Genomic DNA, 57,671 nt, shown 5'->3' on the forward strand with positions numbered 1-57,671 from the left:
GCGACCTATTGTAGCCCCTGGGTGGATCTCAACCCCAGTGAACCAGCGAGAAAAAGTAGACAAACATCGCGCTAACAGATGCCATTTAGCATTCCAAAGCTTATTACTGATGCGATGAATCCAAATCGCATGCATGCCTGGATAATTGACTAAAATCTCAAAGCTACTATTCGCCGCAGGATCTCGGTGATAAATAGATTCAATATCTTCCTTTATTCGCGCTATCACACCCATGTCACAGTCCTTCTTTCTACCACTATAAAATTATGACTTTTTTACTAAAAAATAAGTTATGACTCTTTATCGTTACTGCTTTCTTCTTTCGGCATTTTTTTATCTATTGAGGTCAAAATACCACGAAGAATATTCATTTCAGCCGTTTCAACACGAGCACGGCTAAATAAGCGTTTAAGCTTGGTCATGATCTGACCTGGGTGATTTTTAATAATGAAATTTGTCTTAGTTAGTGTCGACTCAAGATGAACATAAAAGCGTTGTAAGTCTTCTGAGAGTGGGTATTCTTCTTCAAAAGTCGCCTTTTCATCTAATGCTAAGTGCGCCATACGAGTTTCATAACAAATGATCTGCACCGCTTGCGCTAAATTAAGCGAGCTATATTCAGGGTTTGCAGGAATAGACACGTGATATGTACACTCTTGCAGCTCTTCATTACTTAAACCGTGGTTTTCACGACCAAATACAATAGCTACAGGCCCTTTAATACTTTCCAGAGCCAGCTTTTCGCCCGCTTCTTTCGGGACTAACATAGGCCAATCTAGTGTTCTGCTACGTGCACTCGTTGCAATCACCAAGCTACAGCCAGCAATCGCTTCTGAAAGTGAGTCAACAATCGTCACGTCTCTAATCAAATCGGCTGCACCTGCAGCAAGTGCAATAGACTGTCCATCAGGCTGCACTCTAGGTTCAGCAAGGTATAAGTTTGATAAGCCCATGGTTTTCATGGCTCTAGCGGTAGAACCGATATTTCCGGGATGCGATGTCCCAACTAAAACAACACGTATATTACTCAGCATGAAACTACTTTAATCGTCTAAAAATCTATTTGCGGATAGTAACACAAGCTGCAAATAATTCCTTATATGAAAATCTGCATTTGATAAACCTGTCAAAATGCGTATAATTACGCGGCTGATTTATTCGTTCTTTAACATCCAGGGGATTGCTATGCATCCGATGCTGACTATTGCCACGCGCGCTGCACGCGCTGCGGGCCAAACTATTATGCGCGCCTATACTGAACTCGACAAAGTTGAAGTTGATTCAAAAGGTCTAAATGACTTTGTTACAAGTGTAGACAAGGAAGCAGAAGCTACCATTACATACCAAATTCGTAAGTCTTACCCAGATCATACGATTGTTGGCGAAGAAGACGGTGAAAACCGTGGTTCAAATAAAGATTATGTATGGATAGTCGATCCTTTGGATGGTACCAACAATTTCGTTCGTGGTATCCCTCATTTCGCAGTATCTATCGCAGTTCAATATAAAGGCAAAATTGAAGTTGCCGTTATTTACGATCCTGTTCGCGAAGAATTATTCTCTGCTGTTCGCGGTCAAGGCGCTAAAGTAAATGACTTCCGCTTACGTGTAACTGGTGTAAATGAACTCGCTCATACCATGATTGGTACTGGTTTCCCGTTCAAATCTCGTCAACACACTGAAACTTACATGAACATCTTAGGTGAAGTATTCCCTGTATGTGCTGACATACGTCGCGCAGGTTCAGCGGCACTTGACTTAGCTTATGTTGCTGCAGGCCGTTTAGATGGTTTCTTCGAAATCGGTCTTAAGCCTTGGGATATCGCTGCAGGCGACTTAATCTGTCGTGAAGCAGGCGGTACCGTAACAGATTTCACTGGTAACCATAATTACCTAACTTCAGGTAACGTTGTTGCTGGTTCGCCTAAAGTGACTTCAGAATTAGTTAAAATTATGCGTCCTTTACTCAATGATGGCCTTAAGCGCTAATCATTAGTCTGACCAATAACGGTTAGAACAATTAAAACCGCCTGACTTAAACGTCATTGGCGGTTTTTTTATGCCTGAAATTCCTAAACCGTCTATTAAGGCGCTAGAAAGTGATGATATTAGAATAAATTTATAATTTTTGACCTAGATCACTCAGTAAAACACGGCCTAGCAGAATATACTGAATTATCAATTAAATTAATAATAAGAGATGTAATAATCATGCCGCTTCCTATACTCCGTCAAATAGGTGTTAAAAGCCTAAAAAGCGTCGAACATGTCGTTTTATTCATTATTTCTCTTGCGACGGTCTTCGCCATTGGCGAGGAAGTGTTGCACATGTTTCACATCAAAACGGTAGAACTTGCTGATCTGCTATTACTGTTTATTTATCTCGAAGTCTTAGCCATGGTGGTCAATTATCTTGAGTCAGGTAAATTGCCTATCCGTATGCCATTATATATCGCGATTGTGGCACTCGCCCGTTACTTAATTCTTGATATGAAGGATATGGATGATTGGCGCATACTGGCTATATCACTATCAACAATCGTGCTAGCAGCAACGGTCATTGTCATTCGATGGGGCCAACTAAAACTCCCATATCCAAAAAATAAAGATATGGAACATTAAAAATTGATGAGTAACTATTCTTAAGAATTGATATTTTAATTTGAATAATTAAGCGATAAGTGACTAACTTATCGCTTTTTTTATAGATGTTGATTAGTATGAATTAGCGGATAAATTATGCTCATTAATAAAAGTAAATACGGAGTAAGGCGGTTATGTCTAACGAACCCACAGGATTTGAAGAAAAAAGAAACTCATTACGAGTGGATATGGAAGCCGAGCGCATTTTATTGCATTGGATAGATTCATCAGGCGAGCCTTGTGAAGATTATGCTGTATGTATTGATTTGGCGCGCAAAGGTATCCTGATTGACTATAAGAGTGCGTTCAATCTTGGAGATTTAGTCGCTATCACTTTTAATCACAATACTGAAAAACAAAACACGATTAAAGGACAAGTCTGCCGCTGTACCGAAGCTAACCCGCAAAGCTTTCATATTGCCTTACAGCTTGTTTAATACCGTATAAATTCTCACACAGTAAACGTATTTAATGGATAGCAGCCTTGAATAGAAATTGATTTCAAAACTTATGATTTAATGAGTTATTTTGAACTATGATTAATTTAAGGTGGTAGAAATCTCATAAAATAAGGTTGCGCTATGATAATACTGGTCGGTGGTGAAAAAGGTGGCAGTGGTAAAAGTTGTTTAGCTCAAAACCTTGCTGTATATGTTACCGAAACCTTCAAAGCCAATGTATTAATGGTGGACTGCGATCCACAACGCACCACATCTGATTGGATCCAAGCGCGCAACTCACAAACCGACTTAAAGCCAATAAACTGTATTCAGCTCTACGGTAAAATTCGTAATGATCTATTAAGTTTGGGTGAGCGCTTTGACTACGTCATTGTAGATTGTGGTGGCCAGGATAACTTAGCGATGCGCGCAGCGATGTCAGTTGCCAGTTACGTTGTTATTCCTTTAAGGCCAAAACGCCGAGACTTAAAAACACTCCCCCACATGGAAGATATGCTCAGTACCTGTAAAATGGTGAATCCAAAAATGGTCGCTACTGTGGTTATCAGTCAATGCCCAGCCCTTCCCTCGCAATTTAAACGCATACTTGAAGCCAAAGATGTCGTCAAATCGTTTGGACTCACCGCTTTGAATGCTGTCACTTTTAATCGCAATATTTATGATGATAGTGAAGAAAGTGGTTCATCAGTACTAGAAATAGATCCTCAAGGTAAAGCCGCCCAAGAAATCACAAATATTGCTGAAGAGTTATTTGCGATACCGCCCGATGACAGTTTTGAATTTTAAACTCAAATTCATACTCACTTATTAGCAATAACGGCAATCGGTAACGCCAAAATGTGATCATGACTCATAAATGAACTAAAAATCGTTGCCCAATTCAGTTTGGTGCGCCAAGATCACAGCAGCATTTAACCGTGCACTAAATTACCCTTCGCTGAGATAACAGCTCTTTATCCAATAGGTTAACCTCTATGGCACTAATCCTCCTCTTAACCCAACAGATGTGCCTTTACCTCGTCATCGTTTATCTGTTCAGCAAAACGCCCTTATTCAAAATGTTTGCCGAAACATCAACTCGCTTGCCCCATAAGGTTTTCATTTATGTGGTTTTTTCAGGTTTTTGTATTATGGCAACCTACTTTGGTGAACAAACCACAGGCGCCATTGCTAATACCCGAGCAATGGGAGCTGTACTTGGCGGATTGTTAGGTGGGCCAGTAACAGGATTCTTTATCGGATTAACGGGAGGGTTACACCGCTACAGTTTAGGTGGGTTTACTGATTTAGCTTGCGCCATTTCAACCACCTTAGAGGGGCTATCGGCGGGCATGGTCAGTTATTACCTCAAACGCAGCGGTAATCTAGAACTGATTTTTAATCCTTTACTGGTATTTTTAGTGACGTTTTGCGCCGAGTTAATGCAGATGAGCATCATCTTGCTAGTAGCAAAACCATTTGATCATTCCTTTGAATTAGTCTCAGAAATCGCTATGCCGATGCTATTGGTCAACGCCATTGGCGCCGCATTGTTTATGAGCATGATTCTGGATCAAAAAACCATGTTCGATAAACTTTCTTCCGCCTTCTCGACTAAAGCACTAAAAATTGCAGAACGCAGTGTCGGGCTTCTTTCCAAAGGGTTCAATCAGCAATCCACCAGCAAAGTAGCGCAAATTATTATCGAAGAAACCCAGGTGGGCGCTGTGGCAATTACTGACAGAGAAAAGTTATTAGCTTTTATTGGTATAGGTGATGATCATCATATTCCAAATACACCTATTTCGTCGCAAATTACCTTAGATGCCATTGCTCAAAACAAAGTCATGTTTGCTGATGGCGTTGAAAGCAGTTATTGCTGCTCAATAGACCATAAAAACTGCCGCTTAGGTTCTAGTTTAGTAATACCGCTCCGCAGCGATAATGAAGTTATCGGTACGATTAAATTGTATGAGCCAAAAAACAAATTATTCCTCAATATCAATCGTACTTTAGGTGAAGGCATCGCAAAATTACTGTCAAATCAGATACTATTTGGCCGTTACGAGCAACAACAAAACTTGCTCACTCAATCAGAACTTAAATTGCTGCAGGCTCAGGTAAACCCTCACTTTCTATTTAATGCGTTAAACACTATCAGTGCCATTATCAAACGCGACCCACAAATGGCTAAACAATTATTACAGCAGTTATCGCAATTTTTACGCATCAACTTAAAGCGCACCACAGGTCTTGTTAGTCTGAACGATGAACTAGAACATATCGAAGCTTACCTTTCTATTGAACGGGCAAGGTTCATAGATAAGTTAAAGCTGGATATCAATATCCCAGAAAACTTGCATAATTGCCGCTTACCCGCATTTACCCTTCAGCCTATTATTGAAAATGCGGTAAAACATGGAACGTCACATCTTATCGAGCAAGGGGTGATTACTGTCACTGCAGAAGTGATAGAGGAAGAGTTAATATTAAAGGTAGCTGATAACGCTGGCTTATATAACCCACCAAAGCATTCGGAAGGACTGGGGATGAACATAGTACATAAACGTATCCAAAATCAATTTGGCAATCATTATGGGGTCAAGGTTGACTGTGAAAAGGATCAATTTACCTGTATCTCTATTCATCTACCTTATTCTGGAGATCTGGCATGATTAACTGTTTAATCATTGATGATGAGCCTTTTGCTCGTCAACAATTAGCTGATCTTTTAAGCTCAGAAACCGACTTTATTGTTACTCAAGAATGCAGTAATGCTATTGATGCTCTGCATGCGATTAATAAACATCAACCTCAGGTGATCTTCCTTGATATTCAAATGCCAAGAATTACCGGTCTTGAGCTTATCAGTATGCTAAACCCAGAACATATGCCAAGAGTGGTGTTTGTCACAGCGTTTGATGAGTATGCAGTCAAGGCCTTTGATAGTAATGCCTTTGATTACTTACTTAAACCAATTGAAGACAACCGATTTAAACGAACAATTGAAAAAGTCAGAAATGATTTAGCTCCACAAGCAATTGAAACCATTGCTCCAGAGAAAATTGAGCATTTACCTTGTTATTGTGGCAATAAATTAAAAGTGGTGGCGACAGAAGATGTTGAATACATTTTTAGTGATGTAGGCGGAATACATGTTAATGCGACTAACAGCTATTGCCATACCCAGCTCACGCTAAAAGTTTTAGAAGAAAAAACCCCTCTCGTGCGCTGTCATAAGCAATATCTACTTGCACCTCGTGCGATTTCAGAAATTGAATTGCTCGACACAGGCGCTGAAGTGACCACCCATAGTGGTAAAAAAGTACCCGTTTCTCGTCGCTACCTTAAGTCATTAAAACAAGTCTTAGGCTTTCAGTAGCCACTTCCCAACGCTCGCGACACCTATAACATTGAGTAATTAAGCCTCTTAAAGGTAAATCTGTGTGAATACTGATTGTTGAGCTAGCGCCGCTTAATCCCAGATATTACCGCTTACCCTCCTAAATCGACCTATCAGTCAGTTTAGGCTTTTTTATTGTCTTCAGCGCGATAAAGTCGCACCATTGAAAATGGGAGATGTTTAAAATGACTTGGTTTTTACTTTGTGTAGGCTTGCTAATTGGCGGCTACTTTATTTACGGTGCGTTTGTTGAAAAGGTATTTGGGATTAATGCCCAAAGACAAACCCCAGCATTCACTAAAACTGACGGCGTGGATTACGTGCCAATGTCTAAAGGTAAGGTGTACTTAATCCAGCTATTGAATATTGCTGGTGTCGGCCCTATCTTCGGTCCAATTTTAGGTGCCCTTTATGGTCCTGCTGCCATGCTATGGATTGTATTTGGGTGTATTTTTGCTGGTGCCGTCCACGATTATTTTTCTGGCATGTTATCAGTAAGAAATAACGGCCAATCAGTGCCTAACCTTGCCGGAAAATACTTAGGTAAACCTGCTAAACACTTTATGAATGTGTTTGCCATTGTCTTACTATTGTTAGTTGGTGTGGTATTCATTTCAGCCCCAGCAGGCTTATTAAGTAAGCTAACTGGCTACGACATGGCAATTTTTGTTGGCATCATCTTCAGCTACTATCTTATCGCAACATTGGTTCCTGTTGATAAAATCATCGGCCGCCTATACCCATTTTTTGGCGCGCTACTGATGTTCATGTCAGTTGGCTTAACCTTAGCGATTATTGTATCAAGTGAGCACACTTTATTGCCTGGCTTTGAAGCTAAGGACTTCTTAACTAACTTGAATCCAAATGACATGCCATTATGGCCTGCCTTATTTATTACCATTGCATGTGGTGCGGTATCGGGTTTCCATGCAACACAATCACCACTTATGGCACGTTGTGTTGAAAATGAGTCAAATGGTCGCTTTGTATTTTTTGGCGCTATGATTGGTGAAGGTGTTATCGCCCTAATTTGGTGTGCTATCGCATTATCATTCTTTGGTGGTATCGAAGGTCTTAACGCAGGTATGGACGGCAACCCAGCTAATGTGGTTTATGCTGCTTCAAACGGTTTATTAGGTGCTGTAGGTGGTTTCTTAGCTATCTTAGGTGTGATTGTTTTACCGATTACATCTGGTGACACAGCATTTCGTTCTGCACGTTTAATCTTGTCAGAGTTTTTCAAGATGCCGCAAACTCAAATATCTAAACGCTTACTATTAGCGATTCCATTATTCGCTATAGGCGCAATATTGACTCAAGTTGATTTCGGTATTATCTGGCGCTATTTCGGCGTAGCCAACCAAACAACGGCTGTATTAATGTTATGGACGGCATCAGCTTATTTGCTACGTCATAATAAACTGCACTGGATTTGTACCCTACCAGCGATGTTTATGACCTGTGTTGTGATTAGCTTCTTACTCAGCTCGCCAACTTTAGGTGCAGGACTAAACATGACGGTATCAACCATCGCAGGTCTGGTTTCTACTCTAGTGATTACCGCTTTGATTATGGTTAAAACTAAGGGTAAAGCAGTCGAAGATGAAGCTGAGTTAAATGTTGAATTAGCCAATAAAGCTTCTACTGAAGCTTAATCACTGGCATTCGTTGTATTTCAAAATGAAAACAATGTAGATAGAGCAAATAAATCAGAATATCCAAAGGCCGATAACCCTGTTATCGGCTTTTTTATGGGCCTTTTTATGGGCAGATCAGTCTACTTTTAATCTCTCATCAAAAGGAAACTCAATGGAATACTAAATTCCGTCCTTTAGATTTCAGCTTTTCTGATAACATTTGTTATAATAACCGCAAATTAGTTAATCAAGCCTGAGTAATGACACAAGCAAACAACCCGCTACATGGTATAAAACTTGAAACCATCGTTAATGATCTCGTCGATAAGTATGGCTGGGAAGAGTTAGGTAGCCGTATTAATATTCGCTGTTTTAACGATAACCCTAGCGTTAAGTCGAGCTTAAAGTTTTTACGTAAAACCGAGTGGGCGAGAGACAAGGTCGAATACTTGTGGCTTAAAATGAATAAACTTCCCTTGCCTGCACCAAAGCCTTATGTTGAAAAAGAGCAAGAACCTTCAACGAGCAACGCAAAGTCAGCCCACAGTAACAAAAGTACTGAAGGCGTCAACGCGAGTATTTGGGGAAAGTAAGCTTTAAAATTAAAGCTAAACAAAACAGGCATGAATATTCATGCCTTTTTTATTGATAAAATTTGATTCAACATCTTAGCAATGCATACTCGATAATCAATGCTATATCCATCAATGTTATAACCATCAGGGTTAATTACATTGGAAACTCAAATATCAAACGCCACACTTGCAGTTCACCATCAGTTTGATAACTCACCCCAAATCTATCGGTACTGAACCAGCCCCAACCTAATGGCTTGGATAAAGCTAAGGTTGCACCCACTTCATAAGTACTCGAAGTATGGATATCATCTTCTAACGGTGTAATAAATTTAAGCTTGTTAAAGTACCAACGCCCAGCCACAAACAATCTGGGTTCAATAGTATAATCGCCCCAATCCCACTGCTGGCCAACACCGAAATCAATGCCAGATTGCAGTACTGAATAGCTTTCTGAGCTGTCGTTTATACTGCTTTTATAACCTGCGTAGTAAACTCGATTAACCCAAATGGGTGTATATTTAGGTTGTGCTAACTCGTATAACGCAGAGATACCCGTAGAGACAATTCCCACGTTACTACTATTAGAAAAATTGTGGCCGTAGCCTAAATCCAAATAGCTTTCAAAAGTCAGTTGTTCATCATAAAGCCATTTGTATTCAATTCCAGGTGTGATGGTCAAAGTGCCAACATTATCTGGGATATCGCCTTCTGGTAAGTCACTAAACGAGTAATCAAAGAAACCTAATGAAATGGGTAATCTTAAGGTGAGAATATGATCGTCTGACTCTTCAATATCAAAAGCAAAGGGAATATTAACCACAGCAGCATTCTGCCCAGAGGTGCGATATATACCGCTGCCAATGTAATTTGCAAAAGCATAATGAGAGAGATCGGGATTTTTCGACTCACCAGCATAGCTTTGAGACGGGGTAAAAAAACTAACAAAAAGCGCTGCAAGAATAGTTGCAACGCTTTTAGGATAAATAAAGCGACACGCTTTCAATGTTGATAACCCATATGTTTTAAGTAACTCTTATCATGTCTCTAATAAGCGACGAAAGAGGTCTAGGCTAAAGCATCAACCGTTATTTATCTTCTTCGATAAAATGATGTTCTGTCATCATATGACCTAACTGGGTTGATTTAGTTTTTAAATAATCTTCATTGTAACGGTTTTTACCCACTTGCAAAGGCACTCTTTCAGCAACTTCAATGCCCATCGATTGCATCGCTTTGACTTTACGTGGATTATTCGTCATGAGCTTAACCTTGCTTACGCTAATTTGCGCTAACATCGGCTCAACCATATCGTACTTACGCATGTCAGCTTCAAAGCCTAAACGCTCATTCGCTTCAACCGTGTTAGCACCTTGGTCTTGTAACTCATAAGCACGGATTTTGTTAAGTAACCCAATACCACGTCCTTCTTGACGTAGGTAAAGAATAAACCCTTGACCATTTTCAGCGATATTTTGCATTGCTGTTTGCAGTTGGAAACCACAATCGCAACGTAAACTAAATAAAGCATCACCTGTTAGACATTCTGAATGAATTCGGCCTAACATAGGCTCGGTGGCATTAAGCTCACCATAAGTTAACGCCACATGCTCTTTGCCAGTTTCTGTATCTTCAAAACCATGCATAGCAAATACGCCCCAAGGCGTAGGTAACTTAGAAGTGGCGATATATTTAATCGACATGGATAAACCTTTAAGACAACGCTCAATCCTTGAGACTTTTCATCCTTGAACTGACTTTTATGTCATGACTATTTCGAATACTGGACTAGAATTTTGCTGGAGCAAATCCTGTGACAACAGTGATATTCATTTCACGGCCCATAGCAGTCATTGGGTGAACAACTACAAGTCCTTTTACTGATTTTTTAAGCTTGCCCATATCAGCTTGTTCAGCTTTAGTCAGTGCACGGTTGAATTTTAAGCCTTTAACTTCTTGGCCTTGCTTATTCAATTGACGTGATTGCTGATTTTTCAAGCTCGCAATACGTTTAGTGACTGTGGCAATTTCTTTCTTAAACTGCATGATAATGACTTTGTCTTCACGTGCTTCTGCGGCAGCAAGCTTACGACGAAACTTCTCTGCTTTATCATTTAATGCTTGCAGTTCTTCTTTTAAATTCATTTCTTTACCTTAAATTCTTTCATGTTATCGATAGCAATGAGTTGTTTTGATATCGAACAACACTTTTTCGAACGCAAATTATATACCTAAAGGGGTTAAATTAGCTAACTTGAAAACTTGTTACAGCGCATAAATTTATCATTTCATCACTGCTATGGGAGTTTCATTGCCTGATGGCTATAAATTGAACTTTGATTACTATACTGTTTTTATAACATTCAAGTTGAAGCGAGGCTAAAACAACAACGTAATTATTGGCGAGGACAACTCTGATTGTTCGTGTCGCAGTTATTGAAGTTGTTAAATAAGAGCATTAAAAATGAGTTTTAAAAGCTCGCTCATGACAATTAACAAGCCAATTCCAAAAGTTAACCAACAGCAATAAGCGAACTCATGTCATGAATAACTTGATTTGAACTACCCCGCCATTTAAGGCTTGGATCAGCTAAATCTTGTTCAAATTTTCCATCAACCAATACGTCAACATACGACAATATTTGTTGTTGCTTAAGTGACATCTCATCCAGTTTATAACCACTCCAAAGCCAAATATCTTTATCAGGGCATTCAGCTTTAACTCGTTTAACCAAAGACAAGATAGCGGTTAAGTTTGCAGGGAATAATGGGTCGCCGCCTGACAAAGATAATCCACGACGTTTGATTCTCGTGTCGTTTAAATCAGCAATGATTTGATCTTCCATTGGCTTATCCACTTCATGACCTGAACGCGGATCCCAGGTCGATTGGTTATAACAACCGCGACATTGATGTTCGCAACCCGATACAAACAAAGTGCAGCGCGTTCCGGGACCGTTTATCACATCGACTGGATAATACTGATGAAAATTCATAACACTTACCTTTCAAATAAATAAGGCGCTAATCAGCGCCTTATTTGATTCTATGTTAACTCAATGACGCGACTAGATATGCTTAACGCGGCGCTTCACTTCTTCTTGCTTACCATAGTTAAACGGTCTTGCATCAGGACTACCTAAATAACCACATACACGACGTGTTACAGATACACGGCTTGGTTCATGGTTGCCACATTTAGGACACACAAACCCTTTACTAGTACAGTTAAACTCACCTACAAAACCACAGTCATAACACTCATCAATCGGTGTGTTAGTGCCGTAATATGGCACACGGCTATAGCTGTAATCCCAAACGTTCTCTAATGCTTCAATGTTGTGTTGCATGTTAGGGAACTCACCGTAACAAATAAAGCCACCGTTAGTGATTTCTGGGTACGGTAATTCAAAATCAATTTTATCGTATGGGTTAACTTTCTTTTCTACATCTAAATGGAAGCTATTGGTGTAATAACCTTTATCAGTAACACCTTCAACCACACCAAACTGTTTTGCATCTAACTGACAGAAACGGCTACACAAGTTCTCACTTGGTGTACTGTATAAGCTAAAGCCATAACCTGTTTCAGCTTTCCATGATTCTGTAGCACGCTTCATCACATTGATAATTTCAACAGCTTTAGTGCGTAAAAGCTCACTGTCGAATACATGCTCTTCTGTGCCATATAATGCATTAATCGTTTCATGAAGACCGATGTAGCCTAATGAAATAGACGCACGGCCATTTTTGAAAATTTCAGAAATATCATCATCCGCTTTTAAGCGAACACCACAAGCACCTTCCATATAAAGAATTGGCGCAACACGTGCTTTAACTCCAACAAGACGAGCAATGCGGGTATCTAATGCTTTACGAGCCAATGTCATTCTTTCATCAAGTAAGGCGAAGAATGCTTTTTCATCGCCTTTAGCTTCTATGGCAATTCTTGGTAGGTTAAGACTAACCACACCTAAGTTGTTACGGCCTTCATGGATAAGCTCGCCATTTTCTTCGTAAGTGCCTAAGAAAGAACGACAACCCATAGGAGTTTTGAATGATCCCGTAACACGCTCAACTTGTTCATAGTTAAGAATGTCTGGATACATGCGCATTGTTGCGCATTCTAAAGCCAGCTTCTTCACATCGTAATTACTATCAGTCGCTTTATGGTTAACACCATCACGAATAGCGAACACAAGCTTAGGGAATACAGCGGTTTTACGGTTTTTACCTAAACCTGCCATACGCACAGTAAGAATCGACTTTTGAATTAAACGTGATTCCCAGCTTGTGCCTAAACCAAATCCAAAAGTTACAAATGGCGTTTGACCATTTGCAGTATGCAATGTGTTCACTTCATACTCTAAAGACTGGAATGCGTCATGACATTCTTTTTCAGTTTGCGCCATGGCAAAAGCTTCAACATCGCTTACGCCCCACTCTTTACCAATCACTAATTGCTTTTGGTAACTTTTTTGCACAAACTCAGCTAACACTTCGTCAATTCGGTTAATCGTGGTGCCGCCATAGATGTGGCTAGCCACTTGAGCAATAATCTGCGCTGTCACAGCGGTCGCTGTTGAAATTGATTTTGGTGTATCAATCTCAGCATTACCCATTTTAAAGCCATGGGTCATCATGCCCGATAAATCAATCAGCATGCAGTTAAACATTGGGAAAAAAGGTGCGTAATCTAAATCATGGTAATGCAGTTGGCCTGATTCATGAGCAGCCACAATATCTTTTGGTAATAGGTGCGATTTAGCATAATGCTTAGCCACAATACCGGCTAATAAGTCACGTTGTGTTGGAATCACTTTCGCGTCTTTATTGGCATTTTCATTTAGAATAGAGCTGTCGCTTTGTTCAACTAAACCACGAATTTCGCAGTTAAGTTTACTTTTTGCTTCACGACAAATATCGCGATCATGGCGATACTCAATATAATGACGAGCCACTTCTTTATGAGGCCCTTCCATTAATAAGTTTTCTACCAGACCTTGTAGGTGGTGAATGTCAACTTCTTGCTTGTCTGAGACTTGATCTCTAATCACACAAGCAACAGTTTCAGCGTAATCACTATCAGCACTACCTGTAGCAGTTTCCATCGCAGCAACAATGGCATCCTTAATTCTAGACTCATCAAATAAAGTCCGACAACCGTCCCTTTTAATTACTACAGGCATTACTTTTACTCCATTTATGCACAGGATATAAACACTATATATCCACAACAAAAAACCAATAAACACTAGATATGGTGTATTAAGCAATAATGAAGACTAGAAATCTATGATCTAGATCATATTTAACTGACGAGGTGAGAAATGAAAAATATTACTGCCAAGCTCTGCACTGTTTAGACAGACAAAGCTTGACCATGGAATTGAAAACCGTTATCGGCCTAATGCAGAGTTGATTAAATGCGCAGTTTGACGAACAGATTGTCTGCCAGCTTCTATCGCTTCAGCTGCACGGTGAAACTCCATCGTACCGATATCTGCTAACTGTGGCACTAAACACACATCGGGGGGATCGCCCATTAACCGTGCGCGTTTATGACGTTGCTCTAAAATGTCCATTGACTGAGACATCACAGCAATCATCCCAGGGTGTGATTTAGTCGACATAGAGAACTTTTCAGACAAACCTGCGATGTACTCTTTACCCTTACCTAAAATATCCATAAAAGCGGACTCTGGTTCAGCGCCTTCTTGCTGCTGCTTTTCTAGTGCAGTCGGAGCTCGGCTTTTCATCTGCTGTGGCAACATGTGCATGCTATTACGGCGGTGACCATTTAAATCAACGGCAATCACCACATCAACATCCATTGCACGGCACATTGATACAGGAACAGGATTCACCACAGCACCATCAACTAACCAGCGATCTTGTAATTGCACTGGCGGTAAAAAGCCTGGCATTGAGCAAGAAGCTCTGACAGCATGGCGTAAATCACCTTCTTTAAACCAAATTTCTTGACCTGAATATAAATCAGTCGCTACCGCCGAAAAAGGTTTTTTCAGTTGCTCAATACTTAGCTCACCAATACGACCAGCCAAAACATCAAACACCTTCTCACCACTAATTAAACCGCCTTTGCGCCAGCTTAAATCCATTAGACCAAGTACATCCCAGCTTGAAAAACCTCTAACCCAACCTTCTAACTCATCGAGATGATCATTAGCGTACGCTGCACCGACCAATGCCCCTACTGAACAACCGGCCACTTTATCTGGATGCACACCCATTTCAGCAAGTTCTTTTAATACCCCAATGTGGGCCCAACCTTTAGCCGCACCACTGCCTAACGCTACACCAATTCGTAATTGTTTAGTGTTAGGCGGATCCTTGGGTACATCTGACATGTTTGTTTACATCCTTAAAAATACATTGAAATTAAAATGCTAATACTCAGCATAACTGAGGCTTAAGCTGTTGGCTATCTCAGGCTTACACGTTATAATATCTGGCTATCATTTTTTAGGGGATTTACCTTTGTTATTTACCGATTTTTCTTTAGACAAACGCTTACTTGAAAGTCTAAAGCATATGGGCATTTCTGAGCCAACTGAAATTCAGCAGCAAGCCCTGCCGATTGCCCTAGCGGGTAAAGATTTAATGGCATCTTCAAAAACCGGTTCAGGTAAAACCCTGGCATTTTTATTACCTGCTTTGCAGCGCGTAATATCAACAAAGGCCTTATCTAAAAAAGATCCGCGTGTGCTCATATTACTGCCGACTCGAGAACTTGCCCAACAAGTTTATGGTCAACTGCGTTTATTGGTGGCAAACACCCAATATAAAGCAGTGAGCATTTTAGGCGGCGAAAACTTTAACGATCAAGCAAAGTCATTATCTCGTGACCCACATTTTATTGTGGCAACGCCTGGTCGTATTGCAGATCATCTAGCACAACGTCACCTGTACCTTAATGGACTAGAATTGCTAATTCTTGATGAAGCCGATCGCATGCTTGATTTAGGTTTTGCGCCGCAATTAAAAGCCATCAATGAAGCTGCCGATCACAAACGCAGACAAACACTGATGTTTTCAGCAACGCTTGATCACGATCATATCAATGATATCGCGGCAACCTTATTGAAAACACCAAGTCATGTCGCTATTGGTGCATCACATAACGAACATAAAGACATTAACCAGCGCGTGTTCTTGGTTGATCACTTAGATCATAAACAAGCGCTACTACAACATGTGTTGAAAAATGAACAACACAAGCAGGTGATAATTTTCACTGCGACCCGCTCTGATACCGATAGATTAGCTAAACTGCTTGCAGAAGAAGGCTTAGAAACGGCGGCATTAAGTGGTGACTTAAATCAATCTGCCCGTAATCAGATTATGGATAAATTCAGCCGTGGCCAACAAAAGATTTTGGTGACCACTGACGTTGCATCGCGCGGGTTAGATTTATTAAACGTGTCATTAGTGATTAACTTTGACATGCCAAAATTTGCCGAAGAGTATGTTCACCGTATTGGCCGAACTGGCCGAGCTGGCGCTAAAGGTGATGCGATCTCATTAGTTGGCCCTAAAGACTGGGAAAGCTTTAAAAAGATCCAAGTATTCTTACGTAAGAATTTTGACTTCTCGACCATTGAAGGTCTACAAGGCAAATTCAAAGGCTTAAAAGACAAGCCAAAAGCTGGCAGTAACAATGCGAAAACTGCCGATGTTAAAGCATCGAACAAAAAGCGCAGCACAGCGAATAAACCTAAAACAGCACCCAAACGCGATAAGCGTTTTATTACAGGTGTTGATATTGGTGACGCGCCAATGCGACGTAAGGCAAAGCCAGCCAAAATTTTAGAAAACGATAACTCAATTGTTCAAGATGATGAACAAGAGCTTGGCGAAGATTAAACCCATTTAAGCCTAATGAAGCATATGCTCTGTTAGGCAAAACAAACTAGTTCAAAAGTAAGGTGAAACATGAAAATTTGTGGCGTGGAATTAAAAGGTGGCGAAGCCATCATTAGCTTATTAACTTACGAAGTTGAAACATTCAATGTACCTGAATGTCGTCAAATCTCTTTCAGCATTTCTAAATCTGCTGAAACAGAATCTATTCGTGAGTTTCACTTTGCTTTCCACAAGTTAATGGAAGACTACAAAGTTGACGAAATCGTCATCATTGAACGTGAACAAAAAGGTAAATTTGCAGGTTCTGCTACCAGCTTTAAATTAGAATCAGCGATTCAAATCACTGAATTACCAGTGAGCATTATTAGCCCTGTTATTATTAAAGAAGAGTTAAAACGTAACCCGCCTCAAGCGGATTTAGAAACTCTTGGTCTTAAGCGCGTGCAAATGGCTGCATTTGATGCTGCATACGCACAGCAAAACCGACGTATGTACGGTAAAGTTTAAGTCAAATACCGACTTAAGCTTACGTAAACAATAAGCCTATCGATTTCCTTAATCATCAATTTGATGAAAACATTAAGATGAATTGGTAGGCTTAGTTTTATCCGCTAATTAACCATATTCCATTGGGCAAACTACAAGCTATGAGCTCAAAAAAAGCACCCAAAAATCTAGCAGACAAACCAGCTCGTAAAGCGCCGCCTAAAATGGCTGTAAAAACCAGCTCGGCTAAAGTTGCAGCCGCAAAAGATACCTTAGCAGGCCTTGTAACCAGTAAAGATGTGCAAGCAAAGCAAAAACAGCAAGCCCAGTTAAAATACCTTAATGGTTATTCAGCCAGCACCATTGAACAAGTTAAACGTCATATTGAAAATGACACCCTCGAAAACCTGCTATTAAGTCGATATCCAACTATCCATGACATACGTACCGATAAAGCCTTATATGACTATGCCATGGAGTTTAAACAGCAATTTTTAAAGCAGTCTGACCCTATATCGAAAGTCATTTTTGATGAAAAAATCAGTTTAAGTCATCAAGCTTTGGGGCTACATACATATGCTAATCGCGTTCAAGGCAACAAGGTTAAAGCCAAGAATGAAATACGAATTTCATCAAGACTTAAATATGTACCCGAACCATTATTAAGAATGGTTGTTGTGCATGAACTGGCTCACCTTAAAGAAAAAGACCATAACAAAGCTTTTTACCAACTGTGCAAATATATGACCGCTGATTATCATCAGCTCGAACTCGATTTACGCTTATTGCTCACATGTATTGAATTGGGTAAGTCGCCGTATTAGTCTGAATGAATCATAAAGTATTGGAGCCTTATCATTTACGTAGCAACCTATAGAGGCGAAGGGCGTAGAACCAAACATTATAAATCAGAAAAGGCCGCTTTAAAGTCTATTCGCAATTGGCTAAAAGATAACCTAGATAAAGGTTACCCTGTAGGATTAATGGGGCTCCTACTGAATACAATGACTGGGAACTGATCCCATATGAAGAGCCAAAAGCTGCTTCCTTCTACTCTAGTAAAGAATGGAGCAATTTAAAGGCTGAAGCATTTGAAAAGTATGGAAACAAGTGTGCATGTTGTGGGCGTAGTCCATTACATAATGTCATCATGCATGTTGATCATATTAAACCACGCTCAAAATACCCAGCACTCGCTTTAGACATTAACAACCTTCAAATCCTTTGCGATATTTGTAATATCGGTAAATCCGATAAGTTCGAAACACAATGGCGTGAATAAAAAACTCGTATAAACAAAAAAGCCACGTTTTAACAACGTGGCCTTGTTCAATATAATGGCTGCTTAACCCAAATCCATCATCATTTGTTTACTGTTAACCAGTTGTTTAAATTGAGCCATTTGCTTTTTAGGTAATATCGAAGCTTCAACAATACTGACTTTCATTGGGTTCGCTGGGCGACCGTTTACATGAAATTCATAGTGTAAATGCGGGCCTGTAACTCGGCCTGTATTACCGGTTAAGCCAATCACTTGTCCACGTTTAACACGCTGACCTTTTCGCACTAAAAACTTTGATAAATGCAAATAACGGGTTCTGATATTGTTATCGTGTTCAATAACAATATATTTCCCTGCAAAGCGATGATTAGTGATCATCGACACTACACCATCACCAGGTGCCACAACACGAGTACCAATTGGTGTCGCAAAGTCAGTGCCGTTATGGGGTGATACTCGACCTGTTACAGGGTGCTTACGATGAGGGTTAAAATGCGACGATAAGCGGAACTGACGTTCTAACGGAATACGTTGGAATGCACTGGCTAAGCCTTGGCCACGATCATCATAATAATTGCCATCAACATTTTGAAATGCATTGACGTTATTTCTACGGGAATTAATCCTAACGGCTTGTAGTTGCGAGATCCCAGTTGACTCACCTTCAATATATTGATCATTCATCAATACGTTAAAGGTATCACCGGCACGTAAATCGCGAGAAAAATCTAATTTGCTCGAAAGTAGCGTTTCAATGGTTTGAATATTTGCCGCACTAAGACCAGCTCGTTGCGCAGATAAATAGAATGAACCATTAATCTCACCGCTAATAATACGGTTTTGCCAAATGCCTTCGATATTAATTTCTTCAACGCCATAACTACCATCATCAAAGCGAGTAAAAATGACCTGATAAGCGGGGTTAAAGTACAATTCAAGTTTAGTGAGATTTTGTTGTTCGTCCTGGAAGAACTGAATTCTATTACCCAAAGACAATGTATCTAATGCAAGCACGTTCAAATCGGCTTCAAGCACTTTATACATGGTTTGCTGGCCAATACCCGCTAACTCGAATAAATGACCTAAGGTATCGCCATTTTGAATCACACGTTCAAAGTTAGGTTTTATAGGTTCTACAATTTCAAATGTTGAAGCACTCGTCCCATTGGGTAAAAAGGACTCAATGTCCAAAGCCACTGGGATGCGCTGGGATGAAAACTCTTGCGGCGTTGGCCATAGCAAAGCTGCAGCAACAACAAATACGCTGGCAAGTAATAATTTTCGATGTAATACAGGTAAGTTAGGCACTTTATTCAAGCGCGCTTGTAACTGACCCCTTTTAGCTGAAAGCAATCTGGGTACCGCCATAAATACGTAAAAAAGTAATACCTTTTAGCTAAGTCGAGTCAACAATAAGATGACCTAAAGAATGCGTACTTAAGCACTAGAAGATATAGTAGCGACCCGTTATACCAAATAAATAGCCTAAAAAAAATATAATCTATCATTTGAACTGCATAAATTTGAACTCAGTATAAACCGATTGGTCACTCTAGCAGCACTCGATAACTGAACGTAATCAGCTTGAGTTAACTCTGTTATCAAGATTTAACGGTTCTATTTAGGGTTGTGTTTCTTTGGCACGTTTTAATTAAAACGTTAATCTGTTCAATGCAAAAGTACAAACCAGAAATTCTTGGCATGATTAATATTGGCAATCTCTCCATTGCAGTGTTCTCAAGCGGCTCTATTGTCTGCTGCAGGCATATGTGCAAGTACAATCGCAAGAGTAGATATAGTTACGATGATCTCACCACTTGTACTTATGTTCTCTGTATATCTTAATCAACTCCCTGAACTATTATCACTTAAGTATTGATTTTAAGACTGAATTAGACCATTCTAAACTTGACTCACCTTATATTTACTAAGTACAGAAAAACGGATTTAAGTACATCACTTTTTCAGTCTCCTACAATTGAAAATGATATTAGTACCAGCTCAAAGCACACCAATAAAACAAAGGAATGTATATGAAATTTTTATTAGGCCTAGCAACATTAAGCATCATAAGTCTGTCTTTTAATAGCGAAGCAAAAAATATTTATGCAGATGTTCAGGTAACCAACATTAATCCAACAAACAACTTTATTTGGAAGCGTGAAAACACGAATACACCTCAATACCCGATAGAACTCGCTAGAGCAGGAATAAAAGGCTGTTCTGTTCTTTCTTTTGTTGTTTCCGAATCAGGTAAAGCTGAAGATGTTGAAATCATCAATTCAGTACCGAGTAAGCATATTGGTAAATATTCACGTAAAATGTTAAAAAAATGGAAATGGATACCAACTGCAAAAAGTTCAGAACCTGCTACAGAAAAAAGAACTCTACGGTTAGATTTCTGTTTTGGGGAAGAATCTGAAGCACAATCTCAGCTAGTATGTAAAGAACAAACAAAATTAAGATGTAATTGAATAAAGATTCATAATGGCATATGAGTCTAATGTACAATGCTATGAATTTATTAAGTTTCAAAATTACTAGAACAGAGAGGGAGAACAAACCCTCTTTTATTCTTTTAAAACAAATAATTAATACCGCTATAATGCTATATTATTTATTAAAAATCAGCATCGGTTAAACAGTGAAGATAAATGCGTTAGCCATTGAGAAAACGACTTACAATACAGTACACCCAGTTAAACAAAAAGTACTCTCGACATACAAGGCCGGGAAGTTTCACACTGAACCGCCCTTCTAAGCTGCAAATTTGATTTTACTCAGCAGCAGTCTCAACTTTGTATTCAGCTTGTAAACGGCTCACCCCAAGCCCGTTCATTTTATTCACTTTGATTTGCACGCTTATCCGCTCTTTCATCGCTTCAATATGACTAATTACGCCAATCATTTTACCTGATGCATTTAAGTTATCTAACGCATCTAACGCAGTGTCTAATGTTTGGCTATCTAAGGTGCCAAATCCTTCATCTAAGAATAATGAATCAATACTGGTTTTATGACTGACTAAATCCGATAGTGCCAGTGCTAAAGCTAAACTCACTAAAAAGCTTTCACCGCCTGATAAAGTCCGCGTGTCACGCACTGCATCGCCCTGCCAGGTATCTAAAACTTGTAACTCAAGCGATTCCGATTGCTTTCTTTCCAGCAAATAACGACCTTGAAGCCTATCTAACTGACGATTAGCGAGGGTCACTAAATGATCTAATGTCAGTCCTTGAGCGAATTTCCTGAATTTATCGCCTTTTTGCGAGCCAATCAACGAATGCAAATAAGCGATGTCATCATAATCTTGTTTTGCTTGGTTGAGCTGCTCAACCAGCTGTTGCTGACCTTGACGTTTACTTTCATCTTCTTTAAGCAAATGCGCAATTTGCCAAAGCTGTTGTTTCACTTCCGCCAATGCCCTTTCAGTTTGTTTGCTCAATTCACTGACTTCTGTAATCACCTGCTCACTATGACTTGCAATTGTTTGCTCAGTTAACTTCTCCGAGTCGTTTTGGCTAAAGCCGAGTTCCTTAGTTTGGATAATCAATTGCGCCAATTGTGTTTTCGCTTGTTCAACTAAGGTGCTGGCTTTAACCATGCTTTGATCTAATTGCTGCTTGAGTTGCTTCAGTGCTTCTCGTTGCTCGCTTGGCATCACAGCTTGTTCAAACTCAGCTTGGCTGGCAAATGGACTGGTTGATAGCGCCTGTTTAAATGCGCTACCAGCCTCGTTTAACTCAATGGTTAAACGCTGAACTTGTTGCTCATTAGCTTGACGCTGGGCAACTAACTTGTCCAGTTGCTGCTGCATATTGACTCGAACATCATTTGCTTGGTTTAACCTAAGTTCAGCTTGCTGCATTGACTGGTGACTGGCTTGTTTCTCTTGAGGACATTGTTTGTCGGCAAATAGCACAAAACGCTGCTTGCTGGTGTTGTTCTGCTCAGCTGTCAATTGTTCGAGCTGAGAGTCAAGGACACTGTTTTTAGCAGTCATGTCTTGATGCTGGGTCATTAACGCTGCTATCTTTTGTGAGCATAACTGATGCTCTTGCTCTAACACCCCTTGCTGCTCAAACGCTTTTTGCCATTGGGTAATTTGAATGTCTAATTCAACCAACCACGACTCAAATAGGCTCATTTCAGGCATGGTTAAGCCTGCTTGAGAGACACTGGTTTGGCTATCACCCAATAAGTCAGCAATCTGCTGCTGAGTTTCAGCCTGATGTTGCTTAAGCTCTTGTAATTTTTGCATCTGAGTTTGCGATTGCTGCTTCGTTAACATCAGTTGATTTTGCAGCTGCTCAGCATGAGCCTGTGCTTGCTGGTATTTCTCAATACATTGCTGGTGCGAAGTAGAGTGCTGCCTAATAGTTGCAAGTTGCTGGTGTAATTGCTGTTGCTGCTGCGTTGCATGTTGAATAAATTCAGCTAGCGATAGCGCATCAATCTCGCCCTCGTTTGGTGCTAAATGCCCAATCAACAATTGCTCAGTAATCTGTTGATACTCTGATAAATATTGAGTAATTTGATGTTGGCTTTTTTCTTGCTGCGCAGTTAATAATTCGAGTTGATGCTGGCGCTGTTTCTTTTCAAGGCTTAACTGCTCACCTTGAGTTTTAATCAGCTGCAATGCGTCAGACTCGCTTTGAAAACGCACTTCAGTGTCACTCACATCAATGGCTTGATAATGGTCAACTAAAGGGTGCTCTTTAGCGCCGCATAAAGCACAAGGTTCACCCTGGATCAATTTAGCCCGCTCAGCGGTTAAGTTTACAATTTGCTGTTCTTGTTTAAGTAACGATTGTAAATCTTTAACCTGTTGGTTCTTTGATTGCCATTCCGTGCGCACTTGGTGAAGCTGCTGGTCAATTTGCCCTAGCTGCTCAGACAATTGCTGTGCCTGTTTTAGCTCATTATTCAGTTCTTGCTGACTTTCAAGATGCAGTTGTTGCAATTGCTGTAATCGGCTGCGAGAAACCTGCTGATCAATTAATTGTTGATACTGGGCCTGCAGTTGCCCTTCTGTGCTGCCAGCAAGTAATTGGGCAAGTTGATGCTCGCTAGCATTGAGCGCAGCTAATTTTTGCTGCACTTCAACTTGCTGCAATTCAACGCTTTTCTGGTACTGCTCAAGCTGCTCTGTATGCTGTATACCTTGCACCGATTGAGCTTCGATAGCCTTAACCAGCTCAGCATCTTTTTGACTTAACCTGGCATAGTTGCTTGCTTGTTGTTTCCACACGGCAATATGACTTTGGATCAACTGGCCTTGTGGGAAACGTTCAATTAACTGCTGGTTGGTTAACTTAGCTTGATTATTTTCAGTTAACTGTTGATTGAGTTGATGCTGCTCACGCTCTACTTGTTGTAATTGCGTTTGCTGTTGCTGCTTGGATTTTTGCTGCTCGGACAATTGAAAATTTAACTTTTCTATTTGCTTATCTAACGGTTCAACCTGCTGCTCAACTAACTCGATTAATTGTTGATGACTTTGCTTAAGTTGTAAATTCTCTTGTTGTTTATTCTCATGCTCAGCTACAGCATCATTAAATGTCACTTGCGCATCTTGCCCAGCTTGTTTTAGCTCTTCTTGTTGCTCATCAAGTTGGCTTTTTTGTTCATTTAACTTATTAAGCGAAGTGAATAAAGGCGTAATGATCTGCGCAGGCTCGCTGGCATTTAATTTTGCTAATGCTGGGGCTTGTGCTGAAATATCAGCTTCAGCTGCCGCTAACGTTTGCTGGCTATCAGTAAGCTGCTGGCTAGATTTAACGCATTGCTGCGCCCAAGTTAAGTGCTGCTGAAATTGTTGCGTTTTAGCTTGCAATTGCGTCTCTTGCTGCTCTAATTGTAATGCTTCAGCACGCTTATCTACTATCGCTTCGTCCGTTAGCAGCTCAACACTGTCTGTTTTGGCCTCTAACAGTTTTAATGCTTGCTTGGCTTCACTAAAATTCAGATGGACTTGCTCTGAGATCAAACCATAAATTTCTGTACCTGTTAGTTCTTCGAGTAACTCAGCGCGATCATTGGCATCCGCATTTAAAAAAGCCGCGAATTGCCCTTGAGATAGCATCATTGATTTAGTAAAACGCGCAAAGTCTAGGCCAGTAACCGCTTCGGTTAACTCGGTTTTTTGTTTCACTTGGCTGGCGAGTATTTTACCTGAATCAAGTTCGGCAAGCTCTACTTGCGCATCTTGCAAATTGCCATCAATTTGACCCCGTGAGCGACGTTGGCTCCAAAAAGCGCGATAGCCTTTACCTTTTACTTCAAACTCAACTTCAGCCAAACAATCGCTGGTGCCACGAGTCATTAACTCATTAGTGGTTTTCGAGATAACCTTTAATCGCGGCGTTCGATGATATAGGGCTAAACAAATGGCATCTAAGATGGTGGTTTTACCTGATCCTGTCGGGCCAGTAATCGCGAATAAACCATTTTCTTTAAACGGTGATTGGGTGAAATCGATTTTCCATTCATTTTTTAACGAGTTGATGTTTTTAAAACGTAAGCTGAGGATTTTCATGCTTTAGTCTCCTCAGATGTACTTGTTTCAACTTGGGCACCTTGCTCAACAACCTGTTCAACGACTTGATTGAATTGCAGTTTGATCCTTTCTAGCCTTTGTTGCTGGGCGAGCTCTGAAAAATCCTCTTGGGCTAAACGCCGCTCAAACACATCATTAACAGAAAGCTCTGATAAAGTTTCATTATCAAGCTGCGCTATTTGTTGCTGACGTTGACTGCGAGCACGCTTAAGTTGCAACACCTCAACCGCTAAAGGTTCTGTGATATCAGCAATGCGACTCTGTAAATCACTCAAAAAGTCTTGCTGCGCAACTTCAATACTCAGCCAAGTCGTTTCTGGCTCGGCATCAGTCGATTTCACTGTAAATTCAGCCAAGCTTGCTTCAATATCAATTAAACTGCCTTTTAAGCTTGCCATAGCCTGAAATCGAGGCACGTCAATAGCGTTTACTTCAGCTAATTTATCTTGCTTAAATTCAACCAGAAAGACACTTTTTTGCCCAGTCAATTCATCAAAGCTTAATGGGATCGGTGAACCGCTATAACGAATGTGCTCAGTCTTAGCGATTTTTTGCGGCCTGTGAATATGACCTAAGGCAATGTAGTCCGCTGCGGGAAACAGAGATGCATTAAATGCATCAAGACTGCCGATGTAAATATCCCTGACAGATTCACTGGTGCTAGCTCCAACCGTGGTTAAGTGCCCTGTAGCAATAATAGGTAATGGCTTATCCTGTTGCTGATTAAGCAGTTGTGCACGCTCAAAACATTGTTCATACAAAGAGGCGATTTCATTACCCAGCTTGCGTTGTTTATCAGTACTAGACTCACCAGATTGACTTAGCACCAAATCCCTAGGGCGCAAATATGGCAATGCGCAGATAATGGCACAAGGTTGTTGATGTTTATCCTTTATCACTAATACATGCTCATCAACATTGTCGAGTGCCCCTGGAATAACAGTGGCATTAAGACATGCAAGCAATTGCTTGGACTCACCTAAGGTGGCTACAGAATCATGGTTTCCGCCCAATACGATGAGCTGACAACCTGTCTGTTGAATATCGACAATAAATTGATTGTAAAGGCTACGAGCATAACTTGGCGGTGTTCCAGTATCGAAAATATCACCCGCAACAATTAACGCATCAACATCATGTAATTTGATCTGCTCAAGCAACCACTGCATGAATAATTGATGTTCGTTGGCACGGCTTTTTCCGTAAAAATTCTGCCCTAAATGCCAATCTGATGTATGAATAATGCGCATAGCAACCTATAAAACTGAATGTGGTAGTTAACCTCAGCACAAATGAGCTGAGTTAATGTATTTGGACAACGCCAACCATACTAATTTACCGTAATCGTTAACCGTATTAGTTAACCATATTAGTTAACCGTATTGGGTCCATAATAATTTAAAGCTCATTAAAAACGACATTGTTACAACAAGAGGCTTAATAATCTTCACACCTTTTGACATCACTAAACGTGAACCTAACGTCGCGCCAATGGCTTGGCCAACCAGCATAATCAAACCTAAAACAATGAAGACTTGCCCGCCAATCAGAAAGAAAATCAATGACGATATGTTAGTGGCAAAATTCAGGATTTTTGCATGGGCCGTTGCTTTAGCAAGCCCGTATCCTGCTAGTGATACAAACGCTAATGCAAAAAAGCTTCCTGTACCTGGACCAAAGAAACCATCATAAAAACCTACCCCAAGCGCTGCGGTAAAAGCAAACATGGTAGGGGTTAATACTTGTTGCTTATCTTCTTCAGATATCTTTTTTGAAAATAAAAAGTAACAACCAATCGCTAATATCAGAAATGGCAAAACCAGCTGTAAAATACTGACATCAATCATTTGTACTATGATGGTGCCCACTGCAGCGCCAACGAATGCGCAAATGATAGATAGCTTTGCCTGTTTTAGATTAATCATCCCTTTGCGAATAAAATATAAACTGGCAAAAAAGCTGCCACCACAAGCTTGAAGCTTATTGGTTCCTAGTGCAGCAGCCGGGGGCAATCCAGCCCACATCAATGCTGGGATGGTCAAAAGACCTCCACCACCAGCTATGGCATCAATAAAACCAGCAAGAATGGCAACAAAAAATAATATGATGGCGAGTTGTAGGGTCAGTTCGAACATGAGGTGTGTCTTTAATTATTATTTATAGGCCATTAGACCTGCTTTACATATAAATTTCAAAAGCTATCTAAAACAAATGTGTTTTTGTGTTTTGAAAGCTCGAACTTGTATAAAACCTTTAACGTTTATGCTGTTAAATTGTTCTTTTTCGATGAAAAAGATAATAAAAAAGGCAACCTAAGTTGCCTTTCTTGCTATCTGAGTATCTTGTGACTTACTCGTTTAAAAACCCCAAAAGAAGTTGGTTATTAAAAACAGTATCAACATACTAATAAAGTTAATAATCAAGCCTGCTCGCATCATTTCAGATTGTTTGATATAGCCAGAGCCGAAGACAATGGCATTTGGCGGTGTGGCAACCGGCAGCATAAACGCACACGATGCCGCGATACCAATCACCACAGAAATCATCACAGGGGATAAACCTAAAGGCTCAGCAATTGCGGCAAAAACGGGTACGAGTAATGCGGCACTCGCGGTATTACTTGCAAACTCAGTCAGCATCACGACAAAAGCAATCACGGCAATCACAAATAAAGCCATATGTGCGTTACCAAAAATGTCGGTAACAAAGTGAGCTAAAAATACACTGGTGCCAGTCGCTTTTAGTACTGCACTTAGTGTTAAGCCACCACCAAATAAGATGAGTACGCCCCAGTCTGTAGTTGACTCAATCTTCTTCCAATCAACTAATTTAAGGCCCGCAAGCACCACCACTGCGCCAAGTGCGACAATAGTATCAAACTTACTGATCCCGCCTAATGCCTGAGCTAGAGGTTTACTGAATATCCAGCAACATACTGTGGCTAAAAAGATGACTAAGGTCAGTTTACCACTCATAGACAGTGATTCTGTTTCAGCCTTTATTTCACATTTCGCAGATAAGTCTGGCTTTAAATACAAGTACAATGCAATCAACATGGCTGGCAACATTAACGCCACAGTAGGCAAACCAAACGCTAACCAGTCACTGAAAGTCAGTCCGACTTGCGCAGCGGCTATGGCATTAGGTGGACTACCGACTAATGTTCCTATGCCACCGATATTAGCCGAATAAGCGATACCCAGAAGCACAAACAAGTAAGTGGTTTTATGATCTTTAAATTCAAGTTGATGCAATATCCCTAAGGCAAGCGGCAACATCATTGCTGCAGTAGCAGTATTACTGATCCACATTGATAAGACGGCAGTTACTGCAAAAAGTAAAAAACACGCGATACTGAGCTTACCTTTAGAAAGTTGTAATACCTTCTGAGCAATCAATTTATCTATACCCTGATGATTTAGCGCTGCAGCTAAAACAAAGCCACCAAAAAATAAATAAATGATCGGGTTGGCAAAGTTACTCATTGCCGTTTGAGTATCAAACACCCCTAAAAAAACCGCGATAATAGGAATTAAAATCGCAGTAATACTGATATGAATTGCTTCGGTTAACCACAGAACTGCCGCAAAAATTAGCAGCGACAAGCCTGTATTGACCCCTTGTTCAAATGGTAAAAAGTGATAAAGCAAAGCGAATAATGCAATGTTGCTAAACAAGATAATAAAATCTTTTTTGTTCTTCGCTGTTGTTGATGACTTATTCGGTATGTTTTCCATTAAAGCGCCCTCCTTTTGTTTTTTATGGAGAACAATGTAAAGCACACCGATGACTAAGATAAAGTTCTGTTTTATGGTTGCTTTATTACACCCCAAAGAACCATTTGTGTGATACAAGCAGCAAGCAACAACTCATTTGTGACTCAACCGTACAACCATATGACTAAATATGTGGTTATTAAGTGTCAAAACAACAAATCTATTCATATAATGTGATTATTGTGAATGTTTATTAGCATCCAAATTTGTGATGTAGATCTAAATAGCCGCTAGGGAATTGGGTGTAGAGCAAAGTTAACAACATTTACGTGAACCCAAACAAGCCTAGAAAATTAGCATATCTCAGTTCAATTCGAGTTTTAGTTCTGTGGCGAAACCCCATAACTGCAATTTACCTACACAGAAATCACCTATTAATTCATTGAAAATATTGAATAAATCCCTAACACCGCTTCCTGAATTAAACATTGGACAACATAATTGCTCGTACTTAACCAGTATTCCCTTTTAACTTATTGAATTAAAATATAATTATGTTAGGTTATTGAAACTTTAATGAGTTGTTCACTAGAGTGCACATTCAATAAAGTACTAAGTCAATGCAGTACTAAATTAATGAAGTGCTTAATCAATGAACAGCTACTTGCGAGAAGTTCTAATCTAGTTAAAACCCGAAAAAGGATTTTCATGAAAACATCTTTACTTGCTCTATCGTTTGTTACCTTAATGTGCTCCCCAGGATTAAGTTCTGCAGGCGAATTTGAACCCGCCGTTGGCTTAGGTCATCAATTTGGTGGTGTTTTAGGGGGACAATTTGCCTATAAAACCCCATCAACCAAATATTATGCTTCTGTAGGCATAGTCGGCTTTGCTGCTGGCCTTCAAACCACTTTTAGTGAAAACTCAAAGCATGCTTACGGAATTGTTGTAGGTAGAGAGGAATTACAAAGTGAAGATGGCTTTGCCTTCATCACCTATGATTACCATTTTGATGGCTTTGCACAAAAAGGCTTTGTCATTGGTACCGGTATTGGTGTTACACGAGAAGATGAAGGTGGCTTATATGCAGATAAAGGCGACACTGACACATCAACCTCTATTACATTAAATTTTGGCTATAAGTTTTAATAAACACAGAAATAAACTCTGATATGAAAATTGAGATATAAAGTCGCTAAACTCATGTAACATGTGCCCCATAAATAACGTCTCCATATTGAGGCGTTTACCTCTTCCGGAGCTCAATTACATGCCTCATGTAGAAATCAAATATTCAGATAATGTCGATATTGATACCGATAAGATATTTGATGTCGTAGAGAAAATAATTAACGGCCATGATGCGAGTGCTGGCGTATGTAAATCTAGGGCTTATCCCTGCTCACAGTATAAATACTCCCACATGCTGATAACCGTGTCTCTATTAACCAAACCTCACCGAGATAGTGCCTTTACGCATCAGCTCAGTGTCGACATTGAACAAGCCATTAAGGCTCATCTTAAGCAAAGCGTTTATTTCTCTTTAAATATTGAATATAGCTTGGCTTATTACACGACCAATACTCATATTGTCGAAGGTGATGAATTACTCGGATTATCAGATTAACGGTGCTAATGATAGAAAGAGCATTGTTAAGGATGGATATCGATTTAATAAAAAACCTGCCAAATGGCAGGTTTATTTTAATCAGAAGTCAGTTCCTAGCGCTTATGACAACAAGGTTTACGTTTAATCTAGGCTAAGCTTGAATCAAATATTCCAAGCCACTACAAATCGCTGCGACTTGCGCCAAAATACAGTTTTCAGCATCAGATAAAGGACTATCAGGGTATACTTCTGTCGTGGTTTTATACTGGGCTTGAGTTAAGCCTGCACATAGACCTAGTTCACCACATGGATAGTTTATTACTCCAAATTGAGCTAATTCAACGCCGATTAATTTGCCGTCATCGTCAGCGGGGGCGATATGAGTAACTTCCTCTACGCCTTTAATAATAGCTCGTTGAAACTCTGCTTGAGGGTTTTCAGTATCGCCCACTAAATAAAAACCATCAGGAATATTCCAGTTATGATTCACGATGCCATCTCTGGCAGCTAAAGCTGGTCTAAATTCTGAATTATCAGTGTCAGTAGTTTCATGCAAGTCAATATGAGCAAGCACATCGACATTGAGCTCTGCCATCACTTTGAGCAAGGCTGCGGACTCTTCTGCAGGACTATTAGTATAGAACGAGCGATTAGGATCGACTGCATTTGGGTTCCAGCGGTTAATGGTTTCGTATCCCCAAGGACTGACACAAGGTGCTACGATAATATTAAATTGCTCTGCATACTGCTTTGCTTTGGTTTCTATAAAGCGAATAGCGCCTTGAACGCCGCTGGTCTCGTAACCATGCACACCACCTGTGATTAAAACCACTGGTTTACTCTCGTCCCATGCACTTCGGATCAATAGTAAAGGATACTTGTTAGCATCATATGACAGTGCGCCATATTGAGAAACGCTAAATTGTTCACGCAAAGCATCAATCTTGTTGACGACCTCTTGCTGATAACTGCGTTTAACCTGTTGCTGTGACAACCATTGCTGCTTATGTTCATCAGACCATTTTTGGCCAGTGACGCCAATGCTATAAGGCTCGTTAGTTTGCATATCCATCCTAGTATTGTTTTTATTTTGATGTAATTAACCGTTTTGCTAGTTTACCCTAGCTCATTAAACAAAGGTTTTATCACTTAACAAGCCCCAGTTACAAGAACTTAGGCAACGGGAGAATGATCCTTGACTGATAAGCTGTAAGAAAAAAAGCGCGTGTCTTTAACAAATCCTATTTTTTCATACACTGACTGAGCAGGAAAGTTAACTTTAGCAGTCCCTAAGTCCACCCGCACAGCACCTATACCTCTGGCAAGTTCAATTGAGCATTCAATCAGTTTGTTCGCAACGCCTTGATTTCTTGAATCAACATCAACAAACAAATCATTTAGCACTAATACCTTTCCTAACTCTACTGAAGAAAACGTCTGATAATTAAGTACAAAGCCAACAACTTGGTTTTTATCGTTATAAGCTGCAAAGATGAATGCATCCTGATTTTTTAAACGATCTGATAAATAACCTACATACTCACTTTCTGGCGAATTAACACTGTAAAACGCCATATATTGGCTAAATAAAGGCAAAATATCATTAAAGTCGGTCAAAGTTATACGGTTAATAATCATCGTTTCCCTCGTTGATTGTTTTACGTTATTGCCTTTTGATTGTGGTTAGTATTTATCCTTAAGACTCTAACCACATCATTGTTTATCAGCCGCACTGAATAAGGCATGTTATAAATTTAAGTGTTATAAACCTGAGTTCTCTAGTTCTAATTCATCTAACCCTAACTGCTTGGCATAACTCATGTTAGGCACAATTCTGAGCTCAAATCTCAAAATCTTATGGCAAGCCTCATAAAACGCTTCACCAAGCCATTGCTTATCATATTGTTCCAGCGCCCTTAATATCGCATCAGCCCCAGAGCCTTGCTTAATCGAGTCTGGCGCCATTGCATCAATAAAACTTGCCACTAAACCATACAAATCTTTTTCTGCATCACCTTCCACCGACCATAAATTAGGATCCGCGTATTGAGCAGCATAATGGCTTGCAGCAATATCAGAACCAATACCAAAATTCACCAGAGTGGCTTTTTCATCACGGCAGATTATATTTTTAGGACAAATTGCTCCGTGGTGGATATCAAGACTGTGAAGGTACTGTAATGCCGTAAGTAGTTGCACGAACCACAAACGTGGTTGGCCAACTTCAATCGATGGTACTTCATCAAGACCGACACCTTGTACCCAATCCCTTGCAATAAATAAATCATCTGATTGAGGTAACTGTCCAAAAGCTAAAACACGCTCAACATGCGGGTGATAGATTTTAGCTAAACTGCGGTACATATTACTTAAAGTGTGCCATTGATTATCAACATCTTGGTAAACGCTCACACAACATGGATAATTACCTTGAAGGTGCATAGCACGCCAGAGTTGGCTTCGTGATGTTGCTGAAATGAATTTGTCTAAGCGGTAATGATGGTCAACCACTGCGCCTTGTTCAACGTCGATTTTTTGCGGCAAAGTATCACACACACCTAAATCAATTAGGGCAGATAAATCGCAACGAATTGCATCTAAATCGATTGTGCTGCCTTTGGCAGCTGCGCGATACCATTGATAAATACGTGGTTGGAGCGTTTTCTCGGCCAGTTCCAGAAATGCTTTGGCATAAGCTTTAATATCTTCGCTGGTATTAAGAGAGTCTTTAATATCAATAAATTCTACATCTGCATCTTCTGAGATAAAAATACAGTTTTCAGCCCAACCACCAATGGTGTATCCACGGCGATGGATTTGCTGAAGTCCCGTGACACTGCGTCGTAAGATTTCTAATAATTGATAAGTGGTTTGTTGCTCAATATCGAAAATATTAAGTGGTACGCCTCGCGGCATTCTAATCGGTAGCACCACTTGCTCACCGTCTTGAATTAATGGCGCACAAAATGGCACACAGCTACAGCCTGACAGCGACTGAATGCGCTTAAATTCATCACGCAACTTTTGCTCATGGGAGTTCGCTTCAATAGCATCTTCAAACTGGCTTGTTACTAATATCTTCAATAACCAGGGCGCAGTCCAACCACCTGGATTATATTCTGACTGCCAGACCTCTAAGCCTTGCTGTAAGAATAAACATTTGAGTTTAATAAAGTCCTGAATTTTATTATTTCGCTGCTCAACTAATGCCACCTGGCCTATCGTATCTAACACCATTTCTTTTTGGGTTTCGGTAACAGGATGAATATGAGGCGCTGTTAAGCCCCATTCTTTGGTTAGCGCAGCGATAATTTTTGCAGGGGTGTAAATACTCAGTTTACCAGTGTCTTTCTCTACAAGGATTTCTTCGCCTTTTCGGCCAGTGACAAATACCATGCCCTGACACCAAGGCGCATATACACCAACAGGAATTTTGTTCTTTAATTTTCCGGCTAAAACCCGTGCAACATAATTGGCTTTCGACAAGCTATTGTCCACATGGCGACCATCTAAAGACCACGCGTGAAGTCCAGCATTTAAGCGACCAATATAGCCTTTCACATCGACAACATAGACGCCAAATTCACCGACAACGAGCGCATCGACTTCCATCGCTTGACCGGTATGAGTAGGGATCTCTACATTGGTTAGGAGTAAATAATCTTCTGGGAGTTCGTCGGATAAAAGAGAAAATGCCCAACGTTCGGCGTCGTTGACTGGGGTACCAAAACTAATATGTCTTGCCATTGAGAATGCGACTCCATTAATAATTATTGTTATCTATCTTCTGCATATGGCTACATCCTATAATAGAAAGACACAAAAAAACCACCTAAAAGGTGGTTTTTGTTTTCATTAACTTAACAGTGATTAATGGGTTAAATGATGAATCAATTATCTAACTGAATAATCTTCATATTTCTTGCAGTATTTTCTGCAGAAAATGATATAACCATCTGTTAGTTTGATGGTATTAATGAGTGTGTGAACAATGACCACTTTCATGATCATCGTCAGCAAACTCATCATCACCTTCTTGATGTTGCATTACGCCCCACCCGTCAGTCATGCCATCAAACTCTTGTGCAAACGTGTTTAGCTCTATTTCTTTTGCGACTAAATCATCATAAGTAGGCACCATGTTTAAACAAACAATCAGCTCCCACTTTTCGATTTCTTCACTGAAGTTCAGCTCAAGCTCACCGTTAACATCTTTTTGAGCTAACGCTTCAAGTGCAGACTCTGCATCGCGTTGGTCATCAAAAATAAGAAAGAAGTCAACATCCAAGGCTACCGATAAATCGATGCCAGATTCAGCCATTGCGGCTAACATTTTACCATTATCATCATCAGGGAATTGCATTATTCTGTCCTTATGCACTAGCAACAATTTTAATGAACTCGCCATTGAATTCAATGACATCGCCCACAACACATTTCTTACGCTTGCGAGTATCAACTTCGTTATTTACTTTAACGAAACCTTCAGAGATAACGTGCTTAGCTGCGCCGCCGCCATCTACTAAACCTTGTACTTTTAATACTTTATATAACTCTACAAACTCATCACCACTTAATAGTGGGAATTCTGCAACTTCGCTGCTCATTGGATATTGGCCTTTGCTCATAAATATGTCGGCTATTATACCTGAACATGAATTAATACCAATCTTAAAACCCACCGACTCATGTAAAGGCTAACTCAATTCCTATTAGCAGGCGTCGAGCATACTGACAGGATCCGGATGAATATAGTTGAAACCAAGCTGCTTGCAAATTAAATCGCCGATTATTGTTTTACTCGGTAATGTTTGTTGATTGAATTCAGGAGCGCTCAAACCTAAATGAATCGCTGCAGCCCGATAAAACTCCGCTCTTGTTGGGTGATGAGGTGCTGCTAAATTATATATGCTCGCGACTGGTTTACCTTGCTCAGTTGCAGATAGAATGGCTTTAATAGCCTGAATACAATCATCAAGATGAACAAGGTTCACCGCTACATTCCCACCTGCAATATCTTGCCTTCCAGCAAAAAACTTACCAGGGTGCCTTTTAGGGCCTATTAAACCTGAAAAGCGAATAATGCAGCTATTATTCATCGCAGTAAAATAAGACTCAGCCTTGAGCAAAACTGCACTTTTATCGTCATAAGCTTGAGCATCATTTTCATGCATATGTTGATCGCTAGAAGGGTACACCCCCGTCGTACTGATAAATATTACCCGCTTATAATTTCGGCCATCAATGAGTTGATGTAGGCGCTCAATATGATTTAGATATTGGTTCTCACCCCGCCTAAGGCCTGGTGGAATATTCACAATCAGCACTTCTGCGTTCAATAAAGGGGTTAAGCGAATACAATCTTGAGCAAGAGTTTGTTGGTTAATCAGGCTCAAATCCAGTTCAAAAGGCGTAACGCCATTCAGGGAAAGTTCATCGCAACCCTCTGGGCTTCTTTTAGTACCAGCAACGGTTATTCCAGCACTCACTAACGCTTTAGCTAAAGGCAGACCAAACCAACCACAACCGACAATTGCAACTTTATTCATGATTTTTCCGTGTTTAAAATGGTGAGATGAGCGAGGCGATGAATTTAAAGTAAATTTATTTAGTGATTCAATAAACCATTAAATCGCTCACTCAATGATATGACTTGGATAAAAACACACAGGACTTTGCACTTGCAAGGTGCTAACAACTTTCTCTGACAAAGAGTCGGCTTTAACCGTTTCTACAACACTGACATCTTCATCAGTTAAACAACGAAACACGGCTTGGCCGCCGCGATCATTACAGCTATAAACATGAGGTTGTTTTGAATCTCTTGACGTCATCATGACTTTAGCAATAGAACCGTCTGATAATTTCACAATCGAACCCGGAGGGTAAATGCCCAACACTTTTACCAACACTTGAATAAGGTCTTTTCCATGCTTACCCACACGGGTTTTAAAGAGAGTACCAAGGGCAACTTGCGGTGAGCCTGTTTTAAGCAACAAGCCTGCATAATCATTTGCCAGTGCCGCTATTTGAGTCAGTTTAGGAATTTTGACTTCATTCAGCTTATTCGGATAACCGCTGCCATCAAGACACTCGTGGTGATGCAATACAATGTCTAACATTGGCGCTGGAAATAGCCCACTTCTGTCTAGCATTTCATAACCAAGATTAGGGTGGGTTTTCATATAGTTTATTTCGACAGTAGTTAAATCCTTGCGTTTACGTCTAATTGCGTCTGGGATTTTGAGCTTGCCAATATCGTGGAACACGCAACCCAAGGCTAAATCACGAAGTTCACTGTGACTAAGACCAAGACTATTGGCCATCATCATAGATAGCACAGCCACTGACACACTGTGCTGAGTTAGACTGGGCTCTTTATCCACACTGGTGACAAAAACAATTTCAGGTTGCTTGCTTTCCAAAAGATGGGTCATCAATTGCTCAACAACACTCGCCGATTCACGATAAGATAATTGTGGGTCGCTGACGACCTTACTGAAAGCCGGCCTGAGATCACTTGCTGCTTGGTTAAACCTTTTCTGACCTGAATGAACGGATTTCTTTATTGCACCTTGGATATCAAATTCTGGAACAGCATCTTCTACAACAACGTCTTTTATCTCTTCATCATTAGCCAGTAAATGCATGCCATCAATCACGGTGACATATGTAATATCTAAACTGTTTATCAATTCGATTTCGGCTTGAGAGGTCACTGGGACTTTGTTTCTAAAGAAGGGGTTATTGAACCACGAAAGGGGCAGTTTGACTGTTAAGCCAACCACTAGTTGTGACAAAGGTATGTTAATTGATTCCGTTTTTGACACTATTGCTTACCTTCGAAATATCCATTTAATCCATTGGGTAATTGCACTGAGTAGGGTTAGCGCCCTACTCTTTAAGCTTATTTGCTATCAGTCTTCTCATCAGTACTTTCAATATTTGCTGTTAATGGCTGTGACGATTGCTGTGACGATGATTGTGCTAATGGTTGCGTTAACGCACTGCTGTTTCTTGGTCGATTATAATGTTTAATATGATGATCATCGACCGCTTGTTCTAACAGCTGTTTATCATTATCCGTATCAAGCGCAGAAGTTGGCTCTTGTGGTTGCTCTTGCTCTTTTAGGCTTTCTGCTTGCTGATAGTTTGTCTCTTGTTGCCAATCATTAAAATAATAGTTCAACCGTTTTGATTTAAGTAAATAAATACAAGACCAAAAGATAAATAACGCATCTAATGCAAAGCTCACTCGAAACAAAAAGTCATCATGCATAAGCCGTTGATTTAATATTATGGCATCGACGGCTAATAATAGCCAAAGTCCATATTTAATCTTATTAAATAATGGCCTAGCAAACTGAGGGGCTCGTTTTCTTTCTGCGATAACCAATGCATATATAATAACGGCACCGACACCTGCCACTAACGCCATTAAGAAATCGATTTTGTCAGGGTAAAATAATCTGACTAATCCTGTTCGGTCGTTGAACTGCGTTAACGACGCCGCAAAAACACACCAACCACGAGCAAGAAATATCAGTATCAAATACAAAAAAATGGGCGGTTTAATGTGGCCTTTGTCATCTAGCCAAGTGATATTACTGAAATTCACTGAATACCTATTGTTAGCTTATTAACGATTAAGATTTTTAAATCTTTTACTTATCTAGTAAACATGAGGGCAAATCCTCATAAAACAAGCAATGGGTTAAATCTACACCGCAAAACCAGTGTAAACCAAAAGTATAAGCTTACTGAATTTAATTTAATGACATTTGAGACTTTTGCAGAGCACAACCCACCATCGCGAGTTGAGCTCAAATCAATAATTAGTTAACCGTTTAGTAATGCCAGTAGTTGATCTTCATTCATGACTTTAATGCCTAAATCCTGTGCTTTAGCAAGTTTAGAGCCTGCTGCTTCACCAGCAACTAAACAATCAGTATTTTTTGAGACACTCCCAGCCACTTTGGCGCCCATTGCCTGTAATTGCGCTTTAGCATCATTTCGGTTTAACTGAGTTAACGTACCCGTTAATACCCATGTTTGACCTTTAAGGCTTAACTCTGCTTCATCGACAGCTTCTATTGCAGGCCAATTGACCCCTGCTTCAATGAGCTTATCTATTACTTCAAGGTTATGTGGCTGAGCAAAAAAGTGACTAATATGTTTTGCCACGATAGCACCTACATCGTCCACTTCCATCAACTCATCTACATTCGCAGCTTTTACTGCATCTAAGGTTTTATAATGACTTGCAAGATTAGCCGCTGTTGCTTCACCTACTTCACGAATACCTAATGCATAAATAAAGCGCGACAAGGTCGTTGTTTTAGCATCATCTATTGCGGCAATTAATTTAGTGGCTGATTTCATTGCCATTCGCTCAAGCATAGTGACCATTGATGCGGTAATGGTGAACAGCTCTGCTGGGCTTTGCACCAGTTCTTTATCAATCAGCTGCTCAACCACTTTATCACCCATACCATCGATATTAAGCGCTTTACGTGAGGCAAAATGTTTGATGGCTTCTTTTCGTTGCGCTTCACAAAAAAGCCCGCCACTACAACGGGCAACAGCCTCGCCTTCAAGACGTTCAACTAAACTCTGACACACTGGGCACTGGCTTGGAAATGTAATATCTTTAGCATCTTCTGGACGCTTTTCAGGCACAATAGCAACGATTTGCGGAATTACATCTCCCGCGCGGCGAATAATCACAGTATCACCCACTTTTACGCCTAAACGAGCGATCTCATCGGCATTATGTAATGTGGCATTCGATACAGTGACACCGCCAACGAATACAGGCTTAAGGCGAGCTACAGGCGTGACCGCACCAGTACGGCCCACCTGAAAATCGACCTCTTCAAGTAAGGTCATTTCTTCTTGCGCGGGGAATTTATAAGCAATTGCCCAGCGCGGAGCACGCGCAACAAAGCCCAAAGTCATTTGCTTGGCAATGTCATTGACCTTAATCACCACACCATCAATTTCATAAGACAGTGCGCTTCTTCTGGCCATAATATCAGCGTAGTAGGCAAAGACTTCAGGCAGTGTGCTGCACACTTTAACTTCTTGGCTTAAAGGTAACCCCCAGTCTTTTAACTGGTTCAATTGGCCAAAATGGCTATCAGCTAAAGGGGCAACTTCACCTTCAACGACACCCAGTGCGTATGCATAAAAGCCTAATGCTCGGGTCGCGGTGATTTTGCTGTCTAATTGACGCAAGCTACCTGCAGCAGCATTACGCGGATTAACAAATGCCTTATCCCCTTTACTTAACTGACGCTCGTTTAATGCATCAAATGCCGCTTTGGGCATAATCACTTCACCGCGCACTTCTAGTAATTCAGGAAAGTTATCACCACGGAGTTTAAGTGGCACAGAATTAATCGTACGGACATTGTCAGTAATATCTTCACCCACTGCACCATCGCCACGGGTCGCTGCACGCTCTAATATGCCATTACGGTATAAAATACTGACTGCTAAGCCATCAAGCTTTGGCTCACAGCAATAACTTACCGTATCCACTTTATCGGTAATACGCTTATTAAATGCTTCAAAATCTGCCTCTTCAAAGGCGTTATCTAAACTCAGCATCGGTTTTAAATGAGTGATTTGATCAAACTTAGCCAGTGGTGCACCGCCAACGCGTTGTGTCGGAGAATCACTACTGATTAATTCAGGGTGAGCGGTTTCAATGGCGATTAAGCGCTGCATTAACCTATCGTATTCTGCATCTGGAATGCTTGGCGCATCATCAACATAATAACGAATGTTATGACCATGAAGTTCACTGCTGATTTGCTGTAGTTCGTTTTTAATGTCTTGCATAAAATCACTCATCTAAAGACAAATGAGGCCGCAAGTGCGGCCTCATTTAAAAAGGTTAAATCTAATTAGGGGTTAAGATACAGCCCTAATTCTAGCTAAATATTGTTGTTTGTTGGTTTCAGTCCAGGCTAAACGTTTATCGTCCATCACTTCTGCGCCTAAATCATCAGCCAGTTGCTGTGCTGAATTAAGCATAATGGAGAAGTTCATTAATGGATCACCATGACAAGGAAGCGTCATAAATAACACCACACCTTGAGTAACAAACTGCTCCATATTATCAGGATCAAATACGCCCGGCTTTAGCATGTTCGCCATAGAAAATAGTACTTTACCATTGCCAGCGTTATCTAGATGACGATGGAATATGTCCATATCGCCGAACTTAAAGTTCAATGATAATAAGCAAGGTAATAGCTCTGCGCCATGGAGTTGCTCGCCATCACGTGCGATAACGTGTAGCACTAATACATCTTGTGGATCGCCTAATGGCTCTTCTGTTTCGGCCACAGGTTGCGAAATAGCAGGCTCTACTGGGGCTGGCTGTGCAATAACTTGTTCTGTGTGAGCTTCGGCGCCAAAATCAACCGAAGTTTCATCTACATAGGTATCTTCAACATAGGCGTTATCATGTGTTTGGTAATTTTCAGCGGTGAGATCAAGTATAACGGTATTCTCTGTTGTCGTCGCTTTTGTACTGGTTGAGGCACCAACAACTTGCTGGGCAGGTTCAAAACTGTCTTCAGCAAATAACGCCTGTTGAGTTGGAACATGCGTTTCAACCTCTTGGGCTGCAGTTTCATTGACTGTTTCAGCAGAAATTTGTGGCTCTACAGCGGCGGTTTTTAATACCGGTTCTTTGCGGCCAGGATTATAACTTGGTGCTTGAGCATTTACAGCCGATTGATTTTGTAACCCAATGCCCTTTTTAGAGCCCGCTTCATTGACTTCAACATCGTTATGCGAAGTCCCTGTTTGCATTAGTGGCGGAGTGATATTTGCAGTGTCGTTTGCAGTGACAGTATCATCGTCATCGTCACTTTTAACACGTCTTACTTCACCAATACCATCGGCATCAAAACCTTGTGAGTCACGTTGCTGTGATTGATCTTTATAAAACCCAGTCATTGGGTTGTCTTTTAGTGTTTTAGGTTGTTGTTTACGAATTGACCAAAAACCATGAACTAGTACTGCGATAATTGCTATTGCACCTAGTACAAACAAAACCAGTTGAAAATCTTCCATTGGTGACCCTGTAATCCTGTTTATTCCGCGTCGGCTAGTGCCACCGCTTCATCGATATCTACTGCGACTATACGTGAAACGCCCGGTTCATGCATAGTGACACCTATTAATTGATCAGCCATTTCCATCGTTATTTTATTGTGGCTGATATAAATAAATTGCACACTTTGTGACATCTCTTTTAGTAAGCGACAAAAGCGCTCAACATTGGCATCATCTAAAGGTGCATCAACTTCATCCAACATGCAAAAAGGTGCTGGATTGAGCCTAAATATGGCGAATACTAATGATAAAGCGGTTAGCGCTTTTTCTCCACCACTAAGAAGGTGAATTGTACTATTCTTCTTACCTGGTGGTTGCGCCATAATGGTCACACCCGTTTCAAGTAAGTCATCATCAGTTAATGCAAGGTAAGCTTTACCGCCTCCAAACACTTTCGGGAACAATTTTGATAAGTCAGCATTAACCGCATCATAAGTCGTTTTAAATCGACTGCGGGTTTCCTTGTCTATTTTTCGAATAGCTTCTTCAAGGCTCGCTAAGCCTTTATTTAAATCATCATCCTGATTATCTAAATAGGCTTTACGCTCACTTTGCTGCTCAAATTCTTCAATAGCGGCAAGGTTAATTGCCCCTAAATGGCTAATTCTAGCTCTAACTTTATCTAGATCTTTCTGCCAAGCACTGACTTTAGCTGCTTCAGGGATCTGTTTTAGCACCGCCTGAATATTTATTTGTTGCTCTTCAAGCAATTGGTATTGGCCATTTGCCTGACCTTTTAAACCTTCACGACGTAACTTTAACCCGCTGAGAGTTTGAGTCAAGTTTTGAAGTCCACCAAGCTGTTGTTTTTGAATCAATACCGCACTATCTAGCCGAGATTGTAGCTCAGCCTGTTGAGTACGGTTTGAATTTAACAATTGTTGCTTTGATTGCTGAATATCAAGCTGCTGAGCAAGCTGTTGCTGAAGTTGTTCCAGCTGTTTATCACCTAAACTTTCACTGCTTTGCAGTTGAGTCAAGCTCAACTGGCTAGCTTGTTCTACCAATACATCACATTGCTGCTGCTGTTTAGTGAGCTGTGCTTGCGTCACCGCAGCTTGAGTTTGCAATTTTTGCAATTGCTGGCGCAAAAGCGAGACCTCTCGATCATGCTGGCTTCGTTTAGTTTTATACTCACGCAATTGATGACTTGTGGTTTGCCAGTCTTCATTAGCTTTTTGCTGTTCAGTCACCTGCTGTTGATGTAACTGGCTAAGTCGCTCAGTTTCTGCGGTTAACTGTTCTACATTGCGTTTACCAAGAGCAATTTGTTTGATGCAGTTTGCTACCTGTTCATCCAGGTTTGCTCGCCTACGTTGATTATCATGTTGCTGCTTAAGCAGGCTTTGACGTTGAGCATCAAACTTACTGCACTCAAGCTGCAACTGATGACATTTTGCTTGCGCCGCACTCATTTGAGCATGAACATCGGCAACTTGCTGTGTTAACTCACTCACAGACACTTGCTCATTGAATAATTGATCTTGTAATTGTTCAATTTGAGTCAACAGTTGCTGACGTTCATTTTTCAGTGCAAGCTCTGACTGTTTACCTTCAGATTTTGTGATAACAAAGCCATGACCAATTAGATAGCCATCTTTACTAGCGATTAATGCGTGTTCATTGGTTGCTTCACTCGTCGTCAATAATTGTTTCGCATGACCGATGCTGTCAGCCCAAATCACTTGTTCTAACCATGGGCTTAAATTAACTGGTGCGCTTAATTGCTCAGTTATATAGGCAGATTCACGTAGGTTAAAACCTAAATCATCTTTCACAGCTACATCAGTATTTAATGACTCTTTTTGCACTGAAGCAGCAAGTACACCTTGAAGAACTAAATCAACCGCTTGCTCCCAACCTTGGGTCACCTCAACAACTTGCCATAGTGCTTGACGATCTTCGGGTTCATTATTGCTTAGCCACTGATCAATTAACTCATGACGGGCAACCACTGAGGTTAAATGTTGTTTGTTTTGCTGATACTGCTCACTGATCTGCTGTAAACTTGCTTGCTTAATCGCCAGCTCTTCAGAGAGCTGATGTTTTACTTCATCTTCTATTTCAAGCTGCTGGGTAAATGCTTTTATTTGCCTATCGAGTTCAGTTAACTCAGCTTGATTATTCTCATCATTATTGTGTTGCTGCTCTGTATTGAGCTCAATCAATTGCTGCTGTTGCTGAGATAAACTCAATTGCTGATGCTGTAATTTGTTTTGAGTCAGTGCAGCTTCCATTTTTGCATTAGATACCGTATCCGATAACACGCTTAAATGTTGTTGAAGATCAGAAGCTTTTTCATCAACATCTTGTAACTGCTCGTCAATGGTTTGCAATTCATTTTCGCCAAGCTCTAAAGCAGGCATCAGCTCTGCAACATGATGAGTAAGCTGCTTTTCTTGTACAGTCAGAGCCTGCAGCTCTTCTGCTGCAACCCCTTGTTGATTGATTATGTCTTGTAATTGTTTTTCAAGCTGAGAGTCTTGTTGCTGTTGATGCTTTAATTGCTGCTCAAGCTTAGCAAGCTCGGTTCCAGCTTGATAAAACTGCGCAACAAGGTTTTGCTCCGAATCTGATAAATCAGCTAACTGAGATGTTAATTGTGTAACGGTGAGTTCAGTGCTTTCGCCATCAGCATTGGCGGCTGCAATGCTAACATCAAGCTGCTGCATTTCTTTGGCTAAGCCATCGGTTTGATTTTGCAGTTCTTGATAACGCATGACTAACAGCTGAGCATGTAAGTCACGCTCTTGTTGTTTGAGCTCTCGATATTGTTTTGCAGCTTGTGCTTGCTGATCTAATTTTTCTAACTGGCTGCCAAGTTCTAGTCGTATATCGTTTAAACGCTCAAGGTTTTCACGGGTATGTCGAATGCGGTTTTCTGTTTCACGACGACGTTCTTTGTAACGAGATATTCCTGCCGCTTCTTCTATGAAGACTCTTAATTCTTGAGGTTTAGACTCAATCAGTCTTGAAATGGTCCCTTGCTCAATAATGGCATAGCTGCGCGGTCCAAGACCTGTTCCCATAAATAGATCAGTAATATCTTTGCGACGACATTTTTGACCATTGAGAAAATAATTCGAATCGCCTTCACGACTCACTTGGCGCTTAACAGAGATTTCTTGATAACTGGCATATTGGCCCGACAATCTGCCATCTAGGTTTTCAAAACTGAGCTCGATACTGGCGACAGATACGGGTTTACGGGCACTGGAACCGTTAAAAATAACGTCCATCATTGAGTCGCCACGTAAATGTTTGGCACTGCTTTCCCCAAGTACCCAACGCACAGCATCAATCACATTGGACTTGCCGCAGCCGTTCGGGCCAATAATCGCCGTAAGGGGTTGGTTAAAGGGAATTTTTGTTGGGTCAACAAACGACTTAAAGCCAGCAAGTTTTATTTGTTTTAATCGCATTGTGCTTGTTTGGTCGTCCGTAAGGATGAAAAGTATTATTTTATAAGAAAGACTTATATGACTAACTTTACCAATCGCGCTGCATTTTGTAACGATTTTTATGACTTAAACACACTTTAAGGCTTGTTTTCCGACCAATGCGTCACCACAATCAGTAATAAGCAGTTTTTTCAAGGACGTATTAGATGGCAATCCAACCCGTAAAAAGTGGCGTTAACTATTTTCTAGATGGCTTTAAGCTGATTAAACAGCCAGGTCTTCGTACTTTTGTATTCATTCCATTAATGGTTAACTTAATCTTGTTTTCAACCGCGATCTATTTTGCCGTAGGTAAACTAGACGATCTTTTTGGCTGGATGAATAGCCAAATCCCTGAGTATCTTACTTGGCTCAACTTTTTCTTGTGGCCTCTAGCGATTATTAGTTTACTGGTGGTGATGTCATTTGTATTTAGCTCAGTGATGAACTGGATTGCTGCGCCATTTAATGGGTTGTTAGCTGAAAAAGTGGAAATGCACTTGACTGGTAAGTCATTAAACTCGGGTACTACAATTGATTTAATTAAAGATTTACCACGTATTCTCGGACGCGAATGGATAAAACTTAAATACTATTTGCCACGAGCATTAATCTTTTTAGTTTTATTTATCGTTCCAGTGGTTGGCCAAACCGCTGCGCCAATTTTATGGTTTTTGTTTAGTGCTTGGATGATGGCCATTCAATATTGTGATTTTCCATTTGATAACCACAAAGTGCCATTTAACGATATGAAGTTCGCCCTCAGCCAAACCAAAGGAACCAGTTATACCTTTGGCGCTACCGTAACGTTATTCTCAATGATCCCTATTGTGAACTTTATCGTGATGCCTGTGGCAATATGCGGTGCAACCGCTATGTGGGTCGACAAATATCGAGAAGCATATAAGCACCCAGAAATAGCACCAGAATAAAGCTGAACTAATAAGGCTAAGTAACAAATACCTCAGTTTTAGAAGCCTTGTTTATCAAAGAAATAAATGAAAGCCTCAGCGCAATGTTGGGGCTTTTTAGTGTTTTTACTTCGAGTGATTTAAGCTTTTGATACGCCAACTCTCTTTTTCTGCAAAGCGCTGTAACAATTTGAAACCATTAAGCTACAAATAATTAACGATATTTAACGGCGTTTTTGCGACAATTGCGCAAACTAATTTTAAATCAGCGTGACTTGTGAATAAAACCTTTACGATTCAGACTCTTTGTTATGCAATTTTATTGGCGAGTAGCGCCATATCAACACCTGCTTCGGCCGGTGATCCCAGCCAATTTACAGTTAACATTCCCACTTTATCTCAAGGTGTTGAGATTGATGGCGACTTATCAGAGCCTCAATGGCAACAAGCGGCAACAGTCCAGCTCAATTACGAAACCTCACCAGGTGAAAACATCCCTGCGCCAGTGAGCACTGATGCGAAAATTTTCGCCACTGAAACCAGCTTATTTGTTGCCTTTATAGCCCATGATGTTGACCCATCAAAAATAAGAGCCAATTTACGCGACCGAGATAACTCTTGGGGTGATGACCAAGTCGGGATCAAACTGGATACGTTTAATAACGCCCGCCTTGCCTATCAGTTTTTTATTAACCCTTATGGCGTACAAAATGACTCTATAGAAAATGAATTAACGGGTGAAGAAAGCGATGCATGGGATGGTATTTGGTACAGCAGCGGCAAGCTGACTGACCAAGGCTATCAAGTCGAAGTAGAATTGCCACTGCGACTGTTCAATTTTGATGACAATAAAGATATTCAAACTTGGGGAATAGAACTAGTACGTTTTTACCCTCGTAACGAAACCCATAGAATTTCAAGCCACAAGATTGACCGTAATGTATCTTGTCAGTTATGTCAGCTAGGTACCGCTACAGGTCTTGCTGGGGCCCAGCAAGGGCAAGATATTCAAATTACTCCTTCTGTTGTGGGCTCTCGTAATAGTCAGCGAGAGCTTAACCCTAATCAACCTTGGGAAGATGAAGATAACGTTGAAGTCGGCCTCGACTTACGTTGGGGAATTACGCCAACAACCTTATTAAATGCCACCATTAATCCAGACTTTTCACAGGTTGAAGCCGATTCGGGTCAGTTAGATGTAAATAATAATTTCGCTCTTTTTTATCCAGAAAAACGTGCTTTCTTCTTAGATAATAAAGACTATTTCGATACTCAGTTAAGTTTACTACACACCCGTAATATCAGCTCTCCTGATTACGGAGTAAAACTCACCAGCAAAACCGATGATCACACCCTTGCTGTGCTGGCTGCTAACGATGAGAAAACGCAGTTTTTAGTGCCTGGCAACTTAAGCTCTGATGTGGCCACCATTGATGAAGAAAGCTATAACCTTGCTGCTCGTTATCGTTTCGACCCCAGTAAAGAACTCTCATTTGGCGGCTTAGTCACGGCAAAGCAATCTGAGAATTATCATAACTATGTGGCCAGTCTTGATACTAAGTGGCAGCCAACCGACCAAGACACCTTTACCGCACAGTATGTGTTTTCAGATACTGAGTATCCTGATGATTTCTTTCAGCAGTTTTGTAACGGTGATGATTGCTCAACTCCGCCACAGGACTGTGAGCTTGGTAATTGTGATTACAATGAGCGAGTACTGCGTACCAAAAAACAAGATAACTTTTCTGACAATATGTACCGTGTTAGCTATGAGCATGAAAAACGCAATTGGCGCGCTTTCTCTCGTTATGAATCAATTGGAGAGGACTTTAGAGCGGATTTAGGTTTTATTGAACGTATTGATGCAAGCAAGTTTGTCGCTGGCGGTAATTATTATTGGTACCCAACTGACAGTTTCTTTAACAAAATTGAATTTGGTGGTGATTGGGATATTACCCATAACCAAAACAATGAAAAAATTGAACAAGAAGCAGAAGCGGCCATCAGACTGAATGGCGGCTGGCAAAGTTATATCGCCAGTGGCTTTGTCCATAAAGACCGTGTTGGTCGTCGTCAAGACAGCTCATCATTAGCCATTGACGATAACACCACAATGTATACGTTAGATTTAATGTGGTTTTATACCAACTTTGTGCCAATTGAATCACTTAAGCTCGAGTTTGATATGAACTACGGTGATGACATTGATTATGCCAACGATCGCCCTGCGACTTTAACCATGTTCAACCCAGGTGTTGAGTGGAAAATCACTGAATCAATCATCTTAGACGTTAATCACAAATACCAATCATTGGATGTAGATGAAGGCCGTTTATTTACCGCAAATTTAACTGACCTTCGCCTTAACTGGCAAATTACACTAAATAGTTTTTTACGTTTAACCAGTGTCTATACCGACATTGAACGTGATACTGATTTATATTTACATCAGTCGCCTAATGAACAATACCAAAATCTAGGTAATGAAATTTTATACGGTTATAAACTTAATCCACAAAGTGTGTTTTATTTGGGGTACTCAGACGGTTTAATTGCCAATGATGATATCGACTCTTTAACCCAAAAAGACAAAACCTACTTTATGAAAGTCAGCTACGCGTGGTTGCTTTAATCGATAAAATAATTAAATTATAAGTAGTAGACTGGAATGAAAAAACAAAAAGGACTGCCATGGCAGTCCTTTTTATCTGTGTCTAATTCATGAATTAATCATCATTAATTCACACTAAAAAATCACTCTATTACGGCCCGCTTCTTTCGCTTCATATAAGCCTAAATCCGCACGATGAAGTAAAGTATCTAAGTTACTATCAGTGCTTTCAGCACTGGCAATACCGCAACTAAAATTAATCTTTAGCTCACCCGCATCAGTAATAAAAAGCTGCTCGTCAATTTGTTGTCTGAACTTATCCATGACAGTGAATGCGCGATCGCCATCTAAGCCCTTAAATGCAACAACAAACTCTTCACCACCAAATCGTGCTACGGTAAAATGTTGGCCAAAGGCATTTTTTAATCGCTTAGCGAACTCAAATAACACTTGATCGCCGACATCATGGCCATAGGTGTCATTCACATTTTTAAAGAAATCAATATCGATTAAACCTAAAGCAAACTGCCCTGCTTCATTGACATCTTTTTCATGTTGCTTGAAAAAATAACGACGCGTATACGCCTTAGTCAGATAATCTCGGTTGGCTTGCTCCCATAAACTGCGCAGCATATCGAGCGAGTCTAAGGTATTTAATACACGGCAATGAAACTCCTCATGTACAAATGGTTTTTGCAAAAAGTCATTGGCGCCATTTTTAATAAAACGTGCAGATAAGCTTTCATCAGTATCATTCGACAAACCAATAATCGCCAAATCTTCACGGCTGAATTTTTCACGCACTTTAAGGATTAATTCAAAGCCATCAACATTCGGCATATTGTAGTCAGTAATAAGTAACTGAATATCTGGCGTGTCGTTCAGCACTTGAATCGCTTCTGCGCCATCGCAGGCCTCTAATACAGTAAATAATTGCTGTTCTAAAAGGACTTTAACGAATTTACGGCTCACGACTGAATCATCTGCTACCAGTACTTTTACATGCTGATTTTGATCTAATCTGGCCACCAGCTTCACCACATACTCATAGCTAAAGCGGTTTTCTTTTAATACATAATCCGCAATACCGAGCTTCAGTAATTTCTTACGCTGACGAGAATCAAGGTTAGATGACAAGACAATACAAGGGGTTTGATAAGACATCAGCACCAGTTGAGCAATTTCGCCATCTGGTGCATCTGGTAAGTTTAACTCTGCTACAACGACAAAGTATTTGTGCTGTTCTAATAAGGCATTCGCTGAAGCGACATCAGCGGCAACATCTACCTCACAATGCAGGTCTTGCATTAATAGATGCCGAAGTACCTTCGATACCGCTTCATTATCTTCAACAATCAGAATTCGCAATTAATTCACCCATTTACTATTAGGTCTTTTCTAAAATGATGCTCCCAATAGAGTAGCCAGCACCAAATGAACACAATAGCCCTAAGTCACCAGTTTTAAAGTCTTGATTATACTTATGAAAAGCAATAATAGACCCGGCAGAAGCAGTGTTAGCATATTCATCTAGCACCACAGGAGCTTTACTTTTTGTAACATTATCACCGAGAAGTTTACGAACTACAAACATATTCATATTTATATTCGCTTGATGCAACCATAATCGTTTAAATTCATTAGCTTGGATCTGCTCTTCCGACAACTGTTTATCTAAATGTTGATAAATCATTGGCAGTAATTCTTTAAACACTTTACGGCCTTGTTGATGAAACAACTTGTCACTATCGTTACTTGCTACTGGGTCACAGCGATTAAGGTGACCAAAGTTACTGCGAATATTATTTGAGTAGTCGGTAAAACACTGACTCGATAGCACATTAAAAGCATGTTCTGATTGTGCAATGGATGCTTTCTCTACAACCACTGCCGTTGCCACATCACCAAAAATGAAGTGACTATCACGATCTCGGTAATTAACTTGTGGGGAACAAATCTCAGGATTAATCACCAATACCCGTGATGCTGTACCAGATTGAACCGCATTAACCGCATTAACAATGGCAAAAGTTGCCGATGAACAAGCCACTAGCATGTCATACGCAAAACCTTTTGTGCCCATGGCTTGCTGAATTTCTATCGCAATAGCCGGATAAGAACGTTGAGTATATGCACAGGCAACAATCACTAAATCAATGTCTTCAGCATTCACTTTTGCTTGCGCTAATGCTTGCTTTGCTGCAGCAATGCCGATTTCAGCTTGCATTGATAACGCATCTGATGGCCTATCTTTAATTAATGGCATCATCACTTTAGGGTCTAAAATGCCCTCTTTGACCATCACGTAACGGCTTTTGATGCCAGATGCCTTTTCAATGAACTCTGCTGACGAGTGAGCTAATGCATCCACGTCACCAGCAGCAATCGCTGTTTCATGTAACTGATTATGTTCATTAACGTAAGTATTATAACTTTCAACCAACTCTTCATTACTGACACTGTGCGGCGGTGTATATAAACCACTTCCTGAAATAACCACTTTATTCATATTATGTCTGCCGTATCTATATGATGGAAAACAACAACTTATCTAAAAACACTCAAAAAAATGAAGCTGATAACTCAATGATCAATAGGTACCTATAATCAATATAAGCCAGCAGGAATGAGGATAAATTGCGCTTTTGTAACCTCAGTCTATTACCTTCTAAACCAATCACTAAGCATTAATTACTGCTTTAACCGATGGTCAGACCATCAATGTTCATTAAGGGTGTATAACTAAGACACTGTTATATAAGAAAATGCTTTATTAATATATTTGGCTATAACCTAATAACTAAAAGGCATAACGAATAACAAACTATCACTGTTAAAGCACCTTAAACCGATTATCATTAGACAATGCAAACATAGGAGCAAACCATGAGCAACATCTACGAAGACAATTCATATACGCTAGGTAATACCCCACTAGTGCGCCTTAATCGAGTAAGCAATGGTAAAGTGTTAGCCAAAGTTGAAGCTCGCAACCCAAGTTTCAGTGTTAAGTGTCGTATCGGCGCAAATATGATTTGGGATGCTGAAAAGAAAGGCACCCTAACTAAAGAAGTAGAGCTAGTCGAGCCAACTTCAGGCAATACAGGTATTGCACTTGCGTATGTAGCAGCTGCTCGTGGTTATAAGCTAACCCTAACCATGCCTAATACTATGAGCCTTGAGCGTCGTAAACTGTTAAAAGCGTTAGGTGCAAACCTCGTGTTAACTGAAGGCGCTAAAGGAATGAAAGGCGCGATTGATAAAGCTGAAGAGATCCGTCAATCAGATCCTGCTAAGTACCTTATCTTAGGTCAATTTAGCAACCCTGCTAATCCTGAAATCCACGAAAAAACTACCGGCCCAGAAATCTGGAATGATACTGATGGTGAAGTCGCTGCATTTGTTGCAGGTGTCGGTACGGGTGGGACGATTACTGGTGTTAGTCGTTATTTAAAAAGTAAAAACAAAGATCTTGTGTCTGTTGCAGTAGAGCCAGTTGACTCACCTGTTATTGCACAAGCTAAAGCAGGTCAGGAATTAACTCCTGGACCTCATAAAATTCAAGGTATTGGCGCAGGTTTCATCCCAGGTAACTTAGATTTAGATTTAGTTGACCTTGTTGAAGCGGTCAGCAATGACGATGCTATTGCAATGGCACGTCGTTTAATGGAAGAAGAAGGTATCTTAGTGGGTATTTCTTCTGGTGCTGCTGTCGTCGCTGCAAACCGTATTGCTGAGAAGCCAGAATTTGCGGGTAAAAACATCGTTGTCATTCTGCCATCTGCAGCAGAGCGTTACTTATCATCTGCGTTATTTGCGGGTGAGTTCGGTGATAGCGAAAACGTTCAATAACGATTAATCATAACTCACCTTTTATGATTATTGTTTGTAATAAAGCCCAGCAATTGCTGGGCTTTATCGTGAGTGATAGTGCTTAATAGTACTTGGCATTAATCACTGATTGATTAAGCTAAATATCTCCCACTCATCTATGCTGAAAAATGAAGCTGTATATCCATCTCGTTAATCACTACTTATTTCACCTGAACTGACTTCATGCGTACTCAATAGTAATATCGGTTCTTGCTCATCACCCCATAAGATTTGTTGCTGATACAGCAAACCAAGCTTTGTTAATAAGTTAATCGATGCGGTGTTTTGTAGGTTGGTTATAGCCCATATAGGCGAAAGAGATAAGGTTTCATTGGCATAATTCATGACAGCCCTCGCCGACTCATATCCGTAGCCCATCCCCATATATTGGGGTAAAAAGCCAAAACCGATATCAGTGTGCTCAAGCCCATCTCGATTCACTAAGCCACACATACCGACCAACGCCTTATCTTCATTGCGAATAACTGCGTATAAACCGTAACCGTGAAGCTGATAACTTGGAATGAGCTTAGTCGATAAAAAAGTCTTAGCATCATCTCGATTTTTGATATTTCTATCACCAATGAACTTGATATACAGTGGTGAATTCATTAGCTGATAAATGAATTCAGCATCTTCTAGCGTAAACTCTCTGAGTGTCAGTCTCTGCGTGGTAATCATTAACAATCCCTATTGCATTCCCTTTGAAAGAATAATCCTATTTACATGATTAAATCATGACAGAATGACAGAATGACAGAATGAGGTCTTATTTCAACACATGAGCTGGATCAATTTCTTATTTCATCGCGTTTGTTAACATCGCCACACTTAATTACAATGCAAGAAATTGACTCACTTTATGTCTTTTTACCAATCCCCTAAAAAAATCTCCGCTTTTGAGGCAAAATTTGAAGCACAAAAAATTGCTTTTGCCCCTGTCAGCTTTCAAGTTGCTCGTTGTCTTAGCCAGTTTGGCATTCTAAAACAAGTTGATGATGCGGGTGAAAATGGCATTTCGTTACCACAACTTATAGATTGTAATGAATTGTCAGAATATGCCATCCACGTATTACTGGATATGGGACTCAGCATGGGACTATTTTGGTGTAAAGATGACCATTATCACCTAGATAAAACGGGCCATTTTCTACTGCATGATGACATGGCATCTAAAAATTTAAATTTCATTCATGATGTCTGTTATCAAGGTTTGTTTGAGCTTGAAGCGTCCTTGAAACAAGGTAAAGCAGCCGGTTTGAAACACTTGGGTGATTGGGAAACCATTTACCCTGGATTAAGCCAATTGCCAGAGCAAATCAAGCGGAGTTGGTTTGAGTTTGATCATTATTATTCTGATCACGCTTTTGACAGTTTACTGCCAATGATTTTTAAATCTAAGCCTGAGCATATCGTTGATGTTGGCGGTAATACCGGCAAATGGGCATTTGCTTGTACCAGTTTTGACAGCAAAGTTAATGTCACCATTATGGACTTACCAGGGCAACTCGCCGTCGCAATGGAAAACGCGCGTAATAATAACGTTGCGGATCGTGTGTTGCCATTTGAAACTGACTTGTTAGATGAAACTAAACCTTTTTGTCAGCATGCAGACTTGTACTGGATGAGCCAATTTCTAGACTGTTTTTCTAAACCGCAAATCATCACAATATTAAAACGCACAGTGGCTGCAATGAAGCCCAATAGTGAACTGTGTATTTTAGAAACCTATTGGGATAGACAGCCTTATGAAGCTGGTGCTTATTGCGTTAATGCAACCTCGCTATACTTTACTGCTATTGCTAATGGCTACAGTCGAATGTATCACAGCAAAGATATGCTCAAAATGATCAATGAAGCTGGGCTTTACGTCGATGAGGATATCGACAATATTGGTTTAGGCCATACATTACTGCGATGCAAAATAAAGCCCATCTAAACTTTCTTTAACATGTTAACTTATCCAAAAGCCCTTCAAGGGCTTTTTTTAACATTTAATACCCTCCATTTTTAAACAAGACTCCAGCTAACAGCCGTTTCAACGGCGATGACAGCACATGTTAAATAGTGATTAACTTCACAAATCCAATTGCGCAACATTAAATTTCCAATGTAAAAATGATGCATATTGTAACAATTGATAGTTCGGTTAAATTAAACCGGCCTCAGTCACACCATAAACAAATCAACAAACAGATAACCAATTAAACACATATTTATTAAGTTTGTTTACACAAATCTCTTAACTTATTCAGCAAAGTCCCCCGTCAAGCCCAAAATCAATATCAACACTCAAAACCACGTTAATCAAATGATCACAAAAAACAACCTAGCGCGCAACAATTGCAACATCTAACACATGTAATCAGTCCGTTGTTTATGTTGAATAAGTATGGTTTTATCCGTTTTCCGCAAACTCCCGTTAACGCAATTCACAAGTTAGCAATGAGATCTACTAAATAAAAACGCGGTTTAAATAAAAGTTATAAGGAAGAGATGAGATGCAGCTTAATACAAGATTGGCCAACGCAATTCGCATTGCATTGGTAGGCGGTGCTTTTACCGCTGCCATCAGTTCGCCAGTAGTTCTTGCAGCTGAAGAAGGCGCTGATGTAGAACGAATTCAAATTACCGGTTCACGTATTAAAAGAACCGACCTAGAAACAGCAACGCCTGTCACGGTGTTGAGTGCTGATGATATGGCAAAGCAAGGCTTTACCACTATTCAAGATGCCCTTCAAAATCTCACCTCAACTACGGGTGCGATGACTACACAAGAAGTGCATGGTTTTACCCCTGCAGCTTCATCAATCAGTTTACGTAATGCTGGTGCAAGTCGTACTCTGACGCTTATTGATGGTAAGCGTTTGAACCAGTACCCAAAACCCGCTGGCGGTACTGATAACTTCGTCGATACAGCAAACCTACCAATGGAAGCTGTAGAACGCATTGAAGTATTACAATCTGGCGGCTCAGCGATTTACGGTGCTGACGCAGTGGGTGGTGTGATTAACATCATCCTTAAAAAAGATTTTGATGGCGTTGCACTTAAATATCGTCATGGTGATACCACTGAAGGCGGCGGTATGAATGACCGCATCGCATTATCACTGGGCTCTTCAAACGATAAGGGCAATGTCTCAACCTTTATCGAATTCAGTAATAACGAAGCGTTAAAAGCAACAGATCGTGAGAATTTTGGTCTCCATACCGATAAAGTGCCGCACAGTGATTACTCAGCGTATAGCTCATACGGCGCTAGAATTGCAGGTACTGGTACTGGCGCACGCCAATTAACTCCAGAGCAGTGTGATGCTCGTGGATTTCTATGGACTGGAAGTACATGTGGATTTGATCGTTCAGAATGGCGCGATCTAGAACCTGAAAGCTACCGCTTTATCAGTACCACCAATTTTAATTACGAAATCGCAGACGATATTACCTTTTTAGGTCGTCTTGATTTCGCTAATGCCAAATCAACAACAAACTTTGAACCGATGGCCATTAATGACTACGATATCAAGGTTGCCGGTGATGACTTAACGGTCAGTTACGGCGATAGCATGAGCAAGACATTCAACAAGTCAACAGGACTTGGCGGTGACTTTGCCAACGCTACTGATGGTGATTATTACTATGCTCGTCGTTTACACGAGTTCAGTAACCGAAGCGGTGAAACCAACACCAGTAACTACTTCTTCTCTGCTGGCCTTCAAGGCGTATTAGTTGATGAGTATGACTGGGATATGTCAGTAAATTACGGCCGTACTAACGTCGATGTTTACCGCAGTGGTTTTGCTACTGTAGGCGGTATGTTCGATTACATCACAGCTGGTGAGAATGGTAATTCATTACTTGAAAACATGTCAGATGCTGACGTAGAAGCCGCATCTTACTCTCCATTTGAACGCGCTCAATCTACTCAAAAGAACATCCAAGCTAACATCACTGGTATGGCGTTTGAAATGCCTGAAGGCGATGCCATGTTTGCATTTGGTGCTGAGTATACTGAACAGGATTATGAAACAGAGTCTGATACCGAAACCCAAAATGGATCAGTATTAACAACTGGTGGTTCATCTGGTGCTGGCGAACGTGACTTCTGGGCAACTTATGCTGAAATCAGTGTTCCGGTACTTGACGAGTTAACTGTTGCTGCAGCGCTACGTTACGATCATTACAGCGACTTTGGCGGTAACTTATCACCACAAGTAACGGTAGAATACCGTCCAGTTGATGAGTTATTGATTCGTGGTGCTTGGAGCAGTGTATTCCGTGCACCAGACATGCACCGCGTGTATGGTGATGCCACAAATGGTTTCACTCAAGTCATCGATTACAAGCAATGTCAGGCTATGGGCGGCCAACCTGGTATTAAAACCGGTAATGAAACCCTTGATGAAATCTGTAATGAATTACACATTGATACGACCACAGGTGCCAACAAAGAACTTGAAGCTGAAACTGGTTATACCGCTAACATTGGTGCGGTTTGGGGCGGCGATAGCTTAGAAGCCTCTGTTGATTTATGGGAATGGAAACTTGATGACATGGTAAGCGATATTAGCGCTTCTACTGCCGCACAAGAATACGATACCTATGAAGATATGATTACCCGTGACGCTAGTGGCACTATTACCCACATCAATACAGTGGCACAAAACTTAGCATACCAAAAAGTTCGTGGTATTGATTTAACAGCTGGTTATAGCTGGGATTTCAATGACATGGGTGAACTAAGAGTAAACTTCAACGGTACTTATATCCTACTATCTGAAGGTCAGTTAAACCCGACCTCAGATGTGGATGATGACATTGAAGATGGTGGTTTACCTCAGTACCGCGCTAATATGATCTTTAGCTATTTTATCAATGATTTTGAAACCACATTAGGTGCTTATCATACTGCTCGTATGCATGGTTCATCTTACAGTTCATTCATTGATGAAGACGGCTTTAATGAAGAAGATTTAGAAGTCGCCTCACAAACTAAGTGGAACCTAACAGGTGCGTACAACTTCTCTGACAACATGAAGTTAACTGCAGGTATTGTAAACCTATTTGATGCTGGTCCTAACTTTGACCCAACCAATACATCATGGCCTCACTACCCTCGTGGTGTTTATAACGCTCGTGGACAAGAGTGGTTTATTGAAGGTGAAGTGAAGTTCTAATCAAACATTAGCTTCTGATTAGACAATTAAAAAAGCGGCATCTTTCGATGCCGCTTTTTATTAGAATAAATGTAATATCACAACTTGTCGCATAACTTTTGCCATTAACAAACTCGTTTAGCTAAACCCTAAGTAGTGCGCTAACACCACGATAATGCTCGAAATAACAAATAAACCCAGCATAAAGCGCCAGATAAACTTAAACCAATTTCCCCAATCAACACGGCACACACCTAATGTCGCCATTAATGAAGCTGATGTCGGTACTAATACGTTGGTAAAACCATCACCA

The 57,671-nt window shown here is 40.4% G+C and carries 47 protein-coding genes and 1 pseudogene (2 of these 48 cut by a window edge); 20 read left to right on the plus strand and 28 right to left on the minus strand.

The annotated features are described in order from the left end of the window. Nucleotides 1-234, minus strand: partial view of a serine O-acetyltransferase gene (cysE, locus tag AB4153_RS10640; RefSeq protein WP_102526358.1) — the beginning only. The gene continues 588 nt to the left of window position 1, outside the view; only the first 234 of its 822 coding nucleotides appear in the window; it begins with the start codon at nt 232-234; its stop codon lies beyond the left edge, outside the window. Nucleotides 235-290: 56 nt separating this feature from the next. Then, a complete protein-coding gene (gene trmJ, locus AB4153_RS10645; RefSeq protein ID WP_229368834.1) occupies nt 291-1,034 on the minus strand; it encodes a tRNA (cytosine(32)/uridine(32)-2'-O)-methyltransferase TrmJ in 744 nt (247 codons plus the stop codon). Between the two features lie 151 nt (nt 1,035-1,185). Between trmJ and suhB the strand changes: the two genes are divergently transcribed. The 8 genes from suhB (at nt 1,186) to AB4153_RS10685 (ending at nt 8,716) form a co-directional block, all read left to right on the plus strand. Beyond that, complete coding sequence (suhB, locus tag AB4153_RS10650) at nt 1,186-1,989, plus strand: inositol-1-monophosphatase (RefSeq protein ID WP_229368835.1); 804 nt, start codon at nt 1,186-1,188, stop codon at nt 1,987-1,989. Between the two features lie 222 nt (nt 1,990-2,211). Next, nucleotides 2,212-2,622, plus strand: a complete 411-nt coding sequence (locus tag AB4153_RS10655) for a phosphate-starvation-inducible protein PsiE (protein ID WP_102526355.1) — start codon at nt 2,212-2,214, stop codon at nt 2,620-2,622. Nucleotides 2,623-2,777: 155 nt separating this feature from the next. After that, nucleotides 2,778-3,080: a PilZ domain-containing protein gene (locus AB4153_RS10660; RefSeq protein WP_371997350.1), complete on the plus strand. Its 303-nt coding sequence runs from the start codon at nt 2,778-2,780 to the stop codon at nt 3,078-3,080. Nucleotides 3,081-3,224: 144 nt separating this feature from the next. After that, nucleotides 3,225-3,890: an AAA family ATPase gene (locus AB4153_RS10665; RefSeq protein WP_371997351.1), complete on the plus strand. Its 666-nt coding sequence runs from the start codon at nt 3,225-3,227 to the stop codon at nt 3,888-3,890. 188 nt (nt 3,891-4,078) lie between these two features. Further along, nucleotides 4,079-5,758 (plus strand): LytS/YhcK type 5TM receptor domain-containing protein, encoded by a 1,680-nt coding sequence (locus AB4153_RS10670; RefSeq protein ID WP_371997353.1) that lies wholly within the window; start codon nt 4,079-4,081, stop codon nt 5,756-5,758. Beyond that, nucleotides 5,755-6,465 carry a two-component system response regulator BtsR gene (gene btsR / locus AB4153_RS10675; RefSeq protein WP_371997354.1) on the plus strand — a complete coding sequence of 237 codons (711 nt, stop codon included), beginning with the start codon at nt 5,755-5,757 and terminating at the stop codon, nt 6,463-6,465. Before AB4153_RS10670 ends, btsR begins: the two co-directional genes overlap by 4 nt. A 206-nt stretch (nt 6,466-6,671) precedes the next feature. Continuing rightward, a complete protein-coding gene (locus AB4153_RS10680) occupies nt 6,672-8,141 on the plus strand; it encodes a carbon starvation protein A (protein ID WP_371997356.1) in 1,470 nt (489 codons plus the stop codon). Between the two features lie 242 nt (nt 8,142-8,383). Next, nucleotides 8,384-8,716: a VF530 family DNA-binding protein gene (locus AB4153_RS10685; protein ID WP_371997358.1), complete on the plus strand. Its 333-nt coding sequence runs from the start codon at nt 8,384-8,386 to the stop codon at nt 8,714-8,716. A 136-nt stretch (nt 8,717-8,852) separates the two neighbouring features. On the opposite strand, the gene AB4153_RS10690 is transcribed toward AB4153_RS10685, so the two are convergent. The 6 genes from AB4153_RS10690 to rssA form a co-directional block, all read right to left on the minus strand. Continuing rightward, entirely contained in the window at nt 8,853-9,704 is an 852-nt protein-coding gene (locus tag AB4153_RS10690; RefSeq protein ID WP_371997360.1) for a hypothetical protein, read from the minus strand. An 82-nt stretch (nt 9,705-9,786) separates the two neighbouring features. Continuing rightward, nucleotides 9,787-10,401, minus strand: a complete 615-nt coding sequence (gene ribA / locus AB4153_RS10695; protein WP_102526349.1) for a GTP cyclohydrolase II — start codon at nt 10,399-10,401, stop codon at nt 9,787-9,789. Between the two features lie 85 nt (nt 10,402-10,486). After that, complete coding sequence (locus AB4153_RS10700; RefSeq protein ID WP_248954768.1) at nt 10,487-10,843, minus strand: YibL family ribosome-associated protein; 357 nt, start codon at nt 10,841-10,843, stop codon at nt 10,487-10,489. A 368-nt stretch (nt 10,844-11,211) separates the two neighbouring features. Beyond that, nucleotides 11,212-11,694, minus strand: coding sequence for an anaerobic ribonucleoside-triphosphate reductase-activating protein (nrdG, locus tag AB4153_RS10705; protein ID WP_303515909.1), 483 nt, complete (start codon nt 11,692-11,694; stop codon nt 11,212-11,214). A gap of 72 nt (nt 11,695-11,766) precedes the next feature. Then, nucleotides 11,767-13,887, minus strand: a complete 2,121-nt coding sequence (nrdD, locus tag AB4153_RS10710; RefSeq protein WP_371997361.1) for an anaerobic ribonucleoside-triphosphate reductase — start codon at nt 13,885-13,887, stop codon at nt 11,767-11,769. A 210-nt stretch (nt 13,888-14,097) separates the two neighbouring features. Further along, a complete protein-coding gene (gene rssA, locus AB4153_RS10715) occupies nt 14,098-15,069 on the minus strand; it encodes a patatin-like phospholipase RssA (protein ID WP_102526345.1) in 972 nt (323 codons plus the stop codon). Between the two features lie 130 nt (nt 15,070-15,199). Between rssA and AB4153_RS10720 the strand changes: the two genes are divergently transcribed. The 4 genes from AB4153_RS10720 to AB4153_RS10735 all read left to right on the plus strand — a co-directional run bounded on the left by AB4153_RS10720 (nt 15,200) and on the right by AB4153_RS10735 (nt 18,353). Further along, the gene (locus AB4153_RS10720) at nt 15,200-16,585 is read left to right on the plus strand and encodes a DEAD/DEAH box helicase (protein WP_102526344.1); all 1,386 of its coding nucleotides are present in this window, start codon (nt 15,200-15,202) and stop codon (nt 16,583-16,585) included. A gap of 69 nt (nt 16,586-16,654) precedes the next feature. After that, a complete protein-coding gene (locus AB4153_RS10725; protein ID WP_102526343.1) occupies nt 16,655-17,092 on the plus strand; it encodes a DUF3010 family protein in 438 nt (145 codons plus the stop codon). 203 nt (nt 17,093-17,295) lie between these two features. Further along, entirely contained in the window at nt 17,296-17,895 is a 600-nt protein-coding gene (locus AB4153_RS10730; protein ID WP_371997441.1) for a M48 family metallopeptidase, read from the plus strand. Between the two features lie 194 nt (nt 17,896-18,089). After that, on the plus strand, nt 18,090-18,353 hold the full coding sequence (locus AB4153_RS10735; RefSeq protein WP_371997443.1) for an HNH endonuclease: 264 nt from the start codon (nt 18,090-18,092) through the stop codon (nt 18,351-18,353). A 63-nt stretch (nt 18,354-18,416) separates the two neighbouring features. Here AB4153_RS10735 and AB4153_RS10740 read toward each other — a convergent pair whose 3' ends face one another. Further along, nucleotides 18,417-19,721, minus strand: coding sequence for a peptidoglycan DD-metalloendopeptidase family protein (locus AB4153_RS10740; RefSeq protein WP_371997362.1), 1,305 nt, complete (start codon nt 19,719-19,721; stop codon nt 18,417-18,419). 665 nt (nt 19,722-20,386) lie between these two features. On the opposite strand from AB4153_RS10740, the gene AB4153_RS10745 reads away from it, so the two are divergent. Then, a complete protein-coding gene (locus AB4153_RS10745; RefSeq protein WP_303515897.1) occupies nt 20,387-20,827 on the plus strand; it encodes an energy transducer TonB in 441 nt (146 codons plus the stop codon). A 302-nt stretch (nt 20,828-21,129) separates the two neighbouring features. On the opposite strand, the gene AB4153_RS10750 is transcribed toward AB4153_RS10745, so the two are convergent. The 4 genes from AB4153_RS10750 to AB4153_RS10765 all read right to left on the minus strand — a co-directional run bounded on the left by AB4153_RS10750 (nt 21,130) and on the right by AB4153_RS10765 (nt 28,649). Then, the gene (locus AB4153_RS10750) at nt 21,130-24,891 is read right to left on the minus strand and encodes an AAA family ATPase (RefSeq protein ID WP_371997364.1); all 3,762 of its coding nucleotides are present in this window, start codon (nt 24,889-24,891) and stop codon (nt 21,130-21,132) included. Continuing rightward, nucleotides 24,888-26,162 (minus strand): exonuclease subunit SbcD, encoded by a 1,275-nt coding sequence (gene sbcD, locus AB4153_RS10755; RefSeq protein WP_371997365.1) that lies wholly within the window; start codon nt 26,160-26,162, stop codon nt 24,888-24,890. Before sbcD ends, AB4153_RS10750 begins: the two co-directional genes overlap by 4 nt. 123 nt (nt 26,163-26,285) lie before the next feature. Beyond that, nucleotides 26,286-27,047: a TSUP family transporter gene (locus AB4153_RS10760; protein ID WP_371997366.1), complete on the minus strand. Its 762-nt coding sequence runs from the start codon at nt 27,045-27,047 to the stop codon at nt 26,286-26,288. Nucleotides 27,048-27,269: 222 nt separating this feature from the next. Further along, nucleotides 27,270-28,649, minus strand: coding sequence for a DASS family sodium-coupled anion symporter (locus AB4153_RS10765; RefSeq protein WP_371997367.1), 1,380 nt, complete (start codon nt 28,647-28,649; stop codon nt 27,270-27,272). Nucleotides 28,650-29,336: 687 nt separating this feature from the next. Between AB4153_RS10765 and AB4153_RS10770 the strand changes: the two genes are divergently transcribed. After that, nucleotides 29,337-29,777, plus strand: coding sequence for a hypothetical protein (locus tag AB4153_RS10770; protein ID WP_371997369.1), 441 nt, complete (start codon nt 29,337-29,339; stop codon nt 29,775-29,777). 121 nt (nt 29,778-29,898) lie between these two features. Then, complete coding sequence (locus AB4153_RS10775; protein ID WP_248954760.1) at nt 29,899-30,255, plus strand: hypothetical protein; 357 nt, start codon at nt 29,899-29,901, stop codon at nt 30,253-30,255. 133 nt (nt 30,256-30,388) lie between these two features. On the opposite strand, the gene AB4153_RS10780 is transcribed toward AB4153_RS10775, so the two are convergent. From AB4153_RS10780 to smc, 11 genes and pseudogenes are all read right to left on the minus strand, one after another. Further along, the gene (locus tag AB4153_RS10780) at nt 30,389-31,303 is read right to left on the minus strand and encodes a M14 family metallocarboxypeptidase (protein WP_371997370.1); all 915 of its coding nucleotides are present in this window, start codon (nt 31,301-31,303) and stop codon (nt 30,389-30,391) included. Nucleotides 31,304-31,410: 107 nt separating this feature from the next. Beyond that, a complete protein-coding gene (locus AB4153_RS10785) occupies nt 31,411-31,875 on the minus strand; it encodes an N-acetyltransferase (RefSeq protein ID WP_102526335.1) in 465 nt (154 codons plus the stop codon). A gap of 123 nt (nt 31,876-31,998) precedes the next feature. Then, nucleotides 31,999-33,984: an NERD domain-containing protein kinase family protein gene (locus tag AB4153_RS10790; protein ID WP_102526334.1), complete on the minus strand. Its 1,986-nt coding sequence runs from the start codon at nt 33,982-33,984 to the stop codon at nt 31,999-32,001. A 226-nt stretch (nt 33,985-34,210) separates the two neighbouring features. Next, the gene (locus AB4153_RS10795; protein ID WP_102526333.1) at nt 34,211-34,600 is read right to left on the minus strand and encodes a ribonuclease E inhibitor RraB; all 390 of its coding nucleotides are present in this window, start codon (nt 34,598-34,600) and stop codon (nt 34,211-34,213) included. Nucleotides 34,601-34,610: 10 nt separating this feature from the next. Beyond that, nucleotides 34,611-34,844 (minus strand): RNA-binding S4 domain-containing protein, encoded by a 234-nt coding sequence (locus AB4153_RS10800; protein ID WP_102526378.1) that lies wholly within the window; start codon nt 34,842-34,844, stop codon nt 34,611-34,613. Nucleotides 34,845-34,949: 105 nt separating this feature from the next. Then, nucleotides 34,950-35,786, minus strand: a complete 837-nt coding sequence (locus AB4153_RS10805; RefSeq protein WP_371997373.1) for an SDR family oxidoreductase — start codon at nt 35,784-35,786, stop codon at nt 34,950-34,952. An 87-nt stretch (nt 35,787-35,873) separates the two neighbouring features. Continuing rightward, nucleotides 35,874-37,067: an HD-GYP domain-containing protein gene (locus AB4153_RS10810; protein ID WP_371997374.1), complete on the minus strand. Its 1,194-nt coding sequence runs from the start codon at nt 37,065-37,067 to the stop codon at nt 35,874-35,876. Nucleotides 37,068-37,393: 326 nt separating this feature from the next. Beyond that, nucleotides 37,394-37,855: pseudogene (locus AB4153_RS10815) on the minus strand (DUF2919 domain-containing protein); the annotation flags it as partial. Between the two features lie 221 nt (nt 37,856-38,076). Next, complete coding sequence (ligA, locus tag AB4153_RS10820) at nt 38,077-40,083, minus strand: NAD-dependent DNA ligase LigA (RefSeq protein ID WP_371997375.1); 2,007 nt, start codon at nt 40,081-40,083, stop codon at nt 38,077-38,079. Nucleotides 40,084-40,155: 72 nt separating this feature from the next. Beyond that, nucleotides 40,156-41,328, minus strand: a complete 1,173-nt coding sequence (zipA, locus tag AB4153_RS10825; protein ID WP_371997376.1) for a cell division protein ZipA — start codon at nt 41,326-41,328, stop codon at nt 40,156-40,158. A 20-nt stretch (nt 41,329-41,348) separates the two neighbouring features. After that, nucleotides 41,349-44,792 (minus strand): chromosome segregation protein SMC, encoded by a 3,444-nt coding sequence (gene smc / locus AB4153_RS10830; protein ID WP_371997377.1) that lies wholly within the window; start codon nt 44,790-44,792, stop codon nt 41,349-41,351. Between the two features lie 185 nt (nt 44,793-44,977). Between smc and cysZ the strand changes: the two genes are divergently transcribed. Both cysZ and AB4153_RS10840 read left to right on the plus strand, forming a co-directional pair. Further along, nucleotides 44,978-45,742, plus strand: a complete 765-nt coding sequence (gene cysZ / locus AB4153_RS10835) for a sulfate transporter CysZ (RefSeq protein WP_102526327.1) — start codon at nt 44,978-44,980, stop codon at nt 45,740-45,742. A 256-nt stretch (nt 45,743-45,998) separates the two neighbouring features. Further along, nucleotides 45,999-48,353, plus strand: coding sequence for a DUF5916 domain-containing protein (locus AB4153_RS10840; protein WP_371997378.1), 2,355 nt, complete (start codon nt 45,999-46,001; stop codon nt 48,351-48,353). Nucleotides 48,354-48,467: 114 nt separating this feature from the next. On the opposite strand, the gene AB4153_RS10845 is transcribed toward AB4153_RS10840, so the two are convergent. Next, nucleotides 48,468-49,700 (minus strand): response regulator, encoded by a 1,233-nt coding sequence (locus AB4153_RS10845; RefSeq protein ID WP_102526326.1) that lies wholly within the window; start codon nt 49,698-49,700, stop codon nt 48,468-48,470. A gap of 19 nt (nt 49,701-49,719) precedes the next feature. Then, complete coding sequence (locus tag AB4153_RS10850) at nt 49,720-50,841, minus strand: beta-ketoacyl-ACP synthase III (protein ID WP_102526325.1); 1,122 nt, start codon at nt 50,839-50,841, stop codon at nt 49,720-49,722. A 377-nt stretch (nt 50,842-51,218) separates the two neighbouring features. On the opposite strand from AB4153_RS10850, the gene cysK reads away from it, so the two are divergent. Beyond that, entirely contained in the window at nt 51,219-52,184 is a 966-nt protein-coding gene (cysK, locus tag AB4153_RS10855; protein ID WP_102526324.1) for a cysteine synthase A, read from the plus strand. Between the two features lie 171 nt (nt 52,185-52,355). Here cysK and AB4153_RS10860 read toward each other — a convergent pair whose 3' ends face one another. Continuing rightward, on the minus strand, nt 52,356-52,886 hold the full coding sequence (locus tag AB4153_RS10860; RefSeq protein ID WP_102526323.1) for a GNAT family N-acetyltransferase: 531 nt from the start codon (nt 52,884-52,886) through the stop codon (nt 52,356-52,358). Nucleotides 52,887-53,067: 181 nt separating this feature from the next. On the opposite strand from AB4153_RS10860, the gene AB4153_RS10865 reads away from it, so the two are divergent. Both AB4153_RS10865 and AB4153_RS10870 read left to right on the plus strand, forming a co-directional pair. After that, the gene (locus AB4153_RS10865; protein ID WP_102526322.1) at nt 53,068-54,144 is read left to right on the plus strand and encodes a methyltransferase; all 1,077 of its coding nucleotides are present in this window, start codon (nt 53,068-53,070) and stop codon (nt 54,142-54,144) included. A 562-nt stretch (nt 54,145-54,706) separates the two neighbouring features. Then, on the plus strand, nt 54,707-57,379 hold the full coding sequence (locus AB4153_RS10870; RefSeq protein WP_102526321.1) for a TonB-dependent siderophore receptor: 2,673 nt from the start codon (nt 54,707-54,709) through the stop codon (nt 57,377-57,379). A 117-nt stretch (nt 57,380-57,496) separates the two neighbouring features. Here the strand turns inward: AB4153_RS10870 and yfcC are convergent, their stop codons facing one another. After that, nucleotides 57,497-57,671, minus strand: the 3' portion of a protein-coding gene (yfcC, locus tag AB4153_RS10875) for a putative basic amino acid antiporter YfcC (RefSeq protein ID WP_371997380.1). Its footprint extends 1,361 nt past the window's final position; only the last 175 of its 1,536 coding nucleotides appear in the window; its start codon lies off the right edge, out of view — the gene reads right to left on this strand; the stop codon is at nt 57,497-57,499.

Source organism: Shewanella sp. 10N.286.52.E4, from assembly GCF_041468785.1.
Taxonomy (GTDB): domain Bacteria; phylum Pseudomonadota; class Gammaproteobacteria; order Enterobacterales; family Shewanellaceae; genus Shewanella; species Shewanella electrodiphila.

Coding starts and splice junctions, on each gene's coding strand:
- trmJ (WP_229368834.1), bottom strand. CDS start 1,034: ATGCTGAGTAATATACGTGTTGTTTTAGTTGGGACATCGCATCCCGGA.
- suhB (WP_229368835.1), top strand. CDS start 1,186: ATGCATCCGATGCTGACTATTGCCACGCGCGCTGCACGCGCTGCGGGC.
- AB4153_RS10655 (WP_102526355.1), top strand. CDS start 2,212: ATGCCGCTTCCTATACTCCGTCAAATAGGTGTTAAAAGCCTAAAAAGC.
- AB4153_RS10660 (WP_371997350.1), top strand. CDS start 2,778: ATGTCTAACGAACCCACAGGATTTGAAGAAAAAAGAAACTCATTACGA.
- AB4153_RS10665 (WP_371997351.1), top strand. CDS start 3,225: ATGATAATACTGGTCGGTGGTGAAAAAGGTGGCAGTGGTAAAAGTTGT.
- AB4153_RS10670 (WP_371997353.1), top strand. CDS start 4,079: ATGGCACTAATCCTCCTCTTAACCCAACAGATGTGCCTTTACCTCGTC.
- btsR (WP_371997354.1), top strand. CDS start 5,755: ATGATTAACTGTTTAATCATTGATGATGAGCCTTTTGCTCGTCAACAA.
- AB4153_RS10680 (WP_371997356.1), top strand. CDS start 6,672: ATGACTTGGTTTTTACTTTGTGTAGGCTTGCTAATTGGCGGCTACTTT.
- AB4153_RS10685 (WP_371997358.1), top strand. CDS start 8,384: ATGACACAAGCAAACAACCCGCTACATGGTATAAAACTTGAAACCATC.
- ribA (WP_102526349.1), bottom strand. CDS start 10,401: ATGTCGATTAAATATATCGCCACTTCTAAGTTACCTACGCCTTGGGGC.
- AB4153_RS10700 (WP_248954768.1), bottom strand. CDS start 10,843: ATGAATTTAAAAGAAGAACTGCAAGCATTAAATGATAAAGCAGAGAAG.
- nrdG (WP_303515909.1), bottom strand. CDS start 11,694: ATGAATTTTCATCAGTATTATCCAGTCGATGTGATAAACGGTCCCGGA.
- nrdD (WP_371997361.1), bottom strand. CDS start 13,887: ATGCCTGTAGTAATTAAAAGGGACGGTTGTCGGACTTTATTTGATGAG.
- rssA (WP_102526345.1), bottom strand. CDS start 15,069: ATGTCAGATGTACCCAAGGATCCGCCTAACACTAAACAATTACGAATT.
- AB4153_RS10725 (WP_102526343.1), top strand. CDS start 16,655: ATGAAAATTTGTGGCGTGGAATTAAAAGGTGGCGAAGCCATCATTAGC.
- AB4153_RS10730 (WP_371997441.1), top strand. CDS start 17,296: ATGGCTGTAAAAACCAGCTCGGCTAAAGTTGCAGCCGCAAAAGATACC.
- AB4153_RS10740 (WP_371997362.1), bottom strand. CDS start 19,721: ATGGCGGTACCCAGATTGCTTTCAGCTAAAAGGGGTCAGTTACAAGCG.
- AB4153_RS10745 (WP_303515897.1), top strand. CDS start 20,387: ATGAAATTTTTATTAGGCCTAGCAACATTAAGCATCATAAGTCTGTCT.
- AB4153_RS10750 (WP_371997364.1), bottom strand. CDS start 24,891: ATGAAAATCCTCAGCTTACGTTTTAAAAACATCAACTCGTTAAAAAAT.
- sbcD (WP_371997365.1), bottom strand. CDS start 26,162: ATGCGCATTATTCATACATCAGATTGGCATTTAGGGCAGAATTTTTAC.
- AB4153_RS10760 (WP_371997366.1), bottom strand. CDS start 27,047: ATGTTCGAACTGACCCTACAACTCGCCATCATATTATTTTTTGTTGCC.
- AB4153_RS10765 (WP_371997367.1), bottom strand. CDS start 28,649: ATGGAAAACATACCGAATAAGTCATCAACAACAGCGAAGAACAAAAAA.
- AB4153_RS10770 (WP_371997369.1), top strand. CDS start 29,337: ATGAAAACATCTTTACTTGCTCTATCGTTTGTTACCTTAATGTGCTCC.
- AB4153_RS10775 (WP_248954760.1), top strand. CDS start 29,899: ATGCCTCATGTAGAAATCAAATATTCAGATAATGTCGATATTGATACC.
- AB4153_RS10780 (WP_371997370.1), bottom strand. CDS start 31,303: ATGCAAACTAACGAGCCTTATAGCATTGGCGTCACTGGCCAAAAATGG.
- AB4153_RS10785 (WP_102526335.1), bottom strand. CDS start 31,875: ATGATTATTAACCGTATAACTTTGACCGACTTTAATGATATTTTGCCT.
- AB4153_RS10790 (WP_102526334.1), bottom strand. CDS start 33,984: ATGGCAAGACATATTAGTTTTGGTACCCCAGTCAACGACGCCGAACGT.
- AB4153_RS10795 (WP_102526333.1), bottom strand. CDS start 34,600: ATGCAATTCCCTGATGATGATAATGGTAAAATGTTAGCCGCAATGGCT.
- AB4153_RS10800 (WP_102526378.1), bottom strand. CDS start 34,844: ATGAGCAGCGAAGTTGCAGAATTCCCACTATTAAGTGGTGATGAGTTT.
- AB4153_RS10805 (WP_371997373.1), bottom strand. CDS start 35,786: ATGAATAAAGTTGCAATTGTCGGTTGTGGTTGGTTTGGTCTGCCTTTA.
- ligA (WP_371997375.1), bottom strand. CDS start 40,083: ATGCAAGACATTAAAAACGAACTACAGCAAATCAGCAGTGAACTTCAT.
- zipA (WP_371997376.1), bottom strand. CDS start 41,328: ATGGAAGATTTTCAACTGGTTTTGTTTGTACTAGGTGCAATAGCAATT.
- smc (WP_371997377.1), bottom strand. CDS start 44,792: ATGCGATTAAAACAAATAAAACTTGCTGGCTTTAAGTCGTTTGTTGAC.
- cysZ (WP_102526327.1), top strand. CDS start 44,978: ATGGCAATCCAACCCGTAAAAAGTGGCGTTAACTATTTTCTAGATGGC.
- AB4153_RS10850 (WP_102526325.1), bottom strand. CDS start 50,841: ATGAATAAAGTGGTTATTTCAGGAAGTGGTTTATATACACCGCCGCAC.
- cysK (WP_102526324.1), top strand. CDS start 51,219: ATGAGCAACATCTACGAAGACAATTCATATACGCTAGGTAATACCCCA.
- AB4153_RS10860 (WP_102526323.1), bottom strand. CDS start 52,886: ATGATTACCACGCAGAGACTGACACTCAGAGAGTTTACGCTAGAAGAT.
- AB4153_RS10865 (WP_102526322.1), top strand. CDS start 53,068: ATGTCTTTTTACCAATCCCCTAAAAAAATCTCCGCTTTTGAGGCAAAA.
- AB4153_RS10870 (WP_102526321.1), top strand. CDS start 54,707: ATGCAGCTTAATACAAGATTGGCCAACGCAATTCGCATTGCATTGGTA.